The 57,671-nt window shown below is 52.4% G+C and carries 51 protein-coding genes (2 of these 51 running past the window's edge); 27 read left to right on the forward strand and 24 right to left on the reverse strand.

The genetic code is table 11. The features are described 5' to 3' along the window. Positions 1-254, reverse strand: partial view of a patatin family protein gene (locus B4N58_RS09445; protein ID WP_008249860.1) — the 5' end (the start) only. It extends 1,000 nt beyond the left edge of the window; 254 of the gene's 1,254 nt are visible here — the first part of the coding sequence; it begins with the start codon at positions 252-254; its stop codon lies beyond the left edge, outside the window. Positions 255-325: 71 nt separating this feature from the next. Continuing rightward, the gene (locus B4N58_RS09450) at positions 326-772 is read right to left on the reverse strand and encodes a phasin family protein (protein WP_008249861.1); all 447 of its coding nucleotides are present in this window, start codon (positions 770-772) and stop codon (positions 326-328) included. A 246-nt stretch (positions 773-1,018) separates the two neighbouring features. On the opposite strand from B4N58_RS09450, the gene B4N58_RS09455 reads away from it, so the two are divergent. After that, complete coding sequence (locus tag B4N58_RS09455) at positions 1,019-3,004, forward strand: SDR family oxidoreductase (RefSeq protein ID WP_291748545.1); 1,986 nt, start codon at positions 1,019-1,021, stop codon at positions 3,002-3,004. Between the two features lie 9 nt (positions 3,005-3,013). Here the strand turns inward: B4N58_RS09455 and B4N58_RS09460 are convergent, their stop codons facing one another. From B4N58_RS09460 to B4N58_RS09475, 4 genes are read right to left on the reverse strand one after another with little or no spacing between them, the layout of a single operon-like run. Further along, positions 3,014-4,024: an alpha/beta fold hydrolase gene (locus tag B4N58_RS09460; protein WP_291748548.1), complete on the reverse strand. Its 1,011-nt coding sequence runs from the start codon at positions 4,022-4,024 to the stop codon at positions 3,014-3,016. A gap of 5 nt (positions 4,025-4,029) precedes the next feature. Next, a complete protein-coding gene (locus B4N58_RS09465; RefSeq protein ID WP_291748550.1) occupies positions 4,030-5,673 on the reverse strand; it encodes a GMC family oxidoreductase in 1,644 nt (547 codons plus the stop codon). Positions 5,674-5,688: 15 nt separating this feature from the next. Next, complete coding sequence (locus tag B4N58_RS09470; RefSeq protein WP_008249870.1) at positions 5,689-6,204, reverse strand: hypothetical protein; 516 nt, start codon at positions 6,202-6,204, stop codon at positions 5,689-5,691. Positions 6,205-6,215: 11 nt separating this feature from the next. Then, positions 6,216-7,670, reverse strand: a complete 1,455-nt coding sequence (locus tag B4N58_RS09475; protein ID WP_291748555.1) for a coniferyl aldehyde dehydrogenase — start codon at positions 7,668-7,670, stop codon at positions 6,216-6,218. A 128-nt stretch (positions 7,671-7,798) separates the two neighbouring features. Here B4N58_RS09475 and B4N58_RS09480 point away from each other — a divergent pair, with 128 nt between their 5' ends. The 7 genes from B4N58_RS09480 (at position 7,799) to B4N58_RS09510 (ending at position 13,537) form a co-directional block, all read left to right on the forward strand. Continuing rightward, a complete protein-coding gene (locus B4N58_RS09480; RefSeq protein ID WP_291748558.1) occupies positions 7,799-8,506 on the forward strand; it encodes an FFLEELY motif protein in 708 nt (235 codons plus the stop codon). 132 nt (positions 8,507-8,638) lie between these two features. Next, the gene (locus tag B4N58_RS09485; RefSeq protein ID WP_291748561.1) at positions 8,639-10,330 is read left to right on the forward strand and encodes an AMP-binding protein; all 1,692 of its coding nucleotides are present in this window, start codon (positions 8,639-8,641) and stop codon (positions 10,328-10,330) included. Positions 10,331-10,469: 139 nt separating this feature from the next. Continuing rightward, positions 10,470-10,874: a 30S ribosomal protein S6 gene (gene rpsF / locus B4N58_RS09490; protein WP_008249875.1), complete on the forward strand. Its 405-nt coding sequence runs from the start codon at positions 10,470-10,472 to the stop codon at positions 10,872-10,874. A 25-nt stretch (positions 10,875-10,899) separates the two neighbouring features. Further along, positions 10,900-11,250: a primosomal replication protein N gene (gene priB / locus B4N58_RS09495; RefSeq protein ID WP_008249876.1), complete on the forward strand. Its 351-nt coding sequence runs from the start codon at positions 10,900-10,902 to the stop codon at positions 11,248-11,250. Between the two features lie 25 nt (positions 11,251-11,275). After that, positions 11,276-11,545 carry a 30S ribosomal protein S18 gene (rpsR, locus tag B4N58_RS09500; RefSeq protein WP_008249877.1) on the forward strand — a complete coding sequence of 90 codons (270 nt, stop codon included), beginning with the start codon at positions 11,276-11,278 and terminating at the stop codon, positions 11,543-11,545. Positions 11,546-11,563: 18 nt separating this feature from the next. Continuing rightward, complete coding sequence (rplI, locus tag B4N58_RS09505) at positions 11,564-12,016, forward strand: 50S ribosomal protein L9 (RefSeq protein ID WP_291748568.1); 453 nt, start codon at positions 11,564-11,566, stop codon at positions 12,014-12,016. 135 nt (positions 12,017-12,151) lie between these two features. Beyond that, positions 12,152-13,537: a replicative DNA helicase gene (locus B4N58_RS09510; RefSeq protein WP_008249881.1), complete on the forward strand. Its 1,386-nt coding sequence runs from the start codon at positions 12,152-12,154 to the stop codon at positions 13,535-13,537. A 123-nt stretch (positions 13,538-13,660) separates the two neighbouring features. Here the strand turns inward: B4N58_RS09510 and B4N58_RS09515 are convergent, their stop codons facing one another. The 4 genes from B4N58_RS09515 to B4N58_RS09535 all read right to left on the reverse strand — a co-directional run bounded on the left by B4N58_RS09515 (position 13,661) and on the right by B4N58_RS09535 (position 16,681). Further along, positions 13,661-15,316, reverse strand: coding sequence for a PhoH family protein (locus tag B4N58_RS09515; RefSeq protein WP_306482221.1), 1,656 nt, complete (start codon positions 15,314-15,316; stop codon positions 13,661-13,663). A gap of 67 nt (positions 15,317-15,383) precedes the next feature. After that, a complete protein-coding gene (locus B4N58_RS09525; protein WP_291748577.1) occupies positions 15,384-15,854 on the reverse strand; it encodes a peroxiredoxin in 471 nt (156 codons plus the stop codon). 81 nt (positions 15,855-15,935) lie between these two features. Further along, on the reverse strand, positions 15,936-16,307 hold the full coding sequence (locus tag B4N58_RS09530) for an SMR family transporter (protein WP_008249889.1): 372 nt from the start codon (positions 16,305-16,307) through the stop codon (positions 15,936-15,938). Next, complete coding sequence (locus tag B4N58_RS09535) at positions 16,304-16,681, reverse strand: Mth938-like domain-containing protein (protein WP_291748580.1); 378 nt, start codon at positions 16,679-16,681, stop codon at positions 16,304-16,306. The genes B4N58_RS09530 and B4N58_RS09535 overlap by 4 nt, the downstream gene beginning before the upstream one ends. Positions 16,682-16,810: 129 nt before the next feature. Between B4N58_RS09535 and B4N58_RS09540 the strand changes: the two genes are divergently transcribed. From B4N58_RS09540 to B4N58_RS09585, 10 genes are all read left to right on the forward strand, one after another. After that, positions 16,811-18,037 carry a pyridoxal phosphate-dependent aminotransferase gene (locus B4N58_RS09540; RefSeq protein ID WP_008249892.1) on the forward strand — a complete coding sequence of 409 codons (1,227 nt, stop codon included), beginning with the start codon at positions 16,811-16,813 and terminating at the stop codon, positions 18,035-18,037. 7 nt (positions 18,038-18,044) lie between these two features. Next, entirely contained in the window at positions 18,045-19,358 is a 1,314-nt protein-coding gene (locus B4N58_RS09545) for a homoserine dehydrogenase (protein ID WP_040512788.1), read from the forward strand. Position 19,359: 1 nt separating this feature from the next. Then, positions 19,360-20,775: a threonine synthase gene (gene thrC, locus B4N58_RS09550; protein ID WP_291748585.1), complete on the forward strand. Its 1,416-nt coding sequence runs from the start codon at positions 19,360-19,362 to the stop codon at positions 20,773-20,775. Between the two features lie 123 nt (positions 20,776-20,898). Continuing rightward, the gene (locus B4N58_RS09555) at positions 20,899-22,311 is read left to right on the forward strand and encodes a sigma-54-dependent transcriptional regulator (protein ID WP_008249895.1); all 1,413 of its coding nucleotides are present in this window, start codon (positions 20,899-20,901) and stop codon (positions 22,309-22,311) included. Continuing rightward, positions 22,296-24,458, forward strand: a complete 2,163-nt coding sequence (locus tag B4N58_RS09560; protein WP_291748590.1) for a sensor histidine kinase — start codon at positions 22,296-22,298, stop codon at positions 24,456-24,458. The genes B4N58_RS09555 and B4N58_RS09560 overlap by 16 nt, the downstream gene beginning before the upstream one ends. A 1-nt stretch (position 24,459) precedes the next feature. After that, positions 24,460-24,960 carry a molybdopterin-guanine dinucleotide biosynthesis protein B gene (mobB, locus tag B4N58_RS09565; RefSeq protein ID WP_291748593.1) on the forward strand — a complete coding sequence of 167 codons (501 nt, stop codon included), beginning with the start codon at positions 24,460-24,462 and terminating at the stop codon, positions 24,958-24,960. Further along, a complete protein-coding gene (glp, locus tag B4N58_RS09570) occupies positions 24,953-26,173 on the forward strand; it encodes a gephyrin-like molybdotransferase Glp (RefSeq protein WP_291748595.1) in 1,221 nt (406 codons plus the stop codon). Before mobB ends, glp begins: the two co-directional genes overlap by 8 nt. Continuing rightward, complete coding sequence (gene moaD / locus B4N58_RS09575; RefSeq protein ID WP_008249899.1) at positions 26,170-26,427, forward strand: molybdopterin converting factor subunit 1; 258 nt, start codon at positions 26,170-26,172, stop codon at positions 26,425-26,427. Before glp ends, moaD begins: the two co-directional genes overlap by 4 nt. A gap of 1 nt (position 26,428) precedes the next feature. Continuing rightward, a complete protein-coding gene (gene moaE / locus B4N58_RS09580) occupies positions 26,429-26,896 on the forward strand; it encodes a molybdopterin synthase catalytic subunit MoaE (RefSeq protein ID WP_008249900.1) in 468 nt (155 codons plus the stop codon). Then, positions 26,893-27,276, forward strand: coding sequence for a fluoride efflux transporter FluC (locus tag B4N58_RS09585; RefSeq protein ID WP_291748598.1), 384 nt, complete (start codon positions 26,893-26,895; stop codon positions 27,274-27,276). The genes moaE and B4N58_RS09585 overlap by 4 nt, the downstream gene beginning before the upstream one ends. 21 nt (positions 27,277-27,297) lie before the next feature. Here B4N58_RS09585 and B4N58_RS09590 read toward each other — a convergent pair whose 3' ends face one another. Then, positions 27,298-27,765 (reverse strand): rhodanese-like domain-containing protein, encoded by a 468-nt coding sequence (locus tag B4N58_RS09590; RefSeq protein WP_008249902.1) that lies wholly within the window; start codon positions 27,763-27,765, stop codon positions 27,298-27,300. Positions 27,766-28,101: 336 nt separating this feature from the next. On the opposite strand from B4N58_RS09590, the gene glnA reads away from it, so the two are divergent. From glnA to ntrC, 4 genes are all read left to right on the forward strand, one after another. Continuing rightward, the gene (gene glnA / locus B4N58_RS09595; RefSeq protein WP_291748602.1) at positions 28,102-29,514 is read left to right on the forward strand and encodes a type I glutamate--ammonia ligase; all 1,413 of its coding nucleotides are present in this window, start codon (positions 28,102-28,104) and stop codon (positions 29,512-29,514) included. Positions 29,515-29,703: 189 nt separating this feature from the next. Then, entirely contained in the window at positions 29,704-30,231 is a 528-nt protein-coding gene (locus B4N58_RS09600; RefSeq protein ID WP_008249904.1) for a hypothetical protein, read from the forward strand. A gap of 36 nt (positions 30,232-30,267) precedes the next feature. Continuing rightward, entirely contained in the window at positions 30,268-31,344 is a 1,077-nt protein-coding gene (glnL, locus tag B4N58_RS09605) for a nitrogen regulation protein NR(II) (RefSeq protein ID WP_291748607.1), read from the forward strand. Between the two features lie 23 nt (positions 31,345-31,367). Beyond that, a complete protein-coding gene (gene ntrC / locus B4N58_RS09610) occupies positions 31,368-32,948 on the forward strand; it encodes a nitrogen regulation protein NR(I) (RefSeq protein WP_291748613.1) in 1,581 nt (526 codons plus the stop codon). A gap of 70 nt (positions 32,949-33,018) precedes the next feature. Here the strand turns inward: ntrC and B4N58_RS09615 are convergent, their stop codons facing one another. The 6 genes from B4N58_RS09615 to B4N58_RS09640 all read right to left on the reverse strand — a co-directional run bounded on the left by B4N58_RS09615 (position 33,019) and on the right by B4N58_RS09640 (position 42,031). Next, the gene (locus tag B4N58_RS09615) at positions 33,019-35,088 is read right to left on the reverse strand and encodes a methyl-accepting chemotaxis protein (protein WP_291748616.1); all 2,070 of its coding nucleotides are present in this window, start codon (positions 35,086-35,088) and stop codon (positions 33,019-33,021) included. 135 nt (positions 35,089-35,223) lie between these two features. Then, a complete protein-coding gene (gene xth / locus B4N58_RS09620; RefSeq protein WP_291748619.1) occupies positions 35,224-36,024 on the reverse strand; it encodes an exodeoxyribonuclease III in 801 nt (266 codons plus the stop codon). Further along, positions 36,024-38,087 carry a M3 family metallopeptidase gene (locus B4N58_RS09625; protein ID WP_291748622.1) on the reverse strand — a complete coding sequence of 688 codons (2,064 nt, stop codon included), beginning with the start codon at positions 38,085-38,087 and terminating at the stop codon, positions 36,024-36,026. The genes xth and B4N58_RS09625 overlap by 1 nt, the downstream gene beginning before the upstream one ends. Before the next feature lie 33 nt (positions 38,088-38,120). After that, positions 38,121-38,969, reverse strand: coding sequence for a bifunctional methylenetetrahydrofolate dehydrogenase/methenyltetrahydrofolate cyclohydrolase FolD (gene folD / locus B4N58_RS09630; RefSeq protein ID WP_291748625.1), 849 nt, complete (start codon positions 38,967-38,969; stop codon positions 38,121-38,123). Between the two features lie 75 nt (positions 38,970-39,044). Next, positions 39,045-39,692, reverse strand: coding sequence for a response regulator transcription factor (locus B4N58_RS09635; RefSeq protein ID WP_050771185.1), 648 nt, complete (start codon positions 39,690-39,692; stop codon positions 39,045-39,047). A gap of 5 nt (positions 39,693-39,697) precedes the next feature. Then, the gene (locus B4N58_RS09640; RefSeq protein ID WP_291748630.1) at positions 39,698-42,031 is read right to left on the reverse strand and encodes a PAS domain-containing sensor histidine kinase; all 2,334 of its coding nucleotides are present in this window, start codon (positions 42,029-42,031) and stop codon (positions 39,698-39,700) included. A 231-nt stretch (positions 42,032-42,262) separates the two neighbouring features. Here B4N58_RS09640 and aceE point away from each other — a divergent pair, with 231 nt between their 5' ends. The 5 genes from aceE (at position 42,263) to phoU (ending at position 49,750) form a co-directional block, all read left to right on the forward strand. Beyond that, on the forward strand, positions 42,263-44,968 hold the full coding sequence (gene aceE / locus B4N58_RS09645) for a pyruvate dehydrogenase (acetyl-transferring), homodimeric type (RefSeq protein WP_008249916.1): 2,706 nt from the start codon (positions 42,263-42,265) through the stop codon (positions 44,966-44,968). A 13-nt stretch (positions 44,969-44,981) separates the two neighbouring features. Next, positions 44,982-46,310, forward strand: a complete 1,329-nt coding sequence (gene aceF, locus B4N58_RS09650) for a dihydrolipoyllysine-residue acetyltransferase (RefSeq protein WP_291748633.1) — start codon at positions 44,982-44,984, stop codon at positions 46,308-46,310. A 12-nt stretch (positions 46,311-46,322) separates the two neighbouring features. Beyond that, complete coding sequence (gene lpdA, locus B4N58_RS09655; protein ID WP_291748635.1) at positions 46,323-48,113, forward strand: dihydrolipoyl dehydrogenase; 1,791 nt, start codon at positions 46,323-46,325, stop codon at positions 48,111-48,113. A 136-nt stretch (positions 48,114-48,249) separates the two neighbouring features. Continuing rightward, positions 48,250-48,903 carry a ribose-5-phosphate isomerase RpiA gene (rpiA, locus tag B4N58_RS09660; protein ID WP_291748638.1) on the forward strand — a complete coding sequence of 218 codons (654 nt, stop codon included), beginning with the start codon at positions 48,250-48,252 and terminating at the stop codon, positions 48,901-48,903. A 145-nt stretch (positions 48,904-49,048) separates the two neighbouring features. Beyond that, a complete protein-coding gene (gene phoU / locus B4N58_RS09665; RefSeq protein WP_008249927.1) occupies positions 49,049-49,750 on the forward strand; it encodes a phosphate signaling complex protein PhoU in 702 nt (233 codons plus the stop codon). A gap of 73 nt (positions 49,751-49,823) precedes the next feature. Here phoU and B4N58_RS09670 read toward each other — a convergent pair whose 3' ends face one another. The 7 genes from B4N58_RS09670 to B4N58_RS09700 all read right to left on the reverse strand — a co-directional run. Then, entirely contained in the window at positions 49,824-50,132 is a 309-nt protein-coding gene (locus B4N58_RS09670) for a hypothetical protein (protein ID WP_008249929.1), read from the reverse strand. Between the two features lie 111 nt (positions 50,133-50,243). Further along, positions 50,244-50,516, reverse strand: a complete 273-nt coding sequence (locus B4N58_RS09675; protein ID WP_008249931.1) for an oxidative damage protection protein — start codon at positions 50,514-50,516, stop codon at positions 50,244-50,246. Between the two features lie 57 nt (positions 50,517-50,573). Next, positions 50,574-51,140 carry a dihydrofolate reductase gene (locus B4N58_RS09680; RefSeq protein WP_291748643.1) on the reverse strand — a complete coding sequence of 189 codons (567 nt, stop codon included), beginning with the start codon at positions 51,138-51,140 and terminating at the stop codon, positions 50,574-50,576. Between the two features lie 3 nt (positions 51,141-51,143). After that, entirely contained in the window at positions 51,144-51,938 is a 795-nt protein-coding gene (gene thyA / locus B4N58_RS09685; protein ID WP_291748648.1) for a thymidylate synthase, read from the reverse strand. A gap of 276 nt (positions 51,939-52,214) precedes the next feature. Next, positions 52,215-53,990 carry an ABC transporter transmembrane domain-containing protein gene (locus B4N58_RS09690; protein WP_291748650.1) on the reverse strand — a complete coding sequence of 592 codons (1,776 nt, stop codon included), beginning with the start codon at positions 53,988-53,990 and terminating at the stop codon, positions 52,215-52,217. A gap of 22 nt (positions 53,991-54,012) precedes the next feature. After that, on the reverse strand, positions 54,013-55,134 hold the full coding sequence (locus B4N58_RS09695; protein WP_291748654.1) for a lipocalin-like domain-containing protein: 1,122 nt from the start codon (positions 55,132-55,134) through the stop codon (positions 54,013-54,015). Next, a protein-coding gene (locus B4N58_RS09700; RefSeq protein ID WP_291748657.1) for an ABC transporter permease crosses the window boundary here: on the reverse strand, positions 55,131-57,671 show its 3' portion. Its footprint extends 18 nt past the window's final position; the window shows 2,541 of its 2,559 coding nt (coding positions 19-2,559); its start codon lies off the right edge, out of view; it ends in the stop codon at positions 55,131-55,133. The genes B4N58_RS09695 and B4N58_RS09700 overlap by 4 nt, the downstream gene beginning before the upstream one ends.

A 57,671-nucleotide genomic window follows, 5' to 3' on the forward strand; every position in this document is an offset into this window, starting at 1 on the left:
GGGTCGAAGGCGAGTTCTTCGGGCTCACCTTCAATAAACAACTTGTAGATTTGATGCGGGGTTAGATCGTGGGCCAGACCGGTTGCAACAATGCCTCCAGCGGACACGCCCACATAGACACTCATGTCATTCAGGTCAAGTCCGTCGATGGCCTCGGAGAGTGCTACCAGTGCGCCAATTTCATAAATTGCGCCCAAGGGGCCGCCACCAGCCAAGGCCAACCCGATCTTCGGGCCAGAGTTGTGATTGTTCATGCGAGTTGTGAGCTCCAGCCCCAAAGAGTGTTCGACAAGACCGCCGTTGGCCTTGTCGATTCAGAATTCAATTACTCAGCAGATTTTTTGGTTCGCGCGGTAGTGCGCTTTGCGGTGGTCGCTTTGGTGTCCACTTTTTTGCCAGTCAGTTCGGCAATCGCTGCAGACAATTGGTCAATACGTTCAGAAAGCTGCTGAACGTCCTTGTTGGTAGGAACGCCCAGGCGACCCAAGGCACGAGCAACGCGTTCTTCGAAAACCTGTTCCAGTTTGTCCCAGTGCTGTGTTGCCTTGCTGGATACAGAGCCAGCAAGCTTGCTGACCTTGCCTGTCACTTCAACTACTTTTTGATCTGCAAATTTCACGGTTCGCTCCTGAATTTCATGGCCTTCCTTGACCAGGTTTTCCAAAACACGGTTGCTTTCTTCTTGCGCTTTGGTGATAGCACCCACGCCTGCGGTCCACAATTGTTGTGCGCTGTCTACGGCGCCTTTGATGGGCTTTTTCTTACCGGCCATGTTGTCTCTCCTTGTGATGGCGAAATGGCCCGTTGGGGACCGATGCCTTTTTTGTTTATTGTAGTAGTTTATCGAGGCCACACTAGAGAAGGCACACTAAACCCTACCTCGTGTTTTCCCGTAAGCACGGTGCTGACAAAACATCGTTACAGCCCGCATGGAGTTTGAGAATTTCGGGCGGGCAGTTATAGTAAGCCTTCCAAAGACGTATCTTCCATAAAAAAACCCCACGCGGAGAAGACATACATGAATTATTTTGTGACCGGAGCCACTGGCTTCATCGGTAAACGCTTGGTGAAGCGCTTGGTTGAGCAAAAGCGCAAAGGCACCATTTACTTTCTGATTCGTGAATCAAGCCTGGACAAAGTACCCGAGCTGCAAAAGTATTGGGGTGCCAAAAAAGGACAGTGTGTACCCGTGGTTGGTGACCTCACCAAACCCAAGCTTGGTTTGAAGGCCACCGAGATCAAAGAGCTGAGCAAAAACATTGCCCATTTTTTTCACCTGGCTGCGATCTATGATCTGGCTGCTGATGCGGAAAGCCAGCAGGAAACCAATATCAAGGGCACGGAGAATGCTGTGGATCTCGCCAATGCGATTGGCGCAGGCTGCTTTCAGCTAACGTCCTCGATCGCGGCTGCCGGTCTGTATGAAGGCATCTTCCGTGAAGACATGTTTGAAGAAGCCGAAAACCTGGATCATCCTTACTTTCGTACCAAGCACGATTCTGAAGCGATCGTGCGCAAGAAGATCAAAGGTGCATGGCGTGTGTATCGCCCCGGCTTTGTGGTGGGTGACTCCAAGACTGGTGAGATGGACAAAATTGACGGGCCTTACTACCTGTTCAAGTTGATCCAGAAAATGCGCAAGTTGTTACCATCTTGGGTGCCCACAATTGGCATCGAAGGTGGCCGAATCAACATTGTGCCTGTCGATTTTGTGGTCAATGCCATGGATTACATTGCGCATCAGCCCGATCTGGACGGCAAGGCTTTTCACCTTGTTGACCCGAGCCCGGGCCGAATTGGCGATGTGCTGAACACCTTTGCACGTGCGGCCCATGCGCCAAAAATGGAAATGCGGATTAATGCAGCCATGTTTGGTTTTGTACCTGGTGCGGTGAAAAAAGGCTTGATGAGCCTGACTCCTGTTCGTCGCATTCGCAACGCCCTGCTGAAAGACCTGGCCTTGCCGGAAGAGGTATTTGGTTACATCAATTGGCCAACCCGTTACGATTGCCGCCAAACTTTGGCTGTGCTCGATGGTAGTGGCATTGAGTGTCCGCGACTTGAAGATTACGCTTGGGCAATTTGGGATTACTGGGAGCGTCACCTGGATCCCGATTTGTTCATTGACCGCAGCTTGAACGGCCAGGTGAAAGACAAGGTGGTGCTGATCACGGGTGGTTCATCCGGTATTGGTTTGGCTGCAGCACAGAAATTTGCAGCCGCTGGCGCAATCACTGTAATTTGTGGTCGTGATGAAGAGAAGCTGGCAGAGGCCAAGGCTTTGGTGAAGGCCGACGGTTTTGATCTGCACACCTACTCGGTCGATATTGCGGATATGCAGGATTGCGACCGCTTTGTTGCTCAACTGCTGGCTGACTTCGGTCATGTGGATATTTTGGTGAACAACGCAGGTCGTTCAATTCGGCGTGGTATTGAAAACAGCTTTGATCGTTTCCACGACCTGGAGCGCACCATGCAGTTGAACTACTTCGGTGCCTTGCGTGTTACTTACGGTTTACTGCCAAAAATGATGGAGCGCCGAAAAGGCCACGTGGTGAACATTTCATCGATCGGTGTGTTGACCAATGCGCCCCGTTTCTCAGCCTATGTGGCCTCGAAAGGCGCGCTGGACGCCTGGACGCGTTGTGCTGCTTCCGAGTTCGCCGACTTGAACATCACCTTCACGACCATCAACATGCCGCTGGTGCGTACACCCATGATTGCGCCCACCAAGTTGTACAACAACGTACCAACGCTAAGCCCCGAGCAGGCCGCCGACTTGATTGCGCAGGCGGTCATTCACAAGCCGGTTCGCATTGCTACGCGCCTGGGTGTATTGGGTCAAGTCATGCATGCGCTGATACCGAAACCAGCTCAAATTTTGATGAACACGTCTTTCCGCATGTTCCCGGATTCGGAATCGGCTGCGAAAGGCAAGAAGGGTGGTGGTCCATCCGCAGAACAGGTTGCTTTCTCAACCCTCATGCAAGGTATCCACTTCTAGGCAATCCGCTTAGGCCCGGTTTTCTGCCAAGGGGTAGGCCTGTGCATCTTCTGCAAGCCAGTTGAGAATCAGGTCTTCCGTGGTGGAGTCGTTCAGCAAAGCCACGTGCCCGCAACCGGGCACGGCGGTGTTTTTTCCAAACTCCAGTTTGCTGGATACTGGTGGGCACACAATGTTGTCTTGTGGGCTCCACAGTGACCAAATCTTTTGCTGAAACTCTCTGTCGGTGGGGTGCTCTCGCAGCGTTTTCAAGAAGAAACTTCCCCACGCCATTTGTTTCACATTCTTGCCAATACCCAGGGTAGACAAAGCCGTACCGTAATGCGGGCTGCCAATCGTGATCATGCCCGCAATTCGATGATGACCGTATTCAGTGGCGTGGTAACGCACAGCCACACCGCCCATGCTGTGCGCAATAATTTTCACTTGGGGTGCGCCAGTGGCCACCAACAATTCGTCGATTGCTTCATGAATCGCTTCAGAGTAACTGCGAATAGAGCCAATGGCCGGTTCCAGTGTGATGGCGTGGGTACTAACTTCAGCACGGTCAAGCAGGGCGCGGGTACCTGCCCACACAGCCGAATTGCACAAATAGCCATGCACCAGCAACACAGGCAAAGGCTTTTTCTTGCGCCAGGTTTTACCAGCCAATTGAATACCGTCAGGGTTGGGGGCCCAGGGTTGCAGCAACGTGATCAGTTTGAGCGATGCAATACTTTCAACCAACACTGCTTTAACCCAACGTGCCAGGCTGAGTCGGTGAAACCCTTCACCCTCGGTGCTGTGAAAGTGCAAGCCCTTGTCCCGCACCTGTGGAATTTGGCGAACGCTGTAGGAAAGGGCGAAACCGGAAATGTTGAAACCAACATGTGCCGAGAAAAGAACGCCCACCACCAAGCAAACGGCTGCTACGGCAGCATTGTCGCTTCTAGCACCAAACCAGTGATGAAGAACCCAATACAGGCCGAAAATGACTGAAATGTAGCCAATCCAATACAGTCTGTTCAGGTGGCGAATCATGCTCTTTAAGCCAGTGCGGTGGCGGCTTGGCCAGTCAGTTCTGCGACCAGTTGCTGGCTTAGTTTGTTGGTCAGGCCATAAATAGACAGTTGCGGATTGGCACCAATGCTGGTCGGAAATAGCGAACCGTCGTGAATGGACAGGTTTTCAATTTGCCAGTGGCGACCATCCGGGCGCGCAACGCCCAGCTTTTCCTCGCCAGCCATGGCGCACCCACCCATCACGTGGGCGGAAACCACTTTCATGCTCAGCGGTTTCATGTCAAGCGCGTTGATCTGCTTCAGGGCTTCATCAATATTGTTGGCAGGCTTGGAAAACTCATGCACGGGCAGCGTGCTGAGCGCACCTGCAGCGTGTTGCAACTCAGCCATGGCGACCAAGGCCCGGCGTGCAGCATCCCAAATTGTCGGGGTTAGTTTGTAGTCCAGAACCGGGCTGCCATCGCCGTTCAGGCGCACTTGTCCACCCATACTGCCAGAATTGAAACCGTCGCGCAGCAAGGCCAGTTGCATGTGCGTTTTCGAGAAATTCTTCATGATGTCGGCATGCTTTTTTGCAAAGCCTGGCAGGGTCGAGGCAAAAATTACGGGGTGCAGGGGTGGTGCCTCAAGTTTGAAGCCGACAGGTCCGTCAATCGGATCCGTGTGCAAATAATGGTCGCTGTAAATGGTTTGGGGCGCGCCTGCATCTGCGCGAACTTCCTGCTCCATCATGGCAGCTGAAATGACCACAGGGTGCAAAAAGGTACGTTCGCCCAAGCGATCGTAGGGGTCGCTCGCATTGGAGCGCAGAAGCACGGCCGGACTATTGATCGATCCGCCAGCCAATACAAAATGCCTGGCTGTGATTTCCACTTCTTTGCCTGAAGGCAGTACACCGTCGGCATTCATGACCTGGCAGCGCAGGGTGCGGATTCGACCTTGAGAAATCTTGAAAGAATGGGCACGCAAGGAAGCGATCAGCTCTGCACCGTGATCAAGCGCAGTGGGAATGGTTGAAACCAGCATGGATTGCTTGGCATTGGTCGGGCAACCCATGCCGCAGTAGCCAAGGTTCCAGCAGTCTTTTACATTGCGTCGAATTGCACCCCAGGAAATTCCTTTGGCTTCTGCGCCACGGCGCAGAATGTCGTTGTTTTCATTCGGTGGCACTTGCCAGTCGGCAATGTTCAAGCGTCTTTCTGCTTGTTCAAACCACGGGGCCATGGCTTCCACGGTCATGTCTTTCAGAGCAAACTGGTTTTGCCAGAATGCCAGCGTGTCGGCCGGTGTCCTGAAGCTCGATGTCCAGTTTACGGTGGTGGAACCGCCCACTGTGCGACCCTGCAGAATGTTGATGGCTTTGTCTGCTGTTTTGCGGCCAGCGCTTTCCTGGTACAGCGTGGGATAGGCCACGGATTCCAGCATTTTGAAATCTTTTGAAGTCTTTAGCGGACCTTCCTCGATCAACAACACCTTCAAGCCTGCCTTGGCGCATATTTCAGCGGTAATGCCGCCACCCGCGCCGGTGCCAACGATGACTACATCGGCACTCATTTGCTTGGGCATTTCGCGTTTGTGCGCCTCATAGGCTTTCCAGCCGTTTGCAATGCCTGCTGCAAAAAGGTCGGGCACTAAGGAACCCATGGGTTTGATTTCTTGTTCAGTCATTGGTGAAGGCGAAGGTCAGAGAACTTGGAAAGGCGGGCCGGGGTAGCCCATGTCGGCCCACTGCTCGGGCAGTCCGTACCAGCCAGCCATCATCAGGTCGTGAAGTGCATGGTAGCCGGGTTGAAGGGCTGGAATGGGGTGATCCCGGAAAGACACCAAAAAGGCTTGCACCTGGGCTGGTGTCGCTTGCTCCCAGCTGGTACCCAAATCGGCAATCAGTCTTCGACCAACCGGGTTCTCGAGAATATTCAGCAGTTGACCCAACTCTGCTTGTGCGCTGGCTGCGAGAGTTTTGGTGGCATCTACGAATGCATTCACGGCCGATTCAATGGATTGCGTTCTTCCTGTGGTGGGTAATGCCGGATCCAGCAGACCTTCGGCGATGGCCTTCAGCATCGGTATGTGCTGTTGTTGCACCACAGACTGACCTGCGACCACCTCCACCTTGGCAAAGTGTTTGCCCAACCAACTCAGGCCGCCGGCCAAGAGCAGACCGGCAGCTCCGAATTTAAAAAATTGACGTCTGTTCATGAAGCTTCTGTTTATACCTTGCGGGTCAGCAGTTTGGTCATGAAGGCAAACATTTTGTTGTCATAGGGTGGCGACAACATTTCCATGACATGGAAACGGCTTTGTTTAAAAATCGGCTTCAATTTGGTCATGGTGTCAAAACCAAACTTGCCATGGTAATGGCCCATACCTGAGTCGCCAACGCCGCCAAATGGCAGATTTTCCTGAGCAATATGAAACAGCGTTTCATTCAGGCATACACCACCGGCGATTGTTTGCTTCATCACCATGTCTTGGGTTTTCGATTCATCGTCGAACAAATACAAAGCCAGTGGGCGAGGGCGGTCGTTGATGTAATCAAGCGCCTCATCCAGTCGTTTGTAGGTGATCACCGGCAACACGGGGCCAAAAATCTCTTCCTGCATCAGCATGGAATCGGGCTTGGCGTTGAACACCAAAGTCATTGGAATTTTACGGCCCGGGCTGTCGGCAGTTTTCATGAGTGTTACCACACGCGCACCTTGTTCCGCTGATTCGTCAATTAAACGCTGCAAGCGGGTGGCATGGCGGTCAGAAACAATGCCGGTGAAGTCCTTGGACAGTATTCCCTCCGGGAAACGGCGATCAATAATGGCCTTGGCGTGTGAAATCAATTGCTCTTCGCAGCCTTCCGGAACCATCAGGTAGTCGGGTGCAATACAGGTTTGCCCGGCATTGATCGACTTGCCAGACAATGTGCGTGCAATCGCATTTTCGAAACGGCCCGGGTTGGCCACAGTGGGCGCGGTGATGATTACAGGGCTTTTGCCGCCCAGTTCAAGTGTTACCGGCACCAGGTTTTCACTGGCTGCCTTCATGACCATTTTGCCCACTGGCGTTGAGCCGGTGAACAGCAAATGGTCGAATGGCAGACGGGAAAACTCGGCTGCAACCTCGGGGCCACCATTGATGACCTGTACCACCTCGCGGCCCAGGGCTTTGGCCAGCAGCTCGTCAAGCAGCGCGCTGAAGCGGGGGGTGTACTCGCTCATTTTGATAAAAACACGATTGCCTGCGGTTAACGCGGCAATCATGGGGCCGATAGACAAAAACAAGGGGTAATTCCAGGGCACGATAACGCCCACCACGCCCAAAGGCTGTGGCATCAGGCAGGTGCTGGCCGGCTTGAACCAAATGCTGGCGCCTTCATTGCGAGGCTTCATCCAGCCTTTACCGTGTTTGATGGCGTGGCGAATGCCTTCCAGTGAGGGGAATACTTCTGCCAACAAGGTGTCATTTTTTGAGCGGTAGCCGAAGTCCTCTGAAATGGCTTCAGCAATTCTCAGCTTGTTGTCGTAAATCATGTCGCTCAACGCCATTAGCCAGGCTTTGCGCTGGCTCCATTCCGGGAAGGGGTTGATGCGGTAAGCTTGCTTCAAGGACTCCAAAGTTGCTTTTAGTTCTGCTGCTGTCAATTCTTGGCCGTGTGCTTTGGATGGGGCGTTCATTGTTGTCTCACTCTCCGGTTTAACATTAACGGATGTAAACATAAATTTTGACTATTTTCCATGTCTGATTTGTGCTGCTGTGCAGCAAACGACGTGGAGCTTTACCATTCAACTGCAATTGAATCGCCATGATTGATATTCAAAGTTCACCCCTGGAGTTACAAAAAGCCATCATGGCCCTTCGACAAGGACAGGGGCGTACTGCTGAATTTTTGAGATTAAAAAACGAGATAAAAATATTTCAAAACAGTAGATTGGAAAGTACATATAAGGATTTGCTTGAAGACAAGGGCATGCGTGCAGCCTGTCGTTTTTTCCTCGATCAGCTCTATTGCACCCACGATGTCAGCACGAGGGATCATCAAGTGGAAAGAGTGCTGCCCAAGCTGGAGAAGTTGCTGCCCGCTGGGGCGGTGGATACGGTCAGAAAAGTGATCTATATGGATTATCTCGCCGAGCTTCTGGATGATGAAATAACACTGTTTATCAATGAGAAAGAATTTAATTCTGATAATTCACTTAAAGAAGTTGCCTACATGGAGGCCTTCAGAAAACAGGGGCAATTCGACTTGCGGGAGCAGCAAATTCTGTTGGTTCGAGAGGTGGGTGAATCCTTGCGCAAGTTGATGCGCCTGCCGTTTTTACGGCCACTGATGAAGATGACACGTGGTGCAGCGCAAAAGGCGAATTTAGAGGATTTCCACGATTTTCTAAGTCAAGGGCTAGATGCTTTCGCTTCGCTAGAAAAGCCAACCCTGTTTTTCCAGTTGATTCAAGAACGTGAAATGTCCATTCTGGAAGGGATTCGACAAGGAACCTTGTCGAAATTTCCTTGACTGTGCCTTCCGTGCAGGTACACATCGCAATCGTAGTGCATTAGAATCCATGCTCTTTGATATTCCGGTATTGTTTTCCATCAATACAAAACAGTTGCGAAGCACGGCAGTGCCCACAAGAAGGAGACATTTGTGACAGATAAAGCCTGGATTCAGAGCTACCCACCGGGCGTACCTACGTCGGTTGATTTGGATCAGTACCCCTCTATTCGGGATATTTTTGAGGACGCAAGTCGCAAGTTCGCCGATAAAACCGCATTCAGCAACATGGGTACAGCGCTGACCTACGAGCGCCTGGATTCTTTGACCCGTGATTTCGGTGCCTACCTTCAAAGCTTGCCCGGCATGAAAAAAGGCGACCGTGTCGCCTTCATGATGCCCAATCTGCTGCAATACCCTGTGGCCATGCTTGGCGCAATTCGCGCTGGCTTTGTGGCTGTGAATGTGAATCCGCTTTACACACCCACGGAGCTGGAACACCAGCTGCGGGATTCTGGTGCCAAGGTGATCGTGGTGTTCGAGAATGTGGCCCACACGCTCGAAAAAGTGATCAAAAACACCCCGGTTGAGCACATCGTGCTGGCCTCAATGGGTGAAATGCACGGTTTCTTCAAGCGCGTGTTGCTGAATTTTGTAGTGCGATATGTCAAGAAGTTGGTGCCCGCGTTCAACATTGCCGGGGCCATTACCTTCAAGAAAGCCTTGGCACAAGGGCGCAACAATGAGCTACGCAAGGTCAATATTACCCACGATGATCTTGCGTTTCTGCAGTACACAGGTGGTACCACCGGTGTGGCCAAAGGCGCCATGTTGACTCATGGCAATATTGTGGCCAACTTGCAGCAGGCTTCGGCCTGGCTGAACCAGGACATCGAAGAGGGCAAGGAAATTGCGATTACTGCGCTGCCGATGTACCACATCTTTTGTCTGACAGCGAACATTCTGGTGTTCATCAAGGTGGGCGGGCATTGCCTGCTGATCACCGATCCACGCAATATGAAAACCTTTGTGAAAACTTTGGGCGCAGTGCCTTTCACGGCTTTGACCGGCGTGAATACCCTGTTCAATGGCCTGTTGAATACGCCTGGGTTCGAGCAGGTTGATTTTTCGCATGTGAAGCTGGTGCTGGGTGGTGGCGCTGCCATTGAGCCCGCCGTGGCCGACCGGTGGAAGAAAGTGACAGGCACCAGGCTGTCCGAGGCCTATGGTTTAACCGAGGCTTCGCCGGCCGTGTGTATCAATCCTTTACACGAGGAGTACAACGGATCGATTGGTTTGCCTGTGCCATCCACAGAAGTCACGATTCGCGACGACGATTTCAATGAGTTGCCGGTTGGGCAGGAAGGCGAATTGTGTGTGAAAGGCCCGCAGGTCATGCGCGGTTACTGGAACAAGCCACGCGAAACTGCTGAAATTCTGACGCAGGATGGCTGGTTAAAGACCGGCGACATCGCCTACATGGATGAAAACGGCTACTTTTACATCACCGATCGCAAGAAGGACATGATTCTGGTCTCGGGCTTCAATGTGTACCCCAAAGAGATTGAGGCCGTGGCAACGCTGCTTGGCGGTATTTTTGAAGCAGCTGCTGTTGGTGTACCCGACAGCAAAACCGGTGAGGCCGTGAAGCTGTTTGTGGTTAAAAAAGACCCGGATCTAACGGCGGAGCAGGTCATTGAACACTGTCGTAAACACATGACGGCTTACAAAATTCCACGTCACGTGGAATTCATGAAAGAGCTGCCCAAAAGCCCGGTTGGCAAAGTATTGCGCCGAGAGCTTCGCGACATGGAAAAAAAGCGCTTGCAAGACCAAGACAGCTGATTTTCTGCGTTTTTAGCAGGCAACTACTACCCAACGTTGCCTGTTCCTGAAAAACCCACTATAATTTCGGGTTACCTGCTGCTGCACCACGGGGGTGCGGCGGCTTTTCCAATTGTGGAAAATCCATAGGAGTTAATCAATGCGTCACTATGAAATTGCTTTCATCGTGCATCCCGACCAAAGCGAGCAAGTGCCTGCCATGGTTGAGAAGTATCGTGGAACCATCGAAGCCAACGGCGGCAAAGTACACCGCCACGAAGATTGGGGTCGCCGTCAATTGGCCTACCCAATCCAGAAACTGGCCAAAGCACACTATGTGTTGTTGAACATTGAATGCAGTCAGGAAGTTCTTGAAGAACTGGAAACCGCATTCAAATTCAACGATGCCGTACTGCGTCACTTGACAGTGAAGATGAAAAAAGCTGAAACAGCTCCTTCTCCAATGATGAAGGAAGTTCAGCGTGAGCAAGAGCGCAAAGCTGCTTCTGCCACCGCGTCTGCAAGCGATGACAGTTCCGATTCAGACGAGGGTGACGACGAGTAAATCGTCTTCGCACAACACTGAATCAATGAATCAGGAGGAAGCAGCGGAAAATCCAAACAAGTTTGGGGAAGCGGGAAAAGCTGGTGAGAATCAGTTCAACCTGACCGCCATATTGGTTGCAAAATCAATATTGCGATACACCCCGGCAGGTTTACCCATTTGCGAATTTGAGCTTGAACACGAAAGTGAGCAACTTGAAGCCAGCAAGCCAAGAATGGTGAAGTGCACAGTTTCAGCGGTCGCGCTGGGTGTGGCAGCCAACCAAGTCAACGGCCTGGAAGTGGGGAGCCTGAAAAACTGGTCCGGTTTTATAGCGCTTCGTTCGCACAAATCAAAAAGTCTTCGATTCCATGTTTGCGCAGTGCGCGAATGTTGAAGACTTGAAATAGTTGGAGAATATTATGGCTTTTGGTCGTAAAAATGATCGCAAGGGACGTCGTCCACAACAGAACCCCTTGTTCAAGCGCAAGAAGTTTTGCCGCTTCACAGTGGGCAAGGTAGAGCAAATCGATTACAAAGACATCGACACGCTCAAGGATTTCATCAGCGAAAACGGCAAGATCATGCCCGCTCGTATCACTGGTACCAAGGCGAACTATCAGCGCCAGTTGGACACAGCGATCAAGCGCGCACGTTTCCTGGCTTTGCTGCCTTACACCGACAACCACTAAGCAGTACGGGAGAACACCATGCAAGTAATTCTTCTTGAGAAAATGCCCAATTTGGGTCAACTGGGTGACGTGGTTCGCGTAAAAGACGGCTACGCACGTAACTTCCTGATTCCTTATGGCAAAGCCAAGCGCGCCACAGAATCAGCAATCGCTGAATTCCAGGCACGCCGTGCCGAACTGGAAAAAGCAGCTGCTGAGAAGCTGACTGTTGCCCAGGCCTTGGGCGCGAAGTTGAGCGCGACAACTGTTCAACTGAGCGAAAAAGCTGCTGTGGATGGTCGTTTGTTTGGTTCTGTAACCAACCACGACATCGCCGCTGCCTTGAACGCTTCTGGCTTGAAAGTTGAAAAAGCACAAGTACGCATGCCCAACGGTGCGCTGAAAATTGCTGGCGAGCACACTGTGACTGTTGCCCTGCACCCCGACGTGGTTGTAGACGTGAAAGTAGTTGTGGCTGGCGAAGCTGCTTAAGTAATAAGTTAAGGCAAGTCTTAGGTTTTAGGGCGAATAAGATCCAAGGGTTTGACCGCATTCGGTTATACTTTTTGGTCTGCCTGAACCCACAAAAAAGGTCACCTCAGGGTGGCCTTTTTCTATTGCGAAACTATGTCCGAGAATCGACTTACAGAACAAGAAATGACTGGCTTGCGTGTTCCGCCCCACTCGCTTGAATCAGAGCAATCGGTGGTGGGCGGTCTGCTGCTGGACAACCAGGCCTGGGACAAAATCGGGGATGTGATTCGTGCCGACGATTTTTACCGCTATGATCATCGCGTTATTTTTGAGCACATTGCCAAGCTGATTGACGGCTCCAAACCGGCTGACGTCATCACTGTCTATGAATCGCTGCAGTCTTCCGGCAAGGCCGAAGACGTAGGCGGACTGGCCTATCTGAACACCTTGGCCACCAACACGCCCTCGGCGGCCAACATTCGCCGCTACGCAGAAATTGTGCGCGATCGCGCCGTGCTGCGTAGGCTGATTACGATCAGCGACGACATTGCGACCACTGCGCTCAACCCGCAGGGCAAAGACACCAAAACCATTCTCGATGAGGCTGAAAGCAAGATTTTCAAGATCGCTGAAGATGGCGCGCGAGGTGCTGGGGGCTTTCAAGACCTTCAGCCTGTGCTCAGTAAAGTGGTGGAGAGAATTGATGAACTGTATCATCGCGACAGCACCAGTGACATCACCGGTATTTCTACTGGTTTCGTAGACCTTGATGGCAAAACATCAGGCTTGCAGCCCGGTGACTTGATTATTGTGGCTGGAAGACCCTCAATGGGGAAGACAGCATTCAGCTTGAACATCGGCGAACACGTGGCTGTAGAAGAGGGTCATGCAGTGGCTGTGTTCTCCATGGAAATGGGCGCCACCCAATTGGCGATGCGTTTGTTGGGTTCCGTTGGTCGTTTGGATCAACACCGCCTAAGAACCGGGCGATTGACGGATGAAGATTGGCCACGACTGACCTACGCAGTCGAGAAGATGCAGAATGCGCAATTGTTTATTGATGAAACGCCCGCCTTGTCGTCCATGGAAGTGCGCGCCCGTTGCCGTCGCTTGGCACGCCAATGTGGTCAGCTTGGTTTGGTGATCATCGACTATTTGCAATTGATGGGCTCTTCCTCTCCTGGGGAAAACCGTGCCACCGAGATTTCAGAAATTTCACGTTCATTGAAAGGTTTGGCGAAAGAATTGAATTGCCCGGTCATCGCACTTTCGCAGTTGAACCGCTCGCTGGAACAGCGACCAAACAAGCGCCCGGTGATGAGTGACTTGCGGGAATCAGGCGCGATTGAACAAGATGCTGACGTTATTTTGTTTATTTACCGCGATGAGGTTTACAACCCCGATTCACCCGACAAAGGCACGGCTGAAATTATTATCGGCAAGCAGCGTAACGGACCTATTGGTACGGTGCGCGTAACCTTCCTGGGTATGTACACCAAGTTTGAGAACTACGCAGGGATGCAGCCCGAGGGCGATTAAGGCTTCTTGTGACATCCGAGCTTTGGTCGGTTTGAATGCCATATCACCCCGCCTGAAGCAAGGCGTTGCGACTTCGCGAATGCATTAATAGGGCATGCAATTTCTTACATGCCCATCAATACGTCAAAGGTTATCTGACGCAAAATCAGCCAACCTTGAACGCTCACCACGCTGCAGTGTGATGTGTCCCGCATGTGGCCAGCCCTTGAAGCGATCCACCACATAGGTAAGGCCTGAAGAACCCTCGGTCAGGTATGGCGTATCGATCTGCGCCAGGTTACCCAGACAAATTACCTTTGTGCCGGGGCCTGCCCGGGTAATCAGGGTTTTCATTTGTTTGGGGGACAGGTTTTGCGCTTCATCAATAATCAAAAACTTGTTGATGAACGTACGGCCGCGCATGAAGTTCATCGACTTAATCCGGATCTTTGTGCGGATCAAATCGGTGGTCGCCGAACGGCCCCAATCGCCACTGCTGGGGTCGGGTTTGTTGAGCACTTCCAGATTGTCTTCAAATGCGCCCATCCAGGGGGCCATTTTTTCCTCTTCTGTACCCGGCAAGAAGCCAATGTCTTCACCCACCGGTACAGTGGCACGGGTCACAATAATTTCGGAGTACTGTTTACTTTCAAGTACTTGCGACAAACCTGCGGCCAAGGCCAGCAGGGTTTTGCCGGTGCCGGCCTGGCCCAACAGGGTTACGAAATCGCATTCTGGGTTCATCAACAGGTTCAGCGCGAAGTTTTGTTCGCGGTTGCGCGCAGTAATGCCCCACACGCTGTTTTTGTTGTGACTGAAGTCGCGCAGTGTTTTCAGCACGGCGGTGCGGCCGCTTACTTCAAGCACCTGAGCGATCAGTGGAATGCCAGTTTCGCAATACACAAACTGGTTCACCATCATGTCTTTCACGGCGGGACCGCTGATGCGGTAGAAGGTACTGCCACCTTGCTGCCAGCTTTCAATGCCTTTGCTGTTCTTTTCCCAGAAGTCCGAGGGCAATTCCATGATGCCTGAGTACAGCAGGTCACGGTCTTCCAACACCTGGTCATTGAAGTAATCTTCGGCCAGCAAACCCAGGGCGCGGGCCTTGATGCGCATGTTGATGTCTTTGGAAACCAACGCCACTTCGCGTTCAGGGTGTAGTTTGCTCAGCGCAAACACCACACCCAAAATTTGATTGTCGGCTTTGCCCACTGGCAGTGTCTTGGGCAGTTCGGCAGACAGCTCGGTGGTTTGAACCAGCAGGCGACCCAAAGCGTCCACATTGCCCAAACGGTCTAGTGCCACACCTTTTTCGATGTCCTCGATGTTCTCCATCAAGGCGTCCAGCGAACGGCTTACTTGCCGTGCGTGGCGGGCTACTTCGGACATGCCTTTCTTGTGGTTATCCAGTTCTTCAAGCGTAATCAACGGTAAAAACACGTCGTGCTCTTCGAAGCGGAACAGCGATGTGGGATCGTGCATCAACACGTTGGTGTCGAGTACGAAAATCTTTTTGCCGGTCAAAGAAACCTGGCGCTTGCTTTTGGCGATTGGCGTGGCAGTGGGCTTGCGCGCCTTGCCCGAAGCCGCAGCCGGTATGTTTCGTGTGCGGTTTGTTTCGGGTGCTTTCGCAGTCACTGTGTTATCTGCGGCCAAAGTCAAAGGTGCTTTGCCTGCCGAAGATGCGTTGTCTGAAACTTCTGTTTTCTTGGTCGGCTTTCTGGGTTTGGGCGCCGTGATTGGAGGAATTTCGTTCAGTGTGGTTGCGGGTTTGCTGGGTTCTTTGGGAAGTGGCATTGTCAACGATCTGAAGTAAGAAGCTCATAAATCGCGCGGGGTCGTCACTCCTGCGCCCGTGGAGATATTAGTCCCCGATTGTGCGTACAAAGTCAAGCACAGCTTGCGCATGGCCCGGCACCTTCAAGCCGCGCCACTCCTGCACAAGAATGCCTTTCTTGTTGATTACAAAGGTACTTCTTTCAACGCCACGCACTTGTTTTCCGTACATGTTTTTCATTTTCATCACGTCGAAAATTGTGCATACCTTCTCGTCCGGATCTGAAATCAATTCAAACGGCATTTCCAGTTTGGCTTTGAAGTTTTCATGCGATTTCATGGAATCGCGTGAAACACCAAAAACAAGGCAGTCAGCTTTTAAAAACTCGGGGTGTAGGTCGCGAAAGTTTTCGCCCTCGGTGGTGCAGCCTGGCGTGCTGTCTTTGGGATAAAAGTAAATGACCAGGTTTTTGCCAGCGTGGGCTGACAGGGTAAAATCGGCGCCGCCTGTGCAAGCTGCTGAAAAATCAGGCACTTTGCTGTTAACTTCAAGTGACACGGTACTGCTCCCTGAGGTGTGTTGTTTGTGCGTGTGAGATTCAGTATAACCACAGCTTTTGACAGCAAAATGCAGGGAGTGTCAGGAACGCGCCAAAAGCGCCACACCCAGTACGATCACCCCGATTGCCACCCAGCGTTGCAGGCTGACGGGTTCATTCAAAAAATATTGTGCCGCAAAGGCGTTGATCACATACCCAATTGCCAGCATGGGGTACGCCAGCGTGACGTCGACTCGCGACAGCGCCATCAGCCAAATGAGCAGTGAAAATCCGTAGCAAAACAGCCCCAGAATCATTGGCCACTGAAGAAACAGGGCCGACATGGCACCCAGGCTAAGCGCACTGGATGCCTCGATCACCCCCACTTTGTTGGTGGCCATTTTCAACAACAGTTGGGCCAGTGCATTCAAAATGACGCCCGAGAGCACCAGCATTGCAGCGTAGGTGGTCATAGCAGAATCGCGGCAATCACATGCCGGCCCTCACCGATCAAAATATTGTAGGTGCGGCAGGCAGCCTGGCTGTCCATGTATTCGACCGGGCAGCGCTTGTTGGCAAAAAACTTGCGAATGTCCATGCCAGGAAACACCTGTTTGGCGCCCGTGCCTATTAGCAGCACTTCCATGCTTTCAGGGCACTGCGTGTATAGCCACTCGCAGTGGGCCAATTCCAGTGGGCCCGAGCCCGTGTTTTCCCAAATTCTGGGGGTGAAATCGGTGCCGAACACCACGCTTTCAGTTTGAAGCCTGCCGCTGATCACGACACCTTCTTCGTCATACCGCTGAACGACGAATTGATTGTCGAGCGATTCAGGTTGAAATTTCATTCGAAAGATGCTCCAGGATGGGGCCAAAGCCTAGCAGGCACTGGCCTAAACGGTTAAATTATAAGACTTTGCGCGAGCAAAAGAATAAGCACATTAATAACCACCACAACAATCCACACACAGGTCGACATGAAACCCATTCTCAAATCTGCCAAGCTGGCCAATGTTTGCTACGACATCCGCGGACCGGTGATGCAGCGAGCGCGCCAGTTGGAAGAGGAAGGGCACCGAATCCTGAAGCTGAACATCGGTAATCTGGCTCCCTTCGGTTTCGAGGCGCCCGATGAAGTTCGGCAAGACGTAATCATGAACCTGGGCGACGCCTCGGGCTACAGTGATAGCAAAGGTTTGTTTGCTGCGCGCAAGGCCATCATGCATTACACCCAGCAAAAGAAAATCAAGGGTGTAACGCTCGACGACATCATAGTGGGCAACGGTGTGTCCGAGCTGATCGTGATGAGCATGCAGGGCTTGCTGAACAACGGCGACGAAGTGCTGGTGCCCGCGCCTGATTACCCTTTGTGGACCGCCGCTGTGAGTATTTCCGGTGGCACGCCACGCCATTATCTGTGCGATGAGCAAAGCGACTGGTATCCCGATACTAAGCACCTGCGTAGCCTGATCAATGAAAAAACCAAGGCCATGGTGATCATCAACCCCAACAACCCCACGGGTGCTTTGTACCCCGAGGAGGTGTTGCAAGAGCTGGTGCAAATCGCCCGTGAACACCAACTGATCATTTTTGCAGACGAAATCTACGACAAAATGTTGTACGACGGTGCCGAGCACACGTCCATCGCGTCGTTGGCCGACGATGTGCTGTTTATCACCATGAATGGCTTGTCCAAAAACTACCGTGCCTGTGGTTACCGGGCTGGGTGGATGGTTATTTCTGGCGACAAACGCCACGCCACAGATTACATCGACGGCCTGGGCATCATGGCCTCCATGCGTCTGTGTGCTAACGTGCCAGGGCAGTACGCCATCCAAACTTCGCTGGGTGGCTACCAAAGCATCAACGATTTGGTGGGTCCCGGTGGGCGCCTTACCCGTCAGCGTGATCTGGCTTACGACCTGATGACTTCCATTCCCGGCGTTACCTGCGTGAAGCCAAAGGCTGCTCTGTACCTATTCCCGCGGCTAGATCCAAAAATTTACCCCATCAAGAATGACCAGCGCTTTGTGCTGGAGTTGTTGGAGGCTGAAAAGGTGCTGGTGGTGCAGGGCACGGGCTTTAATTGGATTAATCCGGATCATTTCCGGGTGGTTTTCCTACCCAACACCGATGATTTGACGGACGCAGTTGGTAGAATTGCACGCTTCCTGGAAAGTTATCGAAAACAACACCTTGGCTGATTTAAAAATGAACAAACCTCTACGAGTGGCCCTACTGGGTTTGGGTACTGTCGGTTCCGGCACTTTCAATGTGCTGAAAGACAATGCGAGTGAAATTGAACGCCGTGTGGGGTTTCCCATTCAGATCAAAGTCATCGCTGACCTGAACACTGAAAAAGCCCGTGAACTGGCTGGCCCAGGCGTTGAGGTGCTGGGTGACGCGTTTGAAGCGGTCAAGCGCGACGACATCGATGTGGTGGTCGAACTGATTGGCGGCTACACCATTGCGAAGCAACTGGTACTGGCTGCGATTAATGCTGGCAAGCATGTGGTTACGGCCAACAAGGCTTTGCTGGCAGTGCATGGCGATGAAATTTTTGCAGCGGCTGAAGCCAACAACGTGATGGTGGCTTTTGAAGCGGCCGTCGCCGGTGGCATACCGGTCATCAAGGCTGTCAAGGAAGGTTTGGCCGCCAATAAAATCGAATATGTGGCTGGCATTATCAACGGCACTTGCAACTTCATTTTGTCGGAAATGCGGGACAAAGGCCTGCCTTTTGCTGAAGTGCTGGCGCAAGCCCAGGCGTTTGGCTATGCCGAAGCGGACCCCACTTTTGACATTGAAGGGGTGGATGCCGCCCACAAGATCAGCCTGCTGAGTTCACTGGCTTTTGGCGTGCCCGTGCAGTTTGAGAAAGCTTACATTGAAGGCATTACCAAGCTGACCAAAGAAGACATTCAGTTTGCTGAGCAACTGGGCTACCGCGTGAAATTGTTGGGCATCGCCAAACGTACTGATCAAGGTGTTGAGTTGCGCGTGCACCCAACCCTGATTCCCGGCAAGCGCCTGATCGCCAATGTGGAAGGTGTCATGAATGCGGTGTTGGTGAAAGCCAATGCGGTGGGCCCAACCCTGTACTACGGCGCTGGCGCTGGCAGTTTACCGACGGCCTCGGCGGTGGTTGCCGACTTGATCGAAATTGCACGCTCAAGCCAAGCCCCTTTGGCCAGCCGTGTGCCGGTTCTGGCTTTCCAGAAAGCGGGCATTCAAAACCTTGAAGTGTTGCCCATGGAAAAGGTGGTTACGGCCTTCTACCTGCGCTTGGCTGTGGACGACAAGCCCGGCGTTTTGGCCGAAGTCACCCGTTTGCTGGCTGACAATCAAATCTCAATTGAAGCCATGATTCAACGCCAGGCCACCAGCGAAAAAGAAACCGCTGAAATTGTGTTGTTGACCCACCGCTGTGTGGAAGGTGATGTGAACAAGGCCATCGCCAAGATCGAGGCTTTGGACAGCGTGCATGGCCCCTTGACCCGAATTCGCGTAGAGGACTTGAGCTGAAATGAAATACTTCAGCAGCCGTGGGGGCATGGAACCCCAAGATTTTTCTGAAATTTTGCTGGAAGGTTTGGCTCCCGATGGTGGCCTGGCCGTGCCCGAGTTTTATCCGCAAGTGGCTTTGCATGTGTTGGAAAGCTGGAAGACTCTGAGCTATGGTGAACTGGCATTCGAGGTGTTGAAGCCTTATGCCACTGACATTCCTGAAGCCGACCTGAAAGCGCTGACCACCAAAACCTACACCAAGGCGGTGTATGGCACAGAAGAAATTACGCCAGTGCGCGAGCTGTTCGATGGCATGAAGGTCTTGGAGCTTTCCAATGGCCCCACACTGGCCTTTAAAGACATGGCCATGCAATTGCTGGGAAACTTGTTTGAATACCAGCTGGCTCGCACCAACCGTGAATTGAATATCTTGGGCGCGACCAGTGGTGACACCGGTTCTGCTGCTGAATACGCCATGCGCGGCAAGAAGGGTGTGCGCGTGTTCATGCTCAGCCCCTTGGGCAAAATGAGTGCATTTCAGCGCGCCCAAATGTACAGCCTGCAAGACCCGAATATCTTCAACATTGCGATTGAAGGCCTCTTTGATGATTGCCAGGACATTGTGAAGGCAGTCAGCGAAGACCTTGAATACAAGGCACGCCAGAAAATTGGTACGGTGAACTCGATCAACTGGGGCCGCATTTCCGCCCAGGTGGTTTATTACTTTAATGCCTACCTTCGCACTGCCGAGAAAATTGGCGATCCGGTTAGTTTTGCAGTGCCATCAGGTAACTTTGGCAATGTCTTGGCTGGTCATATTGCACGTCAAATGGGTTTGCCCATTCGCAAGCTGATTGTGGCCACCAACGAAAACAATGTGCTGGATGAATTCTTTAAAACCGGTGTTTACCGGCCAAGAAAGTCGGCTGAAACGTACATCACTTCCAGCCCATCCATGGACATTTCCAAAGCCTCGAACTTCGAGCGCTTTGTCTATGACCTGTTGGGCCGCGACCCCAAGGCCTTGAAAGCCCTGTGGCAAGATTTGGCAGCCAACGGTCAGTTCGATCTTTCCGAAGACCCACGTTTCAAGCGGGTTGAGGAAGACTTTGGTTTTCAGTCAGGTTCTTCGAACCATCAAAATCGTCTGGACACCATCAAGGAAGTTTTTGCCCGCACGGGTACCTTGATTGATACCCACACGGCCGACGCTGTGAAAGTGGCGCGAAATCTGGTGGAGCCCGGCGTACCCATGGTGATTCTTGAGACCGCCCTGGCGGTGAAGTTTGCCGAAACCATTGAAGAAGCCACGGGACAAACACCTCCGGTGCCCGCGCAGTTTCAGGGCATCGAAAAGTTGCCACAGCGGGTCGTTGAAATGCCTATATCCGTGGAGCAGGTCAAGGCTTTTATTGCCGAGAACACCGGGCTTTAAGCGAGATAAGCTTGGTTTTCAAACAATCGTTTGCCTGCAAGTAATAGGGTTTACCTAACTTGCAGGTCAAAGCGGAATCATGAACAATGGCAGGGTTAAGTAACACCCCATGAAGCCACTGTTTTGACCTCTCAATCCAACACTGTTGACCTCCCTCAAGTTGCCACAGGCCAAGGCATAGATGCCCAGCCCAGAAAGGGTTTGTCCGCACTGGCGGTAGATGATGAGCCCGGCATGCGTCATTTTCTGGAAAAGGCGCTGGAGACACGTTTTGCCCGTGTAGACACTGCCGGTTCTGTTGAAATGGCCCAAGCCTTGTTCGACAGCCATGACTACAGCACGGTGGTGCTGGATGTGAGCCTGCCTGGAAAAAGCGGTCTGCAATGGTTGAACGAGTTGCGCCAAGGTGGTTATGAGGGCGACGTGATCCTGATTACCGGCTACGCTGACATGGACACTGCGATTGGCGCGTTGCGAGCAGGTGCGCAAGATTTTCTGCAAAAACCATTTCGGATTGACCAGCTTTGGTATGCACTTGATCGCGCCGCAGATCAAAATCGTTTAAAGCGTGAAAACTTTGTATTGAAGAGGGCCGTATCTAACCTGCAGCAAAACGAGCAGGTGATGGTGGGTGAAAGCCCGATCGTGCGTCAGCTTCGAAAGCTCGTGGCCAAGGTGGCCCCCACCGACTCAACCGTCTTGCTCACCGGCGAATCTGGCTCAGGCAAAGAAGTGTTGGCGCGAACGCTACATGGAATGAGCTTGCGCAGCGAACGTCCTTTTGTGCCGATTAACTGTGGGGCCATTTCCCCGGAATTGATTGAAAGCGAGTTATTTGGTCATGCCAAGGGTGCATTCACGGGTGCCAATGAGTCCCATCAGGGCTTGTTCTACTATGCGCAAGGTGGCACCTTGTTTCTCGACGAAATTGGCGAGTTGCCGCTCAGCATGCAAACCAAGTTGTTGCGCGTTCTTGAAGACCGGCGAATTCGCCCAGTGGGCAGTACCAAGGAGGTGGATGTAGACGTTCGCATCGTGGCTGCCACCAACGTGAATCTGGATGTTGAGGTAAAGCGTGGACGCTTCCGGCAAGACTTGTATTATCGCTTGCAGGTCATGCCGATTGAAATGCCACCATTGCGTAGCCGCCCCGAAGACATTGAGCTTTTGGCCAACTATTTCATTAAGGTGTTTGCCAAAAAGCTACGCATCGATCCCTTAAAAATAAGCCCGGATATGTTGGCTCGTCTTCAAGCGTACGAATGGCCAGGTAACGTGCGAGAGCTACGTAACTTCATTGAGCGCTCATTGATTTTGGGTTATTTCCCCAAAGAAGATTTGCCTTTGAATTTGGATCTCGATGAGCGGGAGCACACCGCCGAGGACCCTCAGAACGAGTCGCTTGAACAAGTTGAAAAGACCCACATTCTTCGTGTACTGAATGCCTGCAGTGGCAATAAATCCGAGGCAGCACGCCGCTTGGGCGTGTCCCGAAAAACGCTTGAACGAAAGTGCATGGCGTGGAGCCAAGAATAGGTCAGCGGCCGTTTCCGCCTCGCGGGCATTTTTGGCCCAGCCACTGGACTGTTAAAACCAAACTGGTTGTTACAGCCTGTATTCCTTTGCTGGTCCTGATTCCAATTGTGGCCATGCTGGTGTGGTCGGCTGGGCAGGCCGCTTATACGAAAATTCTGATTTCAAAAGTGCGCAGTGATTTGGTGCTTGCGCAGCAAGAGTTCACCGATGTGCAGGAGAGTAGATCACAGGCTTTGAAAGCATGGTCTGAAAGCGCTTACCTTCGAAGTTTGCTGAGTCAGCGGGGCGGTAAGCTGAACAACAAAGACTTGCAGGCCCAAGCTGAGCGACTCGGTTTTGCTTACTTGCGTTTGATCAGTCCAACCGGAATGGTGTTGAGTTCGTTTCCCTCACGCTTGCCGTACATGCTTGATCCTGAGGTGCAAAAGTCGGTGAAGTTTCGTGAGTCGGGCAGTTACACCGTATTGTTGTCGAATAAAGAGCTGATGGATATCTCGCCTGATCTAGCCTCTCGCGCTGTTCAAGCGATCATTCCCACATCCAACGCCACGCCATCACCCAAAAGTGCTGAAGATCGTGGCTTGGTCGTTCAGGTTTTGCAACCTGTGTTTAACGATGGAAACATGTTGGGTTACCTGGAGGGCGGGCTGCTGTTAAACGGCAACCTGGGCTTGGTGGATGAAATCAATAACCTGATTTATTCGCCGAATACTTTGCTGGAGGGTTCCATTGGCACTACCACCATTTTTCTGGAGGATGTGCGCGTGGCGACTACAGTTCGTCGCGACGGCGAATCGCGTGCGCTGGGCACTCGAGTGTCCGATGTGGTTCGGCAAAGCGTCTTGGGCCGTGGAGAGGTATGGCTGGAGCGCGCATTTGTCGTGAACGACTGGTACGTAGCCGCTTACGCGCCGCTGCTTAGCCCGGAAGGTGCCCGAATCGGTATGTTCTATGTGGGTTTTTTGGAGGCCCCCTATGCCAACATAAAAACCCAGTTGCTCATTTTGTTTTTGTTGGCTGTGGGCACCGCCATGGTGTTGGGCGCCATGATGGTGGTGCGTTTGACATCCGGAATTTTTTATCCCCTTCGCCGCATGAATTACATCATGAGCCTGCAGGAACGTGGAGATACTGCAGCCCGAGTGGGTGATCTTCGCCGTGAAGACGAATTTGCTGACCTTGCCAATCATTTTGATGCCTTGCTGGATCAGTTGGATGCACGACGCAGCGAACTACTTGGATTGAATGAGCAACTGGATGAGCGAGTACGGCAGCGAACCGCCGACTTGCAGGCCGCCAATCAAAAACTGCATCAGGCGGTGGAGCAGTTGTTGGCCTCAGAAAAGCTGGCAGCCTTGGGGCAATTGACTGCCGGTATTGCGCATGAATTCAACAATCCGTTGGCAATTATGATGGGGCATCTGGATTTGATCCGAATGACCTTGAACGATCCAGAAAGCCTGAAAACGGTGCGTTTGCTGGATGAGCAAGTACACCGCATGCGTAATATCGTACAAAAGCTGCTGCAGTTTTGCCGGCCAGATGAATACGCTTCCTATACCGAAGAAATCAATGTCAATGAAATCATTCAGGACAGCATTTTGTTTGTTCGGAATGAAATTGACATGGCCCGTGCGCAATTGAAGTTTGATTTCTCGGCACAACAAACCGTTCAAATCAGCAAAACTGAATTGCAGCAAGTCATGGTGAATTTGTTGATCAATGCAACCCATGCTCTGGAAGGACAGTTCGATGCGCAGTTTGCCGCATTGAACGAGGGCCCCACCATTTCAATAAAAACTGCCGACGTTCGTCTAAGTGACGGTCAGCCCGCAGTGCAGATTCTGGTGCAAAACAACGGCGAAGCAATTCCCCCGGATCGTCTGCAGCTTATTTTTAAAATGTTTTACACCAGCAAACAGGCGGGTCGCGGAACAGGTCTGGGTCTGCCTGTGTCGCGTATGCTGGTACAACGTTATGGCGGTGATTTGTGGGCCACAAGCCCGGTAGTGCCGGAAGTTGAGCCACAATTCGGTGCATGTTTTGAAATTGTATTGCGTTGCAAGGCTCGCCCGTCCGCAGATATTTTGAAAGAAACAGGTCAACAACTTTTGTTGATTGAAAAGCAACTGTCAGAAGGAAACTGAAGTGCCCAAGGTGTTTGGCTTTGCCGGATTCTCCGGCGTGGGTAAAACCACATTGATTGAACAGCTTTTGCCTATTTTGATTGGCGAGGGCGTCCGGGTGTCTGTCATTAAACACGCGCATCATGATTTTGACATCGACCGGCCCGGCAAAGACTCCTACAGACATCGAGAAGCGGGTGCCTATGAAGTACTGATTACCGCGAACAAACGTTGGGTGTTAATGCACGAGTTGCGCAACGAAGAGGAGCCTACACTCGATGAGCAACTTGAAAAACTGTCGCCTTGTGACCTGGTTATTGTTGAAGGATTTAAGCGGGCAGATATTCCTAAAATTGAAATTTGGCGCGAGGCCAATGGCAAGCCGATGTTGTATCCTCAAGACCCGAACATTATTGCGGTCGCCTGCGACAATGAAATTGAATGCCGCGGCTTGCCAGTGCTTCCCTTGAATGACCCGGCATCGATTGCGAAATTTATATTGAAATGGTTTGTGAATGATTGATTTGAATGATCTGCTTGAGCAGGTGTGGCCGATTGCCGCCCAGCAGGCAACACCGACTGAGTACGTCAGTTTGAACATTGCGCTTAACCGGGTTTTGGCGCAGGACATTCTCTCCAGTTTGAATGTACCGCAACACGACAACAGTGGTATGGATGGGTATGCGGTTCGTCGTGCGGATATTCAGCCTTCCTCATGCTATCAGGTGTCACAACGTGTGCCGGCGGGTGCCTCACCCCAGCCCTTGCAGCCCGGTACCGTGGCGCGAATATTTACCGGTGCGCCAATTCCGCCCGGCGCAGATTCCGTGGTGATGCAGGAAGATGTTGTGGTGAATGACGAAGCCAGCGTAACGTTCAACGCCACGCCAAGGCTTGGGCAGTGGGTACGGCGAACTGGCGAAGACATTGCCACAGGGCAGGTGGTATTGGCCAAAGGCACCCGCCTGGATGCGATTCACGTGGGTTTGCTCGCTTCGATTGGTGTATCAACCGTGTTGGTTAGCAAGCGCCTGAAAGTGGGGGTCATGGTTACTGGCAGCGAGCTTCAAAGTCCCGGTCAGGTTTTACAGCCCGGTCAAATTTACAATTCCAACGAGTATGTGTGGTGCGGTCTTCTTGAATCGATGAATGTTGAGGTGCGCTCAGTGGGTATCGTTCCTGACAACCTCGAGGCCACATGCACTGCGTTTCAGTCCTTGGCCGATTGCGATGCTGTCATCAGCTCGGGTGGGGTGTCGGTGGGCGAAGAAGACCACGTGAAACCGGCGATTGAGAAAGTAGGGCAGTTGCGCTCATGGAAAGTGGCGATGAAGCCCGGCAAGCCGATTGCATTTGGCCACATCAATCGCCCGGGTGGCGGGCAAAGCTGGTTTTTCGGATTGCCTGGTAACCCGGTGTCCAGCGCTGTTGCTTTTCAATTGATTGTGAAGCCTTTTTTGGGTTTGCTGGAAGGGCAAACTCGAGAAAAAGTCGATTGGCGTTCGCGCACAAGAAAGGTTCAGGCCGAATTTGCCTGGCCTACGCCTGATTCTCGCCGAGAGGAGTTTTTACGCGCAGATGTACAATCGGACAAAGCAAAATTATTTGAAAACCAGAGCTCGGGTGTATTAACCTCGCTGGCCAGATCCACCGGCTTGATCCGGCTGGCCAAAGGACAGCGAGTCAACCCGGGTGACTGGGTTGATTACGTGGCGTATCAGGATTTGATGAGATGAAAGTAAAAGTGCGGTTTTTTGCCAGTTTGAAAGAACAGTTAGGGCAAGACAGCTTAGAGGTAAATGCGGCGTTTTCACCAGCAACCGTGGCGGGTTTGCGTGCGCATTTGTGCGCCGAGTATCCTGGTTTTGCCAAGGCCATTGCCGAGGTCGGGCGTCTGCGTGCCGCTGTTGATCAAGATATGGCTGACGATGAAACACCAGTGGGCGAGCAGGCTGAAGTCGCTTTTTTCCCGCCGGTGACAGGGGGGTAAAATGAAACGTTCCAAGGTGTTGGTTCAAGAGGCAGACTTTGATGTGACCGAAGAAATTCGTTGGCTTCGCCAGGGTTTGCCCGAAATTGGTGCAGTGGCTACCTTCATTGGCACCGTACGCGACATCAACGAAAACAGCGCTGTAAGTGCCATGACACTGGAACATTATCCGGGCATGACTGAAAAAGCCCTTGAAAATATTCTGCAGGTGGCTGATGCGCGGTTCGACATTACCTCGGCGATGATCATTCACCGTGTAGGCCCCCTGTATCCCGAGGATCAAATCGTGTTTGCCGCGGCCACCAGCGAACATCGTCAGCAGGCCTTTCTGGCTTGCGAGTTCATGATGGACTATCTGAAAACCGAGGCCCCTTTCTGGAAAAAAGAGGACACGCCTGAGGGCTCTCGCTGGGTGTCGGCTCGCGACAGCGACGACTCTGCCAAAGAGCGTTGGGAGCAAGCCCAGTGAATGCGTTTAATGCACTTGCAGTATTTATAGGGGCTGGCTTGGGCGGAGTGGGGCGGTATGGGCTTGGCCTGTTGTTGGTTCAGCCCGCGTGGTTGCCGTTTCAAATAGGCACTTTAATGGTCAACCTGATTGGTGGTTTTGTCGCGGGTGTGTTGTTTTCAGTGTTGGGGCCAGCTTGGCTGAAGGCTAATCCGCTCGGACTCTTTCTGATGACAGGCGTATTGGGTGGGTTAACCACGTTCTCCGCCTTCACCGCCGAAGGAGCCAATCTGCTATTGGACAAGCCCCTGCTGGCTCTGGGTCATGCCCTCGTTCATGTGTTGGGTTGTCTGGCTGCATTCTTGTTGGCCGGAAAGTTGTTTGGTCTTTTCGGCCAATAAAAATAGCGATCATCACGCTGTTTAATGTTGTTCCCATGGCAAGCCGTGGAAACGCCAGCCGTTCACACTTGAACGTTGGTGAAAATCGTTCTTGTCGCCTTCAAATCCTTCCAGCACATTGATCGCAAACTCAAAACCGTGCTTGGCTGCCAGCGCTGCTGCATGATGTGATCGGGCCCCACTACGACAGATGAAAAGTACTGGTTGGTGTTTCTCGACCCTTGCCTCAATTTGAGCAATGAAATCGGGATTGCGTATGCCATCGGGATAGTTATTCCACTCGACGTGAAATGATCGGTCTTCTGAAAAACTTACCTGTCCAACCCAGTCCAGTTCGGCATCGGTTCGCACATCGATCAACACGGCGTTCTCGTCGATATTCAGTAGTTCCCATGCCTCTTTGGGGGTTAAAGCACCCAAATAGCCCAGTCCTTTTTCAGAGGCGTAACTTTTCGCCAAGTCGATCAATTGTTGTGAAGTGGATGACATGAAAGAGTGTTCGCAAGTGATTTCATTGTTGAGTATATTGTAATACAAGCATGTGATCGATTAGGCAAAATACTAATCTGCACGATAATGGTGCGTAGTGCACTGTGATGGTGCAAAAGAATTGAGGATGCTTCAAGATCGTCTGTCGAGAGCCTTGATTTAAGGTCGGTCTCAAGTTGGTATGGTCTTTGCTTTATCACTCCACGTCGAAGATTGAATTCGCGCTGAGCGTCATATATAGCGGTATCGAACGTGCTATTGTTTCGCTTAAATCGAAGAGTTCAACTCAAATTTTTTTTAGATCACTATTCCACCTCACGTACCAGGAGATTTTCAATGGCGACCGCCCAAGATGTAATGAAGATGGTTGCGGAAAATGAAGTGAAGTTTGTTGACTTCCGCTTCACCGACACCAAAGGCAAAGAACAGCACGTGTCTGTGCCAGTTAAGATGTTTGACGAAGACAAGTTCGAGTCTGGCCACGCATTCGACGGCTCTTCCATCGCCGGCTGGAAAGGCATTGAAGCCTCTGACATGCTGTTGATGCCTGATCCTGATACAGCTCGCATGGACCCATTCCGTGAAGAGCCGACACTGATTTTGACCTGTGACGTAATCGAGCCAACTGACGGCAAGGGTTACGACCGCGATCCACGCTCCATCGCACGTCGCGCTGAAGCCTACCTGAAGTCCTCTGGCCTGGGCGACACTGCCTACTTCGGTCCAGAACCCGAATTCTTCATTTTCGACAGCATCACCTGGGGTGATGAAATGTCTGGCTGTTTCTTCAAGATCAAGTCTGAAGAAGCTGCATGGTCTACCGGCATCGATTACGAGCACGGTAACCTGGGTCACCGTCCCACAGTGAAAGGTGGTTACTTCCCAGTGTCCCCAACCGATTCATTCCAGGACATCCGTTCTGAAATGTGTCTGTTGCTGGAACAGCAGGGCGTACCGGTTGAAGTGCACCACCACGAAGTGGCTGGCGCTGGTCAAAACGAAATCGGCACCATGTTCTCTACGCTGACAAAGCGCGCTGACTGGACACAGATTTTGAAGTACACCGTATGGAACGTTGCTGCCAGCTATGGCAAAACAGCCACCTTCATGCCCAAGCCAATGTGGGGTGACAACGGTTCCGGCATGCACGTTCACCAGTCAGTCTGGAAAGATGGCGTAAACCTGTTTGCAGGCAATGGCTATGCAGGCTTGTCTGATTTCGCCTTGTACTACATCGGCGGTATCATCAAGCACGCCCGTGCCCTGAACGCGATCACCAACCCATCGACCAACTCCTACAAGCGTTTGGTGCCCGGCTACGAAGCACCGGTGAAGCTGGCTTACTCTGCCAAGAACCGTTCCGCGTCCATCCGTATTCCACACGTGGCCAACCCCAAGGGTCGTCGCATTGAAGCGCGTTTCCCGGATCCCATGGCCAACCCATACCTGGCATTCTCTGCCTTGTTGATGGCTGGTCTGGACGGTGTTCAGAACAAGATTCACCCAGGTGAAGCAGCAACCAAGAACCTGTACGACTTGCCACCAGAAGAAGACGCATTGGTACCAACCGTGTGTCACAGCCTGGAACAGGCACTTGAGGCTCTAGAGGCTGATCACGAATTCCTGACACGCGGTGGCGTGTTCAGCAAGGACATGATCGAGTCCTATATCGCCTTGAAGATGGAAGAAGTTCAGCGCATGCGCATGACTCCACACCCCATCGAATACGATATGTACTACGGCCTGTAATTCAGACGATTTGTATTGATCGAATGTGAAAATGGCCCTGCACTGATCAAGTGCAGGGCCATTTTTCATTTTCAGTTATTTGTAAAGGATCTACCCCGTCTGGTATCAGCACTCGCCTTCCGTGGGGAGGGGTTGCGCAAGGGGATCAAGTATCATGAAAGTCGTCCGGAATTTTTTAGAGATGCAATCATGGTGAAGTCGAGCCTTATTCAATATCCACTCATCGTCTTGTTGTCAGGGCTACTTGTTGTGCCCAAGGCGTATGCCAAAGGAACCGAGATGTTTGTGTGTACCGGTGCAGACGGCGTGCGGACTTATCAAAACTCGGACGGTGGTGATGGTTGTGTTCCCTTGAACCTGAATCCAATTACTGTGGTACCTGCTCCGCGCTCAGCCTCGAAGAGTGGCGGTATTTCTGACCCAGTCTCGGCTGGCGGGTCAGGGCGACGAGCCACAGCGGCCTATGACAATCGATCGGCCGCAGATTTCAATGCCAAAGATGATCGAATGAAAATTTTGCAAGAAGAATTGCGCATTGAAGAAAGCAAATTGAAGTCTTTGCAAGACGAATACAAAAAAGGTCAACCTGATCGTTTGGGCAGTGAGAAAAATTATCAAAAATATTTGGACCGGGTTTCGCGATTGGAACAAGAAATCATGGTGACCAATGACAATATTGAAATACTTAAAACTGAATTGATCCGGCTGTCGAAATAGAGATATTGAAACCAGTCGTATCGCTACGAGGACGAAGTGAAAAAAGAACGGTTTCAAGGTCTGGAGTTGTTGGCCACTGCGGTGGTGGTAAGTAATCTCGAAGGTGTGGTGTTGTACGCCAACCTGTCAGCCGAAACCCTGCTGGAAGTCTCCCGGCGCAGTCTGGACGGGCAGGCGCTGGCAGCTTTGTTCGTTGAGGCCAATGCGTTTCGGGAATTTCTCAACAAATCCCATGCCGATCCTTTCGGCGTGAAGCGGCAGGTGTTCGAGTTGATTCGACCCAGTGGCACCTCCGAGCATGTGCACGTCACATTGTCTTGTCCCGATGGTGCAAACGGAGTGACCATCATTGAACTGCGTGAAATTGAGCAGCAGTTGAAGGTAGACCGTGAGGCCAGGATGATGGATCAGTCACTGGCCAACAAAGAGCTGATTCGCAACTTGGCGCATGAAATCAAGAATCCGCTCGGCGGCATTCGTGGCGCAGCCCAGTTACTCGAAATTGAATTGCCTTCACCTGAACTGAAAGAATACACACAGGTGGTGATTAAAGAATCCGATCGTCTGCAAACCTTGGTTGATCGCCTGCTTGCTCCGCACCGGAAACCCCACATTGTGTCCATGATGAACATTCATGAAGTGTGTGAGCGGGTACGTTCGGTCATTTTGGCCGAGCATCCCAAGGGCCTGAAATTCATTCGAGACTACGACATCTCGATCCCTGAGTTCTTGGGAGATTTGGAGCAGCTCATTCAGGCAATCCTGAATATAGTGCGCAATGCTGCACAAGCTTTGACATCGCAGATCGCCGAAGGCACTGCTCAAATAACACTATGCACCAGAGTGGTGCGTAGGGTAACCTTAAACCGCAAACAACACAGGCTGGCATTAGACTTGCAAGTGATCGACAACGGACCCGGCATACCCACCGAGATTATGGAAAGAATTTTTTTCCCATTGGTCTCGGGGCGTGAGGGTGGCAGTGGTTTGGGCTTGACGTTGGCTCAAACTTTCGTGCAACAACACGAAGGCATTATTGAATGCAGCTCCACACCGGGAAGAACACTTTTTAAAGTCACATTGCCGCTGCAGTTTGATCACGCTACCAGCTGAGCGGTTTTAAGGAACCACAATTAATGCGTCCAATTTGGGTTGTTGATGATGACCACTCCATTCGTTGGGTCTTGCAGAAAGCAATTTCCCGCGAAGGAATTCCTTGCGAAATTTTTTCGTCAGCCGCCGAAGTTCTGGAGCGACTGGAAACTGAGGTGCCACAAGTTTTGGTCTCGGACATTCGAATGCCTGGGCAAAGTGGGCTAACCCTGTTGTCCAAGGTGCGCGAGTTGCAGCCCGATTTGCCAGTCATCATCATGACTGCGTATTCTGATCTGGACAGCGCGGTATCTGCCTTTCAGGGTGGGGCGTTTGAGTACTTGCCCAAACCTTTTGATATTGAAAAGGCGGTTGAGCTGATTTTACGCGCGGTGCGTGAATCTCAAACTGAAGAGTTTGTTGAGGAAGCCGATTCAAGTGCACCTGAAATTCTGGGGCAAGCGCCTGCCATGCAGGAGGTGTTTCGCGCGATTGGTCGTTTGTCTCAGTCCAATGTCACGGTGCTGATTACCGGCGAGAGTGGCGCAGGCAAAGAATTGGTGGCCCGCGCTTTGCACCGCCACAGCCCGCGTGCTTCAAAACCTTTTATTGCACTGAATACCGCGGCCATTCCCAAAGACCTGCTTGAATCAGAGTTGTTTGGGCATGAGCGTGGCTCTTTTACGGGCGCTCAGGCTCAACGGCAAGGCCGGTTCGAGCAGGCCGAGGGCGGCACTCTGTTTCTTGACGAAATCGGCGACATGCCAGCCGAGTTGCAAACCCGCTTGCTGAGGGTTTTGTCGGACGGGCATTTTTATCGTGTTGGCGGGCAGCAGCCTATCAAGGCCAATGTGCGGGTGATCGCCGCCACACACCAGAACCTGGATGAGCGGGTGAAGCAGGGTATGTTCCGGGAAGACTTGTATCACCGCTTGAATGTGATTCGTCTCCGCTTGCCACCGCTGCGTGAACGTCAAGAAGACATTCCCATCCTTGCCAAGCATTTCCTCAATGTGTCGGCTCGGGAGTTAGGCACGGAAACAAAACGTTTGTCCGACTCAGCCATTCGAATCATCAGTGAATTTCCTTTCCCGGGTAACGTTCGCCAGTTGGAAAATGTGTGCCGCTGGATCACGGTAATGGCACCTGCACAGTTGGTGGAAGCGCGTGACTTGCCCCCGGAATTGAAAGCCTTCCAGAACGGTGGGGCCACCGCATTGGAGAAAATGTCAGCCAACTCCCCAAGCCCCAATCTTTGGCTTGCCGAGAGTAATCCTTTATTGCCCGCAACTGCCACACCTACCTTGCAGCCGAACTCGGGCATGTTGGCTGGCAAGTATCCTGTCGACACAGCATCGGTGGATACACTTGTGAGTCCGCCTGTGCCAGTGGGTAGTGCCAGTTGGTTGGAGCTGTTGTTTATTGAAGCCGAGAAAGCACTGGAAAGCGGTCAGCCCGATGTCATGGATGCATTGACCGCGAAGTTTGAAACCACCATGATTCAAGCGGCTTTGAAAGCCACGCATGGCAAGCGGATTGAGGCGGCCCAGCGTTTGGGAATAGGGCGCAATACCATTACCCGGAAAATTCAGGATTTGAATATTGATGTCAAAGACATTGATTGAGAATCGCCAACGTTCATAAAAAAAGCCTCTGCATGCAGAGGCTTTTTTGTTGTTGCAAGTGGCGTTGAACTTACATGTTCTTGACTTGAAACTTTTTCAGGATATTTGACAGGTCGGTAGCCACACCTTTCAGACCCGAGACTGCATTGGCTGCGCGGCGTGCCATGTCCAGGTTGCCTTCCGACAACTGGGCTACCACTTCGACCTGTTGTCCAATGCTTTCCGAAGCCTGATTTTGTTCAAGCAGCGCGGCGTGAATGTTTTCAACCGAGTGGGCTACAGCCGAGGAGTCGGCCGTGATCTGGTTCATGGCTTGACCTGCGCGGTCTACCAGTTCAACACCCTTTTTCACGCTTTCTACTGCCATGTCCATGTTGTTCACAGCCACGCCAGAGCTGTTTTGAATGGCTTCGATCATGCCGTGAATGTCATCTGTCGACTTACGGGTTCGTTCAGCCAGTTTGCGAACTTCATCGGCCACCACCGAGAAACCACGCCCTTGTTCGCCTGCGCGTGCAGCCTCAATGGCGGCGTTCAAGGCCAGCAAGTTGGTTTGTTCGGCAATGCCTTTGATGATCAGGGCAATCTCTGAAATTTCCCTGGATTGTTCGCCCAACTGTTGAATGACGCTGGCCGTCCCTTGAACATTTTCGGAGATTTTGTGCATTTGTTGCGTGGCGGAATTGATCGCACCCAAGCCATCGTCTGCCAACTGGCGCGCTTTGTTGCTTACGTCTTTGGCTTCGGTGGCCGATTCGCCCACGCTGGAGATTGACGAAGACATTTCTTCAACTGCGGCCGCCATGCCTGACGCAGCATCGCTACCCGAGGCTGCACCTTTACTGAGTTCTTCGCTGGTTTGAACAAGATCTTCCGATGCCTCTTGAACCTGGTCCGTGCTGCGTTTTACTGCACCCAAGGCTTGTTCCATGCTTTCAGCCATGCGGTTCATGCTGCGGGCCAACAAACTGATTTCGTTTTTGGTTGCTACGCTGCCATTGGTCACTTCATCACCGGCACGTGCCGTCATGTCGCCATTGCCCAGTTTCAAAGCTAGGGCCGTAAGTACCTTGGTCGAGCTTGTCAGGCGGCTTGTAACCCAGAACAAGGCAAGCGCAATGACCATAGAGGCAATCAGACCCATGATCACCATCATGCCCGACATCGCGTAAATTGTGCTGAACATCTCGGAGGTGAGCGCTGGTGCAACAATCGCCGCACCGCCCCACTGGGGTACTTTGGTGAAGGCAACAAATTCTGTGCGGTTTTCACCTGATTTCGGATCATTCCAGCTAATTTGGGTAATGCCGCTGTCTTCTTTGGTGATTTTGTCGAGCAAGCCTTGCAAATCTGATTCTTTGGTCGCCAGTTCTTTGAATTCATCACCTTTGAACTGTGAGTGAATCATCACTTTGCCCGCATTGGCACCTGTGGTGTACAGCACGTAAGGAATGCCGGTTTCACCAATGCGTGTGCTTAACACCGCATTTTGAACGTCGGCGAACAGGTTGGTCATGTCAAAGCCAATGTAAAGCACCAAATCGTGTTGACCGTCGGTGCTTTTGATCGGCAGGTACTTCGACATGTAACGTTTGCCAAACAGCAGGGCTTCACCCACATAAGTTTCGCCTTTGATCACTTTGGCGTAGCTGGGATGGCTTCGGTCCAACTTGGTGCCCACTGCGCGGTCACCATTTTCTTTTTTCAGGCTGGTTGAAATTCTCAGGTAGTCGTCACCTGTGCGAACAAACACCGTGGCAATACCGCCTGTCATTTTTGTGAAATTGTCCACCACACCATAGTTGCCGGTAATGAAAGTCGAATCCAGAGTCACCATAGGCCCGTCAATTTCAGGCGTAATGGAAATAGGTTGCTCTGGATCAACCAGCAACTCGCCGTTGAACTCAACTTCAAACAACTCTGCAAGCTGGGTCACAGAGCTTTCAGAGAGCTTGTAGGCGATGTCCATGGTTTGTCTCAAACCTTCGGCCTGTGTTGATACGGCGCGTTCGGTTCGGGCTGTGGCTGCATTGAAGGTATACGCAGCCGTAATGCCGACCAGACTCAATACAATCAGGGCCACCAAGGCGGCGCTGGTAAAGCTGATCTGTTTGGAAAGGGGCAGAGTCTTTAGGTTCATGGTGCGAAGCGATTGGGAAGGTTATGAACAGCATCGATCATCGCACTGCCTACCCCTTACTAATTGCCTAATTAGAGGGGTAAATCGCCTGTTTTACCGAGGTGTTCCCCCTTTTTAAGGGGGATGGACTGATATCTATCGAGAGAGAGTTGCCACGGCGGGGGCGTGGTCAGATGGTTTTTCCCATTTGCGGGGTGCACGGTCGATTACGCTGGCAGTACAGCGTTCAGCCAAAGGTTTTGACAACAAAACATGGTCAATTCTCAGACCTTTGTTTTTCTGAAAACCCAACATGCGGTAGTCCCACCACGAAAAGGTTTTTTCAGGCTGTTCGAACAAACGGAAGCTGTCGACCAAACCCATGTTCAGTAAGGTGTTGAATCGGCCTCGTTCGTCATCCGAGCACAGCACCTGGCCTGCCCAGGCTTTGGGGTCGTGGACATCCCGGTCATCGGGGGCAATGTTGTAGTCGCCCACCAACGCCAGTTTTGGGTATTGAGCCAGCCATGCGTCGCAGTCTTTCAGCAAGGCATCGAGCCACGCCTTTTTGTATTCGAACTTGTCCGACCCCACTTCAGAGCCGTTCACCACGTAGGCGCTGATAAAACGTAAATCGCCAAAGGTGGCAGCAATCACCCGTTTCTGCTCATCTGGAAAGCTGGGCAGGTTGACCTGCACATCGACAGGCTCAGGCATCGTGGCTTTCTTGTACAGAATGGCCACGCCGTTGTATGTTTTCTGGCCAGCATACACGGCGCCGTATCCCGCGGCTTCAAGTTCGGTCAGCGGAAAATTCTCGTCAGTCAATTTCAGTTCTTGCAGGCCCAGTAGATCTACCGGGTTGCCCTCAAGCCATTGCAACAGGTGCGGCAGGCGCACCTTGAGCGAATTCACATTCCAGGTGGCCAGTTGAATATTTGCTGCGCTGTCTGTCATTACGCGGCCTGCCTGTTGTCGACCATGCCAGTGTGGCGCAGCAGTGCGTCGATGCTGGGCTCGCGGCCACGGAAAGCTTTGAACGATTCAGCGGCAGGGCGGCTGCCACCCACGGACAAAATCTCTTCCAGAAACTTTTTGCCGGTTTCCGGGCTGACCACACCATTTTCTTCGAACATGGCAAAGGCATCCGCAGACAACACTTCAGCCCATTTGTAGCTGTAGTAGCCTGCAGCATAGCCGCCCGCGAAAATATGGCTGAACGAGTTCGGAAAGCGGTTGTAGGCTGGTGGAACCAGCACAGCCACCTCTTTGCGTACTTGGGCCAGCAGCTCAAGAATGTTCGCTTCACCGTGTGGGTCAAACTCAGTGTGCACCAACATGTCGAACAGTGAAAACTCGATTTGACGAAGGGTTTGCAAGCCGCTCTGAAAGTTCTTGGCAGCCACCATTTTGTCAAACAGGGCTTTGGGCATGGGTTCGCCTGTAGTTTCGTGTGCGGTCAGCGATTCAACCACACTCCATTCCCAGGCAAAGTTTTCCATGAACTGCGAAGGTAGTTCCACTGCATCCCATTCCACGCCATTGATACCTGCCACATCCAGTTCGTCCACCCGGGTCAACATGTGGTGAATGCCGTGCCCGAATTCATGGAACAGCGTTTGTACATCGTCGTGCGACAACTGCGCAGCTTTGCCGGCAGCCGGTTTGGTGTAGTTACAGGTCAGGTAAGCCACAGGCGTTTGTACCCCTTGCTCGGTGCGTTTGCGACCACGTGCATCGTCCATCCAGGCGCCTGAACGCTTGCTGGCTCGTGCATAGGGGTCGAGGTAAAAGTGTGCGATGGCTTTGCCTTCTTTTTGCACTTCAAAGAAACGCACGTCCGGATGCCATGTGTCGGCTTGGGCTTTCACGATTTGAACGCTGAACAACTTTTCTGTCAGTTTGAACAGGCCGTCCAGCACGCGGTCTTCCTGAAAGTACTGACGTACTTCCAGATCACTGAAGGCATACTTCTGTTCCTTCAGTTTTTCTGAGGCGTAGCTCATGTCCCAGCTTTGCAGATCGTCCATGCCCAGCTCGGTTTTGGCGAATGCCTTGATTTCTTCCAGGTCGCGCAGCGCGAATGGTTTCGCTTTCACTGCCAATTCACGAAGGAAGTTCACGACTTCAGCGGGCGTGTTGGCCATTTTGGGCACCAGGCTAAGTTCCCCAAAGTTTTTGTAGCCCAACATTTGGGCTTCTTCCTGGCGAAGTTGTAGCAGCTCGCGAATCAAGGCTGAATTGTCCAGTTCTGCTGGCCCAAATTCTGAGGCGCGTTTGGCGTAGGCTTCGTAGAGCGTTTCGCGCAATTCACGCTTCTCGGCATATTGCAACACTGGAAAATAAGAAGGGAACTGCAAAGTAAATTTGTAGCCTTCTTTGCCTTCCGATTTTGCAAGTTCCTCGGCCGCTTGCACCGCATATTCTGGAATGCCTGCCAAATCAGCTTTGTCGGTCACGATTAACTCAAAGGCATTGGTGGCATCCAGCACATTCTCGGAAAACTTCGCAGTAATCGCGGCTTGTCTGTCCTGAATTTCTGCATAACGCGGTTTTTTATCTGCTGGCAGTTCAGCACCACCCAGCTTGAAACCACGAATGGAATTGGCCAGCACTTTGAGGCGTGCAGGCGTGAATTGTTTGGCCGCATCGCTTTGTTCAATGGCTTTGTAAATGGCGTACAGGCGCTCATCCTGACCAACCATGGTCCAGAACTCGGTGGTCTTGGGCAAACACGCATTGTAGGCTGCACGCAGTTCTTCAGTGTCAGCCACCGAATGCAAGTGCCCAACCACACCCCAGGCGCGGCTTAGTTGTTCACAGGCAATGTCGAGCGGCAACAGGGTTTCTTCCCAAGTGGCCAGGTCCGGCGCAGTGCTGGCGGTCATTTCCAGCTGCTTTTTTGCAGCGGCGAGCAACGTATCAATGGCGGGCTCCACGTGCTCAGTTTTGATATCCGAAAAACGGGGTAGTCCGGAAAAGTCGAGTAAGGGATTGTTGGTGTCCATTTTCATGCTCATGGGGTCCTGCTAAAAAATTCTTAAAGGCTGCGCTTAAAGGCTGCGTTCTACTGCTTCAATCGTATTTTGCAACAGCATGGTGATGGTCATGGGGCCAACACCACCGGGCACTGGTGTAATCCAGCCAGCCACTTCTTTGGCTGAATCAAAATCAACATCGCCACACAGCTTGCCATCGGGTAGGCGGTTGATGCCCACGTCGATCACCACAGCACCGGGTTTGATCATATCGCCAGTAATCATATTGGGACGACCTACCGCAACTACAAGTACGTCTGCACGCTGACAATGTGATTTCAGGTCTTTTGTTTTACTGTTGCACAAAGTCACCGTGGCACCTTGTTGCAACAACAACATGGCTTGCGGCTTGCCCACAATATTGCTGGCCCCAATCACCACGGCTTCTGCACCGCGCAGCTCGATGCCGGTCAACTCAAGCATTTTCATGACGCCATAGGGCGTGCAGGGACGAAACAGGGGTTTGCCCGTCATCAGCAAGCCAGCGTTGCTAATATGAAAGCCATCCACGTCTTTTTCTGCGCTGATTGATTCAATGACTACATGCGAATCGAGGTGCTTGGGCAGGGGCAATTGCACCAAAATGCCGTGAATGCTGGGGTCAGAATTCAGTTGTTCGACCAGGCCCACCAGTGCGTCCTGGCTTGTGTTCTCCGGCATGCGGTGCATGACCGATTTGAAGCCTGCTTTCTCGCAGGCCGATACCTTGTTGCGCACATAAACCTGGGAGGCCGGGTCTTCCCCAACCAAAACCACGGCCAGACCGGGCTGATGACCCAATTCGGTCAATTCGGTAGCGCGTTTTGCAATTGTTTCTCGAATTGAGGCGGCCAGTTCGGTGCCGCTAATTATTTGTGCAGACATGATTGAATGAGTTTGAAAATTTGAAATGGTTCAATTGAACAAGGCCCGGTGTTGAGCGGGCCTTGTTTGGGGTGTTCAGGGCTGTGCCAGTTCCGGTGATTTGCGCAGGGCAATTTTCAACAAATCTGCCACAGTGGTTACCTGCAGCTTGTCCATGATATTCGCGCGGTGTGCTTCCACGGTTTTAATGCTGATGTTCAGGTCATCTGCAATTTGTTTGTTCAGGCGACCCGACACAATTCGCTCCAGTACCTGCAATTCGCGCGTGGTCAATTTGGAGTACAGCTTGTTGATCTGTTCATCAAGCTTGGCGGTTTGGGCAAGTTCGTGGGCGTGGCGCATATGCTGGTGAATCAGGTCTTTGATTTTGCCTTCATCAAACGGTTTTTCCAGAAAATCAACAGCACCGTTTTTCATGGTTTCAACCGCCAGTGTTACGTCGCCGTGGCCGGTGATAAACACAATGGGAATTGGAATGCCTCGCTCGTTCAGCGTTTTTTGAACTTCAAGGCCCGAAAGTTTGGGCATGCGAATGTCGAGCAACAGCACACAGGGCTGCGGCCACACTAACTGTTCAAGAAACAACTCGGGGTCTTCGTAGGTTTTTACCTGATAACCTTCGGTTTCAATAAGCCATTGCAGCGAGTCGCGAACTGCCTCGTCGTCGTCCACGATGAACACGGTTTCTTGCATTTCTGTGGAGCGTGGTTGAGTGTGGAGCATTGGCTTTATTCCATAACAGGTGGGTTGACGTGCGCAAGCACCGAGTCTTCGGCCAGTGGCAGCGTGAACTTGAATACACTGCCTTGGCCTTGCGCGGGTTCTACCCACAATTGGCCTTGATGATACTCAATAATAGTACGACAGATGTTCAGGCCCATGCCCATTCCATCGGATTTGGTGGTGAAAAACGACTCAAATAGCCGTTGCCGAATTTCCTCAGGCACCCCCACGCCATGATCCCGAACCTCAATCAGTGCGAACTGGGCGGACTGCCCCACCTGAATCTCGATCAATTTTTGCTCAGGGGGCAGGTGTCCCATGGCTTCAAGGCCATTCTTAATAAGGTTCATCAGCACTTGCTCAATCAGCACCGGGTCGGCCACCACCGACATCAGTGCATCTGGCAGGTTCATTTCAATTCGCGCCGATTGGTGCTTGGCCTCCAGGCGAGAAAAGCTGATGGCATCTTCAATAATTTTACCGATGGGGCAGGGGCCGCGTTTTGGCTCCTGCTGTTTCACGAATTCCCGAATTCGCCGAATCACATCACCGGCGCGCTGGGCCTGCACATTCACCTTTTCAAGCACGGGAAGCAGATCTTCGGGGCTTACTTTGCCGGCTTTAAGCCGGGTTACGCTACCCATGTTGTAATTGGAAATAGCAGCAAGTGGCTGATTGATTTCATGCGCCAACGAGGAAGCCAGCTCTCCCAGTGTGATCAAGCGCGAGGTGAACTGCAGCTTCTCCTGTTGTTGGCGGGACATGTCCTCGGCTTCCTTGCGCGAGGAAATGTCGGTGGCCACTTGCATCACCACCGTTGCACCATCTACCCATGAAATGGACCGACGCCGAACCTCGTACCAACGTTGCGAAACAGGATTAAGCCACTCGAACGGCTCGTAGAGATTGACCCTGTTGCGGCGATTCTTTGACATGCGTGGTGGCGTCGCCTTGCCAAACCACTCGCGGTGCAACCTGTTCACGAAAATATACTCGTCAGGCCGGGCTTCTGGGCCCTGAACGCACACGGCGGCGTCCAGTTCTTCAAGAATGCGAACGAAGCGTCGGTGGGCAGCTGCCAATTCGTCACGAATGCGGCGCGGCTCGGTAATGTCGGTCATAGAAGTCATCCAGCCGCTTTGCTGGCCGTCGCTGTCAACCAATGGCGACACGTACATGCGTGCGTCGAACACACTGCCATCTCGTCTGCGCACCTGTACCTCGATACCTTTTTGCGGGGCATTGCCCGACAAAATCAAATCCAGATTGGTTTGTTGTTCTTCGTAGGAACGGTCGGGCCAATAAGGAAATGGGGGAGCCATACCCACCAGCTCGGATTCCTTGTACCCAGTCATTTTGCAAAAAGCCGGGTTCACGTAGGTAATACGGCCCTGCATGTCAATGGCCCGCATACCCGTGACCACCGAGTCTTCCATGGCCCGTCGAAACTTGGTTTCGGCCAGCAAACGTTTCTCGGCCTGGCTTCGAAGTTTTGCATGTCGAAACAGCAAAATAAAACTCCACACAATCACCAGAGAAAGTCCAAAAACCGCCCATGCCAGCATGTTGGAAAACAACTCGGTGTTCGTTTTATAGAGTACAGCGCGCAGTTTCAAACCGTGGCCGGGTGGGTCTAGCGGAACTTCATGGCTTAACTTCGCATTGTCGATTGACCTGCTGACATTGGAGGCTACCGGGTTGCCTCCACCGTCGACGATGCTGACCAAGTAGAGCTGAACAAATGAGTCGGGTACAGCATCATTCAGCAAAGAACCCAAAGGAATGGTTGCCGCCACCGTACCAATGAAATCACCTTTGTTGAATATGGGGCTGTGAACCTCGATAAACACCTTGCCGGACGGGTCAAGAAAAGGTCTCGAAAAAACAGGCAGTCTGGTTTCCCGGGCTGTGTTGAAAGCCCAATAACTCTCGGCATCTTCGATCGTTTGATACAAAGGATGAAGGACTTCGGATGAACGCAAGCTCGGCAGCGCCAGGTTGGTCACTCGTCTTTCCTCGTCAATAATCAGCACGCTGCTGACTTCCTGAAACTCATTTAACAGAGCCTGTGCCGAGAATCGGAAACCTTCCACGTCACTGTTGTTTTGCTCAAATCCTCTAGCAATCTGATTCAGTCGTTCTTGCGAGGCCAGTAAGCGGGTACGGATGGTTTGGCGGGCCAGCTCCACGTCACGAATGACCCGCAGTTGCGTTTGGTTCTGATCCTCGGAATGCAGGGTGTAGAAAAACGCACCCATAGCGAGCAAAAACAGAATGATGCCCACCAGCGGGGTGGCCCAAACCAATGGGCTTGTACGGGGTTGATCGCTGAGGCGCACGGTCGAATAGGTCTCGGAATCCAGAAGATGACTGAAGTGTACAAAACAAGCAGCCCAGTGGGTGGACTGGATTCAGGGTGATTCGGGAAAATCCTAATAAATTCCACTATGTGAAAACACAAATCATAATTTGAAACTTTCTGAATTAGGTGTGATACTCTAATATCAACAGGAAATACAGCCAAAAGCTCGTACTTCTGCAAAAGAACCCAGAGACCCAAGGAGGAAGCAATGTCAGCGCAACTCAATTTGCCCGGATCGGACGATCCCGATTTTCAAGAAACCCAAGAATGGCTGGATGCCCTGGAGGCCGTGCTTGAACGTGAAGGCCCGGAGCGCGCGCATTACTTGCTTGAACAACTGATTTCTAAAGCGCGCCTGAGTGGCGCGTTTATTCCGTTTTCGGCCAATACCGAATACGTCAACACCATTCCCGTTCATCTCGAAACCCGCTGCCCTGGCAATATGGAGTACGAGGAACGCCTGCGCAGCTGGATGCGCTGGAATGCGATGGCCATGGTGGTGCGCGCCAACAAGAAAAGCCCGCCCGATGGCGGTGACCTGGGTGGTCACATTGCTTCATTCGCCTCACTGGCGACCATGTTGGGTGTTGGTTTCAACCATTTTTGGCATGCCGAAGATGAAAGCCACGGCGGCGATTTGCTTTACCTTCAGGGCCATGTGTCTCCTGGAATTTACGCACGCGCTTTCCTGGAAGGCCGCCTGACCGAAGAACAGTTAGACAATTTCCGTCAGGAAGTCGACGGCAAAGGCTTGTCCAGCTATCCGCACCCCAAGTTGATGCCTGATTTCTGGCAGTTCCCGACGGTGTCTATGGGCTTGGGCCCACTGATGGGTATTTATCAAGCCCGCTTTCTGAAGTACCTGCACGCACGCGGTATTTGCGACACATCCAAGCGCAAAGTCTGGGTGTTCTGCGGCGACGGTGAAATGGACGAACCCGAATCACTGGGCGCGATCGGTATGGCCGCGCGCGAAAAGCTCGACAATCTGGTTTTCGTGGTGAACTGTAACTTGCAGCGTCTGGACGGCCCGGTACGCGGCAACGGCAAAATCATTCAGGAACTGGAAGGTGAATTCCGTGGTTCCGGCTGGAATGTCTTGAAGGTCATTTGGGGCGGCTACTGGGATGAATTGCTGGCCCGCGACAAAGACGGCCTGATGCGCAAAGTGATGCTGGAAATGGTCGACGGCGAATACCAGAACTGCAAAGCCAACGATGGCGCTTACGTGCGCAAGAATTTCTTTGGCAAGCACCCCAAATTGCTGGAAATGGTTGCCCGAATGACCGATGAAGACATCTGGCGTTTGAACCGTGGCGGCCACGACCCACACAAAGTGCATGCTGCTTACGATGCCGCCATGAAGCATGAAGGCCAACCAACTGTAATTCTGGCGAAAACCGTGAAAGGCTTTGGCATGGGCAAGGTTGGTCAGGGCAAGAACACCACCCACCAGCAAAAGAAGCTGGACATTCAGTCGATCAAGGAATTCCGCGATCGCTTCAACATTCCAGTCTCAGACGACATCATCGAAGACGTGCCTTTCTACAAGCCAGCCGATGACGCGCCGGAAATCAAATACCTGCACGAGCGTCGTCAAGCCCTGGGCGGTTATCTGCCCAAGCGTCGCCGCGAGGCCGATGAAAAACTGAAAGTACCTGGCCTGGATGCGTTCGAGGCCGTACTGGAGCCCACCAAGGAAGGCCGTGAAATTTCAACGACCCAAGCCTTCGTGCGAGTGCTGACCGCACTGGTGCGTGACAAGGAAATTGGTCAGCGCATTGTGCCGATTGTTCCCGATGAAGCACGTACATTCGGGATGGAAGGCATGTTCCGCCAGTTGGGTATTTATTCCTCACAAGGTCAGTTGTACGAACCAGTCGACAAAGACCAGGTGATGTACTACCGCGAAGACAAAGCCGGCCAAATTCTGGAAGAGGGCATTAACGAAGCGGGTGCATTCAGTTCTTGGATTGCGGCGGCCACGTCCTATTCCACGAACAACCGCGTGATGATTCCGTTCTACATTTACTACTCCATGTTCGGTTTCCAGCGCGTGGGCGATCTGGCCTGGGCAGCTGGCGATATGCAGGCTCGAGGTTTCTTGTTGGGCGGCACTGCTGGCCGTACTACATTGAACGGCGAAGGTTTGCAGCACGAAGATGGTCACAGCCATATTTTGTCCTCGACCATTCCAAACTGTGTCAGCTACGACCCAACCTTTGCCCATGAGTTGGCTGTGATTATTCAGCACGGCTTGAAGCGCATGGTGGAAGACCAGGAGAACGTGTTCTATTACCTCACCGTGATGAACGAGAACTACGCTCAGCCTGGCCTGAAGAAGGGTACCGAAGAAGGCATTTTGAAAGGCATGTATGTGTGCCGCGAATCCACCTTGAAGAAGGCTGGCAAAAAGCGTGTTCAACTGCTGGGTTCTGGCACCATTCTGCGTGAATCACTGGAAGCAGCGGAGTTGCTTGAGAAAGACTGGGGCGTTGCAGCCGATGTGTGGTCAGTCACCAGCTTCACAGAGCTGCGCCGTGAAGGTCTGGATGTGGAGCGTGAAAACATGCTGCACCCTGAGCAGAAGTCCAAGCAAAGCTATGTTGAAAAAGCGCTGGCAAAAACCGAAGGTCCGATTGTGGCTTCAACCGACTACATGAAGTTGTTTGCTGACCAAATTCGTCCTTTCATGCCCAAGGGCCGCGAATACAAAGTGTTGGGCACCGATGGTTTTGGTCGTTCCGATTTCCGCTCCAAGTTGCGTGAGCATTTTGAGGTGAACCGTCATTTCGTAACCGTTGCAGCACTGAAGGCCTTGGCCGATCAGGGCGACATTCCACTCAGTACCGTGGGTGAAGCAATCAAGAAATACGGCATCAACCCCAACAAGCCCAACCCAGCCTACGCATAAAAGGACGATCGACATGACAATCGAAATCAAAGTACCCGACATCGGCGATTTTGACGGGGTGGAAATTATTGAAGTGCTGGTGAAGGCAGGCGACACCGTGGTGGCGGAGCAATCCATCATCACCGTTGAATCTGACAAAGCCAGTATGGAAATTCCATGCCCGCAAGCTGGCGTGGTCAAGGAAATGAAAGTAAAAATTGGCGACAAGGTGAAAGAAGGCACCTTGATGCTGATTCTGGAACCCGCTGAAGGTGGCGCTGCTGTGGCACCAACCAAGGTAGAAGAAACACCAAAAGCCGATGCACCCAAAGTAGAGGCCCCCAAGGCAGAAGCACCGAAGGCGGCTGCCCCTGCGCCGGCTGCCACCGTAGCCCCCACGCCTGCCGAACCACACAACCCAACAGCAGCATCCGTGAATGCGCCGCATGCAAGCCCGTCCGTGCGCAAGTTCGCACGCGAGTTGGGTGTGACTTTGACCACCGTGCAAGGCACTGGTCCGAAAGGTCGTATTACGCCCGACGACGTACGAAACTTCGTGAAAGCCGCTGTGGCTGGTGTGGGTTCTGTGTCTGCTGGTGCAAGCAAAGGTGGCAGCGGTGTTGGCCTCGATTTGTTGCCATGGCCAAAAGTAGATTTCACCAAGTTTGGTGAAATTGAAGAGCAGGAACTTTCACGCATCAAGAAATTGTCTGGCCCGAATTTGCATCGTAACTGGGTCATGATCCCGCACGTCACGCAGTTCGACGAGGCAGACATCACTGACCTTGAACAATTCCGCAAAGACACCAACACCGCACTGGCCAAGCAGGGCGTGAAGTTGACCATGCTGGCCTTCGTGATGAAGGCCTGTGTGGCTGTGCTGAAAAAGTACCCGGCCTTCAATGCATCGCTGAATGAAGCTGGCGACAAATTAATACTCAAAAAATACTGGAACATTGGTTTTGCCGCCGACACACCGAATGGATTGGTTGTGCCAGTCATTAAGGGTGTAGACCAGAAAGGCTTCGCACAAATTGCCAATGAATTGGGCGAATTGTCTGCGCAGGCTCGTGATGGCAAGCTGAAAGGCGCCGACATGCAGGGCGCCACGTTTACCGTGTCGTCGCTTGGTGGCGTGGGCGGAACCCTGTTCACACCCATTATCAATGCGCCTGAAGTTGCAATTTTGGGCCTGTCCAAATCAGCCATGAAGCCGGTGTGGAATGGCAAGGAATTCGAGCCACGCCTGATGCTGCCGCTTAGCCTGAGTTATGACCATCGAGTAATCGACGGTGCCATGGCTGCCCGATTCACCACAGAGCTTGCCGGCGTATTGGCCGACATGCGCAAAGTGCTGCTGTAAGGGGGTGAACACATGAAACTGATCGTTCCTGATATTGGTGACTTTGATTCTGTAGAAATTATTGAAGTGTTGGTTAACGTTGGCGACAAGGTGAGCAAGGAGCAATCTTTGATCACAGTGGAGTCTGACAAGGCCAGCATGGAAATTCCGGCTTCTGACGATGGCGTGGTCACCAAGCTACTCGTGAAAGTGGGCGACAAGGTGTCCAAGGGCAGCGAGATTTGTGAAATCAGCGGCGGTAGTGCTTCTTCAACTGCTCCCGTGGCTGCTGAAAACAAGCCTGCCACTTCAGCACCAGCAGCCACTCAAGTCGACACTGAAGCCGCCACTGAAGCAGCCACTACAGCAGTCGCTGCTGCGGGCCCCGCCAGCAGTTACAACGGTCAAGTTGATCACACTTGCGATGTGTTGGTGTTGGGTGCTGGCCCCGGTGGTTATTCAGCGGCTTTTCGCAGCGCTGACCTTGGCATGAATACCATTCTGGTTGAGCGCTACAGCACCTTGGGCGGCGTGTGTTTGAACGTGGGTTGCATTCCTTCCAAAGCATTGCTGCACACCGCACAGGTGTTGGAAGAGGCGCAACACATGGGCGAACATGGCATTGCCTTTGCAAAACCCAAAATTGATCTGGACAAATTGCGCGCGCACAAAGCGGGCGTGGTTGGTAAATTGACTGGTGGTTTGGCCGGTATGGCCAAAGGCCGTAAGGTTAAAACCGTTCAGGGTGTGGGCAGCTTTTTAAGCGCCAATCACCTTGAAGTGGTAGCAGCCGATGGCAGCAAGCAGGTTATCCAGTTCAACAAGGCTATTATTGCTGCTGGTTCGCAGCCGGTGCATTTGCCCTTTGTTCCAGAAGATCCGCGCATTGTAGATTCCACCGGTGCGCTGGAATTGCCCTTCATCCCCAAGCGGATGCTGATTATTGGCGGCGGTATTATCGGCCTTGAAATGGCCACGGTGTATTCAGCCTTGGGTGCCCGCCTGGATGTGGTTGAAATGCTGGATGGGCTGATGCAAGGCGCAGACCGCGACCTGGTGAAGGTTTGGCAAAAGCGCAACGCACCCCGGTTCGACAACATCCTGTTGAAAACCAAAACCGTTGGGGTTGAAGCCACGAAAAAAGGTATTTTGGTGACCTTCGAAGGCGAACAGGCCCCGAAAGAGCCCCAGCTTTATGACATGGTCTTGGTGTCGGTGGGTCGTACGCCCAATGGCAAAAAAATTGGTGCCGAGAATGCGGGTGTGGCAGTCACTGACCGCGGCTTCATTCCTGTAGACAAGCAAATGCGCACCAATGTGCCCAATATTTTTGCCATTGGCGATGTAGTGGGGCAACCCATGCTGGCGCACAAGGCAGTGCATGAAGCCCATGTCGCTGCTGAAGCAGCAGCCGATGAAAAAGCGTTTTTTGATGCGCGAGTTATTCCCAGCGTGGCCTACACCCACCCTGAGGTGGCTTGGGTTGGTTTGACTGAAGACCAGGCCAAAGACCAAGGCATTAAAGTGGGCAAGGCTGTGTTTCCATGGGCTGCGTCCGGCCGTGCCATTGCTAACAACGCGGACGATGGCTTCACCAAACTGCTGTTTGATGAGGAAACCAAACGTGTTGTGGGTGGTGGTATTGTGGGCATGAATGCTGGCGATTTGATTGGTGAAGTGTGCCTGGCCGTTGAAATGGGTGCCGATGCAGTGGACATTGGTAAAACTATTCACCCACATCCTACCTTGTGTGAAAGTGTGGGCATGGCTGCCGAGGTGTATAAGGGTGTATGCACCGATCTGCCTGCCCAGAAAAAGAAGTAAGCACTTCATTTTGCTGCAAAGCCCTGAAAAACCAACTGCATGCAGTTGGTTTTTTCCATTTGCGCGCCAGTTCTGCCTTTAAAATACGGTTTACACGCCAGCTCATTCAAAATTTCTCAGGAATATCAAACCCTTCATGGATGCTTTAACACTCAAGAAAATGGTGGCCAAGGCCGCACTGACTTATGTTCAACCTGGCACAGTACTGGGCGTGGGCACGGGTTCCACGGTGGATTGTTTCATTGATGCCTTGGCCGAGTCGGGCCTTCAACTCAAGGGGGCTGTGTCTTCTTCGGTTCGCTCCGAGAAAAAGCTGCGTGAAATCGGTGTGCCCATTGTTGACATGAACGATGTAGAAAGCCTGTCGATTTACGTGGATGGCGCCGATGAAGTAGACCCGGCCAATTGCTTGATCAAAGGTGGTGGCGGTGCCAACACCCGAGAGAAAATTGTGGCTGATATTTCAGACAAGTTTGTGTGCATTGCTGACCAGTCCAAACTGGTACAAGTTTTGGGGGCCTTTCCTTTGCCGGTTGAAGTGTTGCCCATGGCGCGCAACGCGATTGCCCGCAAATTGACTGCGCTGGGTGGGCAAGTCAAAGTGCGTGAAGGTTTTATCACCGACAATGGCAACGTAATTCTGGACGTGGCAGGTTTGAAAATTACCGACCCGGTTGCCATGGAAAAAGAGATTAATCACTGGCCAGGCGTGGTTACCAACGGGCTTTTTGCGATTCGAAAGGCAGATGTGGTGCTAATCGCAACAGCAGACGGCATAAAAACCCTTTAATCCCGCATACAGGCGGGACGAAGGCCTGAATAATTGTGTAGAACATGGCAGAATAAAGTGAAGATGTGGCTTGGTTTGACAAATTCCTGTCATGTGCCTGTGCCACATTGCATTGTTACAACAATTATCCGGTTAAGGAAGACAAATGACTGAACACACCTCCAAACAGTACGATGCCGAACTGGAGTCGCTGCGCACCCGCGTTCTACAGATGGGTGGCCTGGTGGAGAATCAGATCGTGTCAGCCATCGAGGGTTTGGGTGCTGCCGATACCCAAATTTTCAAAGAAGTGATTCGTCGTGAAAAAGAAGTCAACGACATCGAACTTGAGATCGATGAACTGTGCAACCACATCTTGGCTCGTCGCCAGCCAGCGGCTGTTGATCTGCGTTCAGTCATCGTGGCCATTAAAATGATTCGCGATCTGGAACGAATTGGTGATGAGGCCGAGAAAGTGGCCCGCATGGGGATGATGATCGCGGATGCCGGCAAGCATTTCGTACCCAAGGTTGATTTGCATCGCATTGCGAGCAATGCGATCGCAATGTTGCGCAAAGTGCTGGATTCATACGCTCGTGTAAACGCGGTTTCTGCAGCCGAAGTGGTGAAAGCCGACATCGAGGTTGACGACGAATTCAAGGCGATTTTGCGTCAGTTGATCACTTTCATGATGGAAGATCCGCGCACCATTTCCCGTTCGATCGAAATTTTGTTCATCGCAAAAGCGATTGAGCGGATTGGTGACCACTCTAAGAACATGTCTGAACACGTGGTCTACATGGTGAAAGGTCGTGACGTTCGTCATCAAGGCCCGGAAGCAGTTGCTCAGGAAGCCTCAGGTAACTGATCGTAAGTATCTCTAGATAAAAAAGCCCGTTTCACTCAAGGTGTTGCGGGCTTTTTTCTGCGTATTTTCTAAGCTAAATCTGGTGTTTGCCCAAGAAAATCCAAGCCACCGTAATTTTTGCAATAGTGCAGGTGCACAAGGCTGCGATCGTGTAGAAAAATACGCAAGCTGGGGTATTGAATTGCTCAAGCATGATCCCCGCGAAGTACATCAAGAGGGTTAATGCGATCCAGCGGCGTAGATAAGCCAACAAGTGGTGTCTGTTGGCTTTGTTGTGGGCAATTGCTGCAGATCGTTGATACAACTCTTTTACACTGGCATCGCGAAACAGCCAGTGGAAGAAAAAGTAACGAAACAGCACGCTGTCTTGGAAGCTGGTCATGCTGAAAACTCCGGTTGACGGCTTCAGTATGCAACGACTGAGGCAATAAAAAAAGCCCCTGTGTGAAGGGGCTTTTTTGTCGCACTTGCCGTGCTTTTGCAGAGTGTTTGCTTAGTTACTTGGTGGTACGTAACCTGCAGCTTGTTCGGCACCATCACCAAAGAAGTGTTTTTCCATTTGCTCCATCAGGTACTTGCGTGCGCGGGCGTCGGCCAGGCTTAAACGGTTTTCGTTCACCAGCATGGTTTGGTGTTTCAACCAGTCTTGCCAGGCTTGTTTGGATACATTCTCAAAAATTTTCTTGCCCAACTCACCAGGTGCGGGAGGAAAGTCCAAACCTTCTGCCTCTTTGCCCAATTTGATGCAGTTCACTGTACGTGCCATTTTTTTACTCCTTCTAACCCCTTATGGGCTTAATTCCTGGGTTTAATTCTTCGCGGATTAACTGTTTACTTTTGCGTATTTTACAAAATCAAAGCCCCATGCGCGTTCCGGGGTGGCTGTATTGGTAATTCGATCAACTTCCCTGAATTGTTGGCGATCCCATTGTGGAAAGCTGGCGTCGCCTTCGAAGCTTTGATGAATCTCAGTCAGGATCAGTTCGTCGACCAGACCGTGAGCCAGAGCCTGCTCATACAAATTGCTTCCACCAATCAAAAATACCTGCTCAAAGCTGGAAAGCCAATTCAAGGCGTCGGGCAGGTTCGTGGCTGTTGCAATTTGAGTGGCACTGCCCTCGGGTAATGCCGCGGGGTGGGTAATTACACTGCGCGGCGTACCGTCTTTGCCTGGGGCGGGTTTCCAGTCTGAGTTGCCCGATAACACCACATTCAAGCGACCAGGTAGCGGGCGGTTGATGGACTCGTAGGTTTTTCGGCCCATCAATACAGGGCAGCCCAAGGTGGTTTGCTTGAAAAAAGCGAGGTCTTCGGGCAAGTGCCACGGCAGACTATTGTTGATGCCAATAATACCGTTTTCGGCCACAGCGGCCACGATGGATACTTTCATGCTTTATACCGCCACTGGCGCTTTGATGTGCGGGTGGCAAGTGTAGTTCAGTATTTCGAAATCTTCGAATTTGTAATCGAAAATACTTTCGGGTTTGCGTTTAATTTGCAATGTGGGCAATGGGTGGGGCTTGCGGCTGAGTTGTTCGGCCACCTGTTCCATGTGGTTGCTGTACAAATGACAATCGCCGCCGGTCCATACAAAGTCACCGACATCCAGATCGCATTGTTGGGCAACCATGTGGGTGAGCAGGGCGTAACTGGCGATGTTGAAGGGCACGCCAAGGAAAATATCAGCACTGCGCTGGTACAGCTGGCAACTCAGCTTACCGTCTGCCACATAGAACTGAAACAGCGCATGGCAGGGTGGCAACTTCATATTGTTGATTTCAGCAACGTTCCAGGCACTCACAATGTGACGACGTGAATCGGGGTTATTCTTGATTTGCTGCATCAACTGTGAAATTTGATCGATGTGGCGACCGTCGGCAGTGGGCCAACTGCGCCACTGCACACCATAGACCGGGCCAAGATTGCCGTTTTCATCGGCCCATTCGTCCCAGATGCTGACCCCGTTTTCCTTCAGGTAACGAATATTGCTGTCGCCCATCAAGAACCACAGCAGTTCGTGAATGATTGAGCGGGTGTGCAGCTTCTTCGTCGTGACCATGGGGAAACCATCTTGCAGATTGAAGCGCATTTGGTAACCAAACACGGAACGAGTGCCCGTGCCGGTGCGGTCCATTTTGTCGGTGCCGTTGTCCAGCACATGCTGCATCAAGTCGAGGTACTGTTGCATGGTTTTTTGGGTGCGAATTTTGTTGGGATGCTGATTATTAAGTTTACCTTGTTGAGATGCCCAATCGTCGCGAGTCCCAACACTTCGCCTGAAAACCTGTTGATCCCTTTTTGATCTCATCGCACTACTCACCGAACTCGGCAAAAGTACCGGCCGAGCTTCGATGTTGCCCTTCGGGCAAACGCAGTGCACTGAGTCAAACGGGCAGGTTTTCTTGAAGGCGACGCGATCGGGATCTCGCTGCCGATTGGGCTGAGCCTTGGCGGGCAAGCTGATTCATGCCATCACTTTCTGCGCATTTTCATGGATGAATTGAAGCGAGGCCAGCTTGGCATACAAGCCTTGCCTTGCCATCAAATCCTTGTGGGTACCCATTTCGACAATTTTGCCTTCGTTCATGACCACAATCCGATCGGCCGCCATGACCGTGGCCAGCCGGTGGGCAATAATCAGGGTGGTTCGGCCGTGGCGGCTTTTCTCGATCGCTTGTTGTACCAATTGCTCGCTTTCCGCATCCAGGCTGGCGGTGGCTTCATCCAGCAACAGCAAACCAGCATCACGAAGAACCGCGCGGGCAATCGATACCCGTTGACGTTCTCCGCCACTCAAGCGCACGCCTTTTTCGCCCACATTGGTATTCAATCCCTCGGGCATTCGGCGCACAAAATTGGTGGCGGCCGCATCGGCCAGGGCTTTGTCAATTTCATCTGCGGTGGCATCGGGCTTGCTGTACCGCACGTTGTCCTGAAGGCTGCCTGAAAAAATCACTGCTTCCTGGGCCACGTAGGCGCAATTGGCTCGCCACTGTTCCAGGTGCAGGCTTTCCAGTGCCTTGCCTTCAATCAGGATTTGCCCCTGATTTACGTCGTACCATCGCAGCAACAGGCTGAACAGGGTAGATTTTCCCGCGCCCGAAGGGCCAACGACAGCTAGTGTCTCGCCGCGTTGAATACTCAGGTTAAAGTCTTGGAGAATGAATTTTTCCGGGGCGGAAGGGTAGGCGAAATCAACGTGGCTGAATTCAATCAAAAAGCCACCTTGTTTGGCTGGCGGGGGAAGACCGTGTTTGTGAATCGTGGTGTCCAGGTTCAGCAATTCAACCAAGCGCTCGGCCGCACCCGCTGCACGCTGGAATTCGCCCAGTACCTCTGACAACGCGGCAAACCCCGCGCCAACAAATGCTGCGTACATCACAAATTGGGCCAGTTCACCAGCGCTCATTTCACCGCTGGCCACCGCCTTTGCACCCATCCACAGCACCACCACCAAGCCCGCGAATGCAAGGCCAATGGCCACAAACAACAGGGCTGAGCGGTTCACTGTGCGCCTGCGGGCGGTTTGATAGGTTTGCTCGCTGGACGTGGTGAATTTTGAGGCCTCGGCGTGTTCCTGATTAAAGGCTTGCACGGTGGTGATCTGGTTTAAAACCTCTTGCGCAATCGCGCTGCTGTCGGCCAGTTTGTCCTGGCTGGCGCGCGACAGTTTGCGAACTCGGCGTGCCAAAATAACCACCGGTATCATAACCACGACCACCAGCAAAAGAACTGCGCCCGACAGCAATGGGCTGGTCAGCAGCAGCATGATCAAGCCGCCAAGAGTGGTCAGACTGTTGCGCAGGAAAAATGACAAACTGCTGCCAATCAGGGTTTGAATCAGCGTGGTGTCGGCAGTCAGGCGTGACAACACTTCACCCACTTTCAGCGTTTCAAAAAATTCCGGACGTTGCACCAACAAGTGGCTGTACACGCGGTTGCGTAAATCGGCAGAAATGCGTTCGCCCAGCGTGGTGACCAGGTAAAACCGCACCGCACTGGCCATGGCCAGTACGAACACCAAGACCAGCAGGTAGCCAAAGGCGCTGTTCAAGCCCTCCGGGTTTTCACCTGCAAGAAAACCACTGTCGATCAGCCAGCGAAACATGACCGGCATGGTCAGCGACATGGCCGAACTCAGCAGCAAAGCGCCAAGCGCAGCAAAAGCCCATGCCTTGTGGGGACTGACCAAGGAGGCCAGGGTAGAGCCCAGTGTTTGAAGTTTGTTGGTGTTGCTCATTCGGGGGTGTGTTTTACTTGGCTTAAAGTTGCATGGGGCGATCATACCCCGTCATTTCAAGATAGCCGCGCCCCCAAGGTGAAGTATTGCTTGAAGCATTGCCGCTTTTCACGCGCACAGCACCTTCCCAATACAGCGTGCCGGTGCTGGCGCGTGCGTCCAGTTCCTGATCATCAAACAGGGGCTGAAGTTCAAACACCAGATCGTCGAGCAAAAGTCGCTGGGAAACCGGGTATTCAATGCCGGTTCGGGTTGATTTCCAGCGTTTCCGCACTTCGAATGTTATCTTGCTGAAGTTACGTACCGTGCCATCCGCCCGCCTTAGGGCGGCGTGGGTCCACACTGGTGGTTTGGTGTGGTCGCGGTCGCGAATCTGAAATGCCATCAGGGCCTCGCCCTGGTCGCCATGCAAACCGACCCAGTCCCAGCCTTGGGCGTTCGGAGCCAGCACGGTGCTTGACCACTCATGGTCCATCCAGAAGCTGCCTTCTACTGGCAATGTTTTACTTTCGAGGCGAACAGTGCCGCTGCTGCGCATGTGGGGCAGGGTGATGTAGTAGCTCGATTGCTCGGCTTGGGGGCCTTTTTGTGAGTAGCCGCCAAGGCCCTGCATCCAAGGTGTTTGCGTTTGTTCCATGCGCAAGTCGATAGACAATTGCGGGGTCTGGATTTTGCACTCCCACTGTTCGCCTTGAGCGCTTTGCAATTGCCAGCCTGGCATTTGAATGTTCAATACCTGTTCATTGGTGCTTTGAATCAAGGCGCCACCGCTGCCCGCACGGCGAATAATTTGATCGTGCTTCAGCTTGCCCACTGAAGGAATTGCCACTGCGGCATGGGCAAACAACAACTGCTTGGGTGAAAAGGCGCTGGGGTTCAGCACATTGACATTGGGCGCAGACCTGAAAAATGTAATTTGTACTCCCAAAGGTTGGCTCAATGCAGGGCTTTCAAACCAGCCAGTGAAATACCACCATTCGGTTCTGAATGCCGGGTGTGCGCCATGGTCTCGGGGCAGAGTGGGTGGCATGCTTGCATTCGGTTGGGCATACACGCGCTGCAGGCCACGTTCGGCCAGCGCGATGCCCGCATGCGAAAACAGCGGCAGGCCAAGACCTGCTTTCAACAAATCGCGCCGCTTCATGCCCAGTCCTCTTTCAATTGCTCAACCAGGTGCGTGCCGAGTTTGTTGCGCAAGGCCAGTGTGACTGTGGCGCTGCTCATGGCAACCAGTACCAACACCATGATTGCCAAATCTCGCCAAGGGGTGAACCATTCCATGGTCCAGTGGAATGATTGCGGATTCACCACAAAAATTAAAATGGCAGCAAATGCCAAACCAATGATTAAACCCACCAGGGCGGCCACGGCCGATGCAATCAGTGCCTCACGCGCAATCAGTTTCAGTATCCAGTTCGGGCTGGCCCCCATGGCACCCAGCAGGGCAAATTCGCGTTTTCGTTGCAAGGCCATGGCGGAAAATGTAGTGCCTACACCAAACAGACCGATGACCACAGCTGCAATTTCCAGCAGGTAGGTCACCGCAAAGCTGCGATCAAAAATATCCAGGCTTAGCTGTCGAATTTCACCGGGTTCAGCAAAGTCAATTTTTTGCGCAAGTGCTGTGGTGCTGGCGGCCTGTTCGATGCGGGCAACCATGTCTTTCACAGTCACATTCTCTTGTGGCCAAACTGCGCCCTGCGTGTCTTTGAACTGCACATTGAATTGTTTGAGCAACTCGGCCTTGGGCAGCACAATTGCGCCGTGCTGGCGGGTGTAGTCACGCCATACACCCATCACTGTGGTGGGTATGCGCATGCCTTGGTCCAGTTGCAGTTCAAGTATGCTGCCGGCTTTTAGGCCGTACAAATCGGTCATTGGCTCGCTGACCCACACTGGCAGTGTTCCGGTTTCGGGCTCGTCGATTGTATTGCCCGTCATGGGTAGGCGTTGGGCGGCAGCCTGCGTTGAAATGGGTCGGGCAATCAGTTCAACGGCTGGTCGTTTTGGGTCAAGCACGATCGATTGTTGACCCCAAAATTCAACCAGTTCAACGCCTGGCAGTTCAGCCACTTTCTGCTGAAAGACATCGGGAAATACTGGAATGCTTGCGCTGTTCAGTTTTACATACAAGGGCGCTGGCAATACCTGGGTAAGCCAGTGGTCCAGTGAATGGCGAAAGCTGTAGATCATCACATGCATGGCCACCACCAGTGCAAAACTGGCCACCACGCCTGACAAGCCCACTGCCAGTAAATTCGGGGTGCTGGCCAAACGTGATTTGGCAAGATCAGCCAAGCGGGCGAGCTGTGCGGGTGGTTTGATCAGCCCGCGCACCACCAGGCCAATCATGGCGATGCCACCGAACAAACCAAAGGCCACAGCCAGATAACCACCCACTGGAATATTGCCGTAAGGTGGAATGAACAGGCAGGCCGCGGCCACCCCGCAAAGCAGCAATCCAACCCAGTGTGCCTGGTTGGCAAACTGAAGGCCTGCTTCTTCTGTGCCTGCACGCAGGCGTTGGTGCAAAGCCATTTGACCGGTTTGCAAGGCGGGCGATAAGCCACCCAACAAGGTCGCGACTACACCAAAGCCAGCAAACAGCAGGGCATCCAAAGGGGGCAAGGCCACAGTGCCTTGGCTGGTTTGGAAGTAACCCGCACCCAGGTCAACACCCAGATAACGCACCACAGCCATAGACAAGCCCCAGCCCAAGCCTACGCCCAGCACGCCACCCACCAGGCCACAACACATCGATTCAAACAACACTTGCATGCGCAGTGCGCTGGCCCGAGCGCCCAGGGCAGCCAGCAGCGCCCACTGGCGTGAGCGTTGCGCCACAGCCAGCATTTGTGTGGAAAAGGTTAAAAAGCCGCCTGTAAGCAAGGCCACCATGGCCAGAATCGACAGGTTTGCGCGGTAGGCCTGCGACACACTGGCCCCGCGCGTGCCCTGTTCACTGGGGGTTTCAAGCCGGCCCAACTTCGAAAATTCATCGCCATACTGCTTTTGAAAACTTGCAGGGGTTACGCCTTCCTGAAGTTTTAAATCAATGCGGGAAATTTGCCCCAAGGTGCCCAAGCGCCATTGCACTGTTGCAATGTCTGCCACGGCAAGCAGTTGCCCGCTACCGGCTGCGGGTACTGTGCCCGCCACTTGCCACTCCTGGCTTGTGTTGTTGTGCAATGTGGCCAGTGTATTTTGTTTAACTGGCAGTTGTTCTTTCAGGGCTGGGCTGACAAAAACATTGGCAGTGCTTAGCAAGGGTATTTCGCCTTGCTGTGCCGCGTCGTTTGTTTCATCGCTGCTTTGCCCAATGAAGTTGGGCGTGACTGCCGCTGCAGTGAATACATCCAGGCCAAGCCAGCGCACTGGTTTGTCGAAACCCTGAACGGGAATGTTGATGTCGATGACAGGCGAGGCCACGGCCACTTCAGGCAAGGCTGCAAGCTGTTCCAGAATGGTTTCAGGCAATAAAACACTGTGTGGCAGCAACTGCAAATCGGCCTGCCCAGAGAATTGCCGCACACCATTGTTGAACTGGTCAAGCGCCTGTTTGTGGATAAGGTGGACTGCGAACCCCAGCCCCACACCCACTGCGATGGACACCGTTGCAATCAACCATTTCACCGGTTGATCGCGCAAGGCACCGGAAAACAACTGCAGTTTTAAAGCAAG

Origin of the sequence: Limnobacter sp. UBA3528, from assembly GCF_002377005.1 — a bacterium.
Classification (GTDB): Bacteria; Pseudomonadota; Gammaproteobacteria; order Burkholderiales; family Burkholderiaceae_B; genus Limnobacter.

Coding starts and splice junctions, on each gene's coding strand:
- B4N58_RS09450 (WP_008249861.1), bottom strand. CDS start 772: ATGGCCGGTAAGAAAAAGCCCATCAAAGGCGCCGTAGACAGCGCACAA.
- B4N58_RS09455 (WP_291748545.1), top strand. CDS start 1,019: ATGAATTATTTTGTGACCGGAGCCACTGGCTTCATCGGTAAACGCTTG.
- B4N58_RS09460 (WP_291748548.1), bottom strand. CDS start 4,024: ATGATTCGCCACCTGAACAGACTGTATTGGATTGGCTACATTTCAGTC.
- B4N58_RS09465 (WP_291748550.1), bottom strand. CDS start 5,673: ATGACTGAACAAGAAATCAAACCCATGGGTTCCTTAGTGCCCGACCTT.
- B4N58_RS09470 (WP_008249870.1), bottom strand. CDS start 6,204: ATGAACAGACGTCAATTTTTTAAATTCGGAGCTGCCGGTCTGCTCTTG.
- B4N58_RS09475 (WP_291748555.1), bottom strand. CDS start 7,670: ATGAACGCCCCATCCAAAGCACACGGCCAAGAATTGACAGCAGCAGAA.
- B4N58_RS09480 (WP_291748558.1), top strand. CDS start 7,799: ATGATTGATATTCAAAGTTCACCCCTGGAGTTACAAAAAGCCATCATG.
- rpsF (WP_008249875.1), top strand. CDS start 10,470: ATGCGTCACTATGAAATTGCTTTCATCGTGCATCCCGACCAAAGCGAG.
- priB (WP_008249876.1), top strand. CDS start 10,900: ATGAATCAGGAGGAAGCAGCGGAAAATCCAAACAAGTTTGGGGAAGCG.
- rpsR (WP_008249877.1), top strand. CDS start 11,276: ATGGCTTTTGGTCGTAAAAATGATCGCAAGGGACGTCGTCCACAACAG.
- rplI (WP_291748568.1), top strand. CDS start 11,564: ATGCAAGTAATTCTTCTTGAGAAAATGCCCAATTTGGGTCAACTGGGT.
- B4N58_RS09510 (WP_008249881.1), top strand. CDS start 12,152: ATGTCCGAGAATCGACTTACAGAACAAGAAATGACTGGCTTGCGTGTT.
- B4N58_RS09515 (WP_306482221.1), bottom strand. CDS start 15,316: ATGCCACTTCCCAAAGAACCCAGCAAACCCGCAACCACACTGAACGAA.
- B4N58_RS09530 (WP_008249889.1), bottom strand. CDS start 16,307: ATGACCACCTACGCTGCAATGCTGGTGCTCTCGGGCGTCATTTTGAAT.
- B4N58_RS09535 (WP_291748580.1), bottom strand. CDS start 16,681: ATGAAATTTCAACCTGAATCGCTCGACAATCAATTCGTCGTTCAGCGG.
- B4N58_RS09540 (WP_008249892.1), top strand. CDS start 16,811: ATGAAACCCATTCTCAAATCTGCCAAGCTGGCCAATGTTTGCTACGAC.
- B4N58_RS09545 (WP_040512788.1), top strand. CDS start 18,045: ATGAACAAACCTCTACGAGTGGCCCTACTGGGTTTGGGTACTGTCGGT.
- thrC (WP_291748585.1), top strand. CDS start 19,360: ATGAAATACTTCAGCAGCCGTGGGGGCATGGAACCCCAAGATTTTTCT.
- glp (WP_291748595.1), top strand. CDS start 24,953: ATGATTGATTTGAATGATCTGCTTGAGCAGGTGTGGCCGATTGCCGCC.
- moaD (WP_008249899.1), top strand. CDS start 26,170: ATGAAAGTAAAAGTGCGGTTTTTTGCCAGTTTGAAAGAACAGTTAGGG.
- moaE (WP_008249900.1), top strand. CDS start 26,429: ATGAAACGTTCCAAGGTGTTGGTTCAAGAGGCAGACTTTGATGTGACC.
- B4N58_RS09590 (WP_008249902.1), bottom strand. CDS start 27,765: ATGTCATCCACTTCACAACAATTGATCGACTTGGCGAAAAGTTACGCC.
- glnA (WP_291748602.1), top strand. CDS start 28,102: ATGGCGACCGCCCAAGATGTAATGAAGATGGTTGCGGAAAATGAAGTG.
- B4N58_RS09600 (WP_008249904.1), top strand. CDS start 29,704: ATGGTGAAGTCGAGCCTTATTCAATATCCACTCATCGTCTTGTTGTCA.
- ntrC (WP_291748613.1), top strand. CDS start 31,368: ATGCGTCCAATTTGGGTTGTTGATGATGACCACTCCATTCGTTGGGTC.
- B4N58_RS09615 (WP_291748616.1), bottom strand. CDS start 35,088: ATGAACCTAAAGACTCTGCCCCTTTCCAAACAGATCAGCTTTACCAGC.
- xth (WP_291748619.1), bottom strand. CDS start 36,024: ATGACAGACAGCGCAGCAAATATTCAACTGGCCACCTGGAATGTGAAT.
- B4N58_RS09625 (WP_291748622.1), bottom strand. CDS start 38,087: ATGAGCATGAAAATGGACACCAACAATCCCTTACTCGACTTTTCCGGA.
- folD (WP_291748625.1), bottom strand. CDS start 38,969: ATGTCTGCACAAATAATTAGCGGCACCGAACTGGCCGCCTCAATTCGA.
- B4N58_RS09635 (WP_050771185.1), bottom strand. CDS start 39,692: ATGCTCCACACTCAACCACGCTCCACAGAAATGCAAGAAACCGTGTTC.
- aceE (WP_008249916.1), top strand. CDS start 42,263: ATGTCAGCGCAACTCAATTTGCCCGGATCGGACGATCCCGATTTTCAA.
- aceF (WP_291748633.1), top strand. CDS start 44,982: ATGACAATCGAAATCAAAGTACCCGACATCGGCGATTTTGACGGGGTG.
- lpdA (WP_291748635.1), top strand. CDS start 46,323: ATGAAACTGATCGTTCCTGATATTGGTGACTTTGATTCTGTAGAAATT.
- rpiA (WP_291748638.1), top strand. CDS start 48,250: ATGGATGCTTTAACACTCAAGAAAATGGTGGCCAAGGCCGCACTGACT.
- phoU (WP_008249927.1), top strand. CDS start 49,049: ATGACTGAACACACCTCCAAACAGTACGATGCCGAACTGGAGTCGCTG.
- B4N58_RS09670 (WP_008249929.1), bottom strand. CDS start 50,132: ATGACCAGCTTCCAAGACAGCGTGCTGTTTCGTTACTTTTTCTTCCAC.
- B4N58_RS09675 (WP_008249931.1), bottom strand. CDS start 50,516: ATGGCACGTACAGTGAACTGCATCAAATTGGGCAAAGAGGCAGAAGGT.
- B4N58_RS09680 (WP_291748643.1), bottom strand. CDS start 51,140: ATGAAAGTATCCATCGTGGCCGCTGTGGCCGAAAACGGTATTATTGGC.
- thyA (WP_291748648.1), bottom strand. CDS start 51,938: ATGCAACAGTACCTCGACTTGATGCAGCATGTGCTGGACAACGGCACC.
- B4N58_RS09690 (WP_291748650.1), bottom strand. CDS start 53,990: ATGAGCAACACCAACAAACTTCAAACACTGGGCTCTACCCTGGCCTCC.
- B4N58_RS09695 (WP_291748654.1), bottom strand. CDS start 55,134: ATGAAGCGGCGCGATTTGTTGAAAGCAGGTCTTGGCCTGCCGCTGTTT.